The sequence below is a fragment of the Massilia rhizosphaerae genome (assembly GCF_016093545.1).
GTDB lineage: Bacteria > Pseudomonadota > Gammaproteobacteria > Burkholderiales > Burkholderiaceae_D > Telluria > Telluria rhizosphaerae.
This window is the reverse complement of the sequence record NZ_JADKYX010000014.1, coordinates 1-57671: the sequence shown is the minus strand read 5'-3', so window position 1 is coordinate 57671 and position 57671 is coordinate 1. Positions and strand designations below refer to the sequence as shown.

Annotated in this window: 41 protein-coding genes; 11 read left to right on the top strand and 30 right to left on the bottom strand. The window is 66.3% G+C overall.

All coding sequences use genetic code 11. The features are described from left to right. Positions 1-125: 125 nt before the first annotated feature. Positions 126-674, top strand: coding sequence for a lysozyme (locus tag ISF28_RS19710; RefSeq protein ID WP_229519220.1), 549 nt, complete (start codon positions 126-128; stop codon positions 672-674). Between the two features lie 11 nt (positions 675-685). Continuing rightward, complete coding sequence (locus ISF28_RS19705; protein ID WP_198118883.1) at positions 686-1138, top strand: hypothetical protein; 453 nt, start codon at positions 686-688, stop codon at positions 1136-1138. A gap of 78 nt (positions 1139-1216) precedes the next feature. On the opposite strand, the gene ISF28_RS19700 is transcribed toward ISF28_RS19705, so the two are convergent. From ISF28_RS19700 to ISF28_RS19680, 5 genes are read right to left on the bottom strand one after another with little or no spacing between them, the layout of a single operon-like run. Next, a complete protein-coding gene (locus tag ISF28_RS19700; protein WP_198118882.1) occupies positions 1217-2005 on the bottom strand; it encodes a cyclic di-GMP-binding domain-containing protein, MshE-related in 789 nt (262 codons plus the stop codon). 25 nt (positions 2006-2030) lie between these two features. Further along, positions 2031-2585: a DUF2059 domain-containing protein gene (locus ISF28_RS19695; protein WP_198118881.1), complete on the bottom strand. Its 555-nt coding sequence runs from the start codon at positions 2583-2585 to the stop codon at positions 2031-2033. Between the two features lie 30 nt (positions 2586-2615). Next, positions 2616-4250, bottom strand: a complete 1635-nt coding sequence (locus ISF28_RS19690) for an OmpP1/FadL family transporter (RefSeq protein WP_198118880.1) — start codon at positions 4248-4250, stop codon at positions 2616-2618. Between the two features lie 10 nt (positions 4251-4260). Beyond that, positions 4261-5280: a transporter gene (locus ISF28_RS19685; protein ID WP_198118879.1), complete on the bottom strand. Its 1020-nt coding sequence runs from the start codon at positions 5278-5280 to the stop codon at positions 4261-4263. 20 nt (positions 5281-5300) lie between these two features. Beyond that, positions 5301-6062, bottom strand: a complete 762-nt coding sequence (locus ISF28_RS19680; protein ID WP_198118878.1) for a C39 family peptidase — start codon at positions 6060-6062, stop codon at positions 5301-5303. Between the two features lie 211 nt (positions 6063-6273). Between ISF28_RS19680 and ISF28_RS19675 the strand changes: the two genes are divergently transcribed. Together ISF28_RS19675 and ISF28_RS19670 are read left to right on the top strand one after the other, a co-directional pair. Further along, entirely contained in the window at positions 6274-7125 is an 852-nt protein-coding gene (locus tag ISF28_RS19675) for a helix-turn-helix domain-containing protein (protein WP_198118877.1), read from the top strand. 249 nt (positions 7126-7374) lie between these two features. Then, entirely contained in the window at positions 7375-8460 is a 1086-nt protein-coding gene (locus ISF28_RS19670; RefSeq protein WP_198118876.1) for an AraC family transcriptional regulator, read from the top strand. Here the strand turns inward: ISF28_RS19670 and ISF28_RS19665 are convergent. The 18 genes from ISF28_RS19665 to ISF28_RS19580 form a co-directional block, all read right to left on the bottom strand. Further along, positions 8405-8866: a hypothetical protein gene (locus tag ISF28_RS19665; RefSeq protein ID WP_198118875.1), complete on the bottom strand. Its 462-nt coding sequence runs from the start codon at positions 8864-8866 to the stop codon at positions 8405-8407. The genes ISF28_RS19670 and ISF28_RS19665 overlap by 56 nt on opposite strands. Before the next feature lie 2 nt (positions 8867-8868). Beyond that, complete coding sequence (locus ISF28_RS19660; protein WP_198118874.1) at positions 8869-9708, bottom strand: hypothetical protein; 840 nt, start codon at positions 9706-9708, stop codon at positions 8869-8871. After that, on the bottom strand, positions 9708-10400 hold the full coding sequence (locus ISF28_RS19655) for a hypothetical protein (protein ID WP_229519219.1): 693 nt from the start codon (positions 10398-10400) through the stop codon (positions 9708-9710). The genes ISF28_RS19660 and ISF28_RS19655 overlap by 1 nt, the downstream gene beginning before the upstream one ends. A 151-nt stretch (positions 10401-10551) precedes the next feature. Continuing rightward, positions 10552-11061: a DUF6160 family protein gene (locus tag ISF28_RS19650; protein ID WP_198118872.1), complete on the bottom strand. Its 510-nt coding sequence runs from the start codon at positions 11059-11061 to the stop codon at positions 10552-10554. 237 nt (positions 11062-11298) lie between these two features. After that, on the bottom strand, positions 11299-11808 hold the full coding sequence (locus ISF28_RS19645; RefSeq protein ID WP_198118871.1) for a DUF6160 family protein: 510 nt from the start codon (positions 11806-11808) through the stop codon (positions 11299-11301). A 219-nt stretch (positions 11809-12027) separates the two neighbouring features. Further along, positions 12028-13866, bottom strand: coding sequence for a translational GTPase TypA (gene typA, locus ISF28_RS19640; RefSeq protein ID WP_198118870.1), 1839 nt, complete (start codon positions 13864-13866; stop codon positions 12028-12030). Between the two features lie 189 nt (positions 13867-14055). Then, entirely contained in the window at positions 14056-14979 is a 924-nt protein-coding gene (gene truB, locus ISF28_RS19635) for a tRNA pseudouridine(55) synthase TruB (RefSeq protein ID WP_198118869.1), read from the bottom strand. Continuing rightward, positions 14976-15383 carry a 30S ribosome-binding factor RbfA gene (gene rbfA / locus ISF28_RS19630; RefSeq protein ID WP_198118868.1) on the bottom strand — a complete coding sequence of 136 codons (408 nt, stop codon included), beginning with the start codon at positions 15381-15383 and terminating at the stop codon, positions 14976-14978. Before rbfA ends, truB begins: the two co-directional genes overlap by 4 nt. A gap of 95 nt (positions 15384-15478) precedes the next feature. Next, a complete protein-coding gene (infB, locus tag ISF28_RS19625) occupies positions 15479-18358 on the bottom strand; it encodes a translation initiation factor IF-2 (protein ID WP_198118867.1) in 2880 nt (959 codons plus the stop codon). Positions 18359-18457: 99 nt separating this feature from the next. Then, entirely contained in the window at positions 18458-20023 is a 1566-nt protein-coding gene (gene nusA / locus ISF28_RS19620) for a transcription termination factor NusA (RefSeq protein ID WP_198118866.1), read from the bottom strand. Beyond that, a complete protein-coding gene (rimP, locus tag ISF28_RS19615; RefSeq protein WP_198118997.1) occupies positions 20020-20508 on the bottom strand; it encodes a ribosome maturation factor RimP in 489 nt (162 codons plus the stop codon). The genes nusA and rimP overlap by 4 nt, the downstream gene beginning before the upstream one ends. A 365-nt stretch (positions 20509-20873) precedes the next feature. Further along, entirely contained in the window at positions 20874-22913 is a 2040-nt protein-coding gene (gene rluB / locus ISF28_RS19610) for a 23S rRNA pseudouridine(2605) synthase RluB (RefSeq protein ID WP_198118996.1), read from the bottom strand. Between the two features lie 36 nt (positions 22914-22949). Next, on the bottom strand, positions 22950-23606 hold the full coding sequence (gene scpB / locus ISF28_RS19605) for an SMC-Scp complex subunit ScpB (protein WP_198118865.1): 657 nt from the start codon (positions 23604-23606) through the stop codon (positions 22950-22952). 403 nt (positions 23607-24009) lie between these two features. Beyond that, positions 24010-25062 carry a glucokinase gene (locus ISF28_RS19600; RefSeq protein WP_198118864.1) on the bottom strand — a complete coding sequence of 351 codons (1053 nt, stop codon included), beginning with the start codon at positions 25060-25062 and terminating at the stop codon, positions 24010-24012. Between the two features lie 221 nt (positions 25063-25283). Then, positions 25284-26237, bottom strand: coding sequence for a DedA family protein/thiosulfate sulfurtransferase GlpE (locus ISF28_RS19595; protein WP_198118863.1), 954 nt, complete (start codon positions 26235-26237; stop codon positions 25284-25286). A 287-nt stretch (positions 26238-26524) separates the two neighbouring features. Continuing rightward, the gene (locus ISF28_RS19590; protein ID WP_198118862.1) at positions 26525-28207 is read right to left on the bottom strand and encodes an ABC transporter ATP-binding protein; all 1683 of its coding nucleotides are present in this window, start codon (positions 28205-28207) and stop codon (positions 26525-26527) included. Continuing rightward, entirely contained in the window at positions 28204-29229 is a 1026-nt protein-coding gene (locus tag ISF28_RS19585; RefSeq protein ID WP_198118861.1) for an ABC transporter permease, read from the bottom strand. The genes ISF28_RS19590 and ISF28_RS19585 overlap by 4 nt, the downstream gene beginning before the upstream one ends. Then, positions 29226-30164, bottom strand: a complete 939-nt coding sequence (locus ISF28_RS19580) for an ABC transporter permease (RefSeq protein WP_198118860.1) — start codon at positions 30162-30164, stop codon at positions 29226-29228. Before ISF28_RS19580 ends, ISF28_RS19585 begins: the two co-directional genes overlap by 4 nt. A 492-nt stretch (positions 30165-30656) precedes the next feature. On the opposite strand from ISF28_RS19580, the gene ISF28_RS19575 reads away from it, so the two are divergent. Beyond that, positions 30657-33554, top strand: a complete 2898-nt coding sequence (locus ISF28_RS19575; protein WP_229519217.1) for a TonB-dependent receptor domain-containing protein — start codon at positions 30657-30659, stop codon at positions 33552-33554. 113 nt (positions 33555-33667) lie between these two features. Here the strand turns inward: ISF28_RS19575 and ISF28_RS19570 are convergent, their stop codons facing one another. Together ISF28_RS19570 and aroG are read right to left on the bottom strand one after the other, a co-directional pair. Further along, positions 33668-34954 (bottom strand): aspartyl/asparaginyl beta-hydroxylase domain-containing protein, encoded by a 1287-nt coding sequence (locus tag ISF28_RS19570; protein ID WP_198118859.1) that lies wholly within the window; start codon positions 34952-34954, stop codon positions 33668-33670. A gap of 89 nt (positions 34955-35043) precedes the next feature. Beyond that, on the bottom strand, positions 35044-36105 hold the full coding sequence (gene aroG, locus ISF28_RS19565; RefSeq protein ID WP_198118858.1) for a 3-deoxy-7-phosphoheptulonate synthase AroG: 1062 nt from the start codon (positions 36103-36105) through the stop codon (positions 35044-35046). A gap of 440 nt (positions 36106-36545) precedes the next feature. Here aroG and ISF28_RS19560 point away from each other — a divergent pair, with 440 nt between their 5' ends. Then, on the top strand, positions 36546-39410 hold the full coding sequence (locus ISF28_RS19560; protein WP_198118857.1) for a TonB-dependent receptor: 2865 nt from the start codon (positions 36546-36548) through the stop codon (positions 39408-39410). 17 nt (positions 39411-39427) lie between these two features. Here the strand turns inward: ISF28_RS19560 and ISF28_RS19555 are convergent, their stop codons facing one another. The 5 genes from ISF28_RS19555 to ISF28_RS19535 form a co-directional block, all read right to left on the bottom strand. Then, positions 39428-39643 (bottom strand): hypothetical protein, encoded by a 216-nt coding sequence (locus ISF28_RS19555; protein ID WP_198118856.1) that lies wholly within the window; start codon positions 39641-39643, stop codon positions 39428-39430. A gap of 87 nt (positions 39644-39730) precedes the next feature. After that, positions 39731-40552, bottom strand: a complete 822-nt coding sequence (locus ISF28_RS19550) for a hypothetical protein (RefSeq protein ID WP_198118855.1) — start codon at positions 40550-40552, stop codon at positions 39731-39733. 15 nt (positions 40553-40567) lie between these two features. Then, on the bottom strand, positions 40568-42028 hold the full coding sequence (gene tldD / locus ISF28_RS19545) for a metalloprotease TldD (RefSeq protein WP_198118854.1): 1461 nt from the start codon (positions 42026-42028) through the stop codon (positions 40568-40570). A 43-nt stretch (positions 42029-42071) separates the two neighbouring features. Further along, complete coding sequence (locus tag ISF28_RS19540) at positions 42072-42872, bottom strand: carbon-nitrogen hydrolase family protein (protein ID WP_229519216.1); 801 nt, start codon at positions 42870-42872, stop codon at positions 42072-42074. Then, positions 42869-47125, bottom strand: a complete 4257-nt coding sequence (locus ISF28_RS19535; RefSeq protein WP_198118853.1) for a YhdP family protein — start codon at positions 47123-47125, stop codon at positions 42869-42871. The genes ISF28_RS19540 and ISF28_RS19535 overlap by 4 nt, the downstream gene beginning before the upstream one ends. Positions 47126-47291: 166 nt before the next feature. On the opposite strand from ISF28_RS19535, the gene glnE reads away from it, so the two are divergent. The 5 genes from glnE to ISF28_RS31240 form a co-directional block, all read left to right on the top strand. Further along, positions 47292-50033: a bifunctional [glutamate--ammonia ligase]-adenylyl-L-tyrosine phosphorylase/[glutamate--ammonia-ligase] adenylyltransferase gene (gene glnE, locus ISF28_RS19530; RefSeq protein ID WP_198118852.1), complete on the top strand. Its 2742-nt coding sequence runs from the start codon at positions 47292-47294 to the stop codon at positions 50031-50033. A 145-nt stretch (positions 50034-50178) separates the two neighbouring features. Beyond that, positions 50179-53058: a TonB-dependent receptor plug domain-containing protein gene (locus ISF28_RS19525; RefSeq protein WP_198118851.1), complete on the top strand. Its 2880-nt coding sequence runs from the start codon at positions 50179-50181 to the stop codon at positions 53056-53058. 489 nt (positions 53059-53547) lie between these two features. Beyond that, on the top strand, positions 53548-56433 hold the full coding sequence (locus ISF28_RS19520; protein ID WP_229519215.1) for a TonB-dependent receptor plug domain-containing protein: 2886 nt from the start codon (positions 53548-53550) through the stop codon (positions 56431-56433). 192 nt (positions 56434-56625) lie between these two features. After that, complete coding sequence (gene map / locus ISF28_RS19515; protein ID WP_198118849.1) at positions 56626-57393, top strand: type I methionyl aminopeptidase; 768 nt, start codon at positions 56626-56628, stop codon at positions 57391-57393. A 158-nt stretch (positions 57394-57551) separates the two neighbouring features. Beyond that, positions 57552-57671: transposase (locus tag ISF28_RS31240; RefSeq protein ID WP_198118848.1), on the top strand; the 120-nt coding region annotated here is incomplete at its 3' end.

Sequence of the window (57671 nt, the reverse complement as noted above, 5' to 3'; positions counted from 1 at the left end):
AAGTTTGGCCGGACTCGGCAGTGCCGGGATTATTCCCGCGATGACGCCAAGGCCGGTTGTGCGCTCTCAAGAAATAACCGTTGAGCCAGAGTTAGAGTGCATTCTTGGCGTAACAAGGAACGGACATGACCAAGAAAGCACATCATCATCACGTGGCCGCCGGGCCATCCGTGAACGAGGGCATGCACATGAGTGCTGAAGCCAGGGCACGGATGCGAAATCGTGAGAAAGCGGTCTACCACTACTATGACGATATGGGACCAGGAAAAGGCAGCTGTACGTGGGGTGTTGGAATACTGGCTCACGCGGGCCCCTGCACCAAGGAAGAGTTGGCTAGTCCGGTGAGCGAAGCCGCTGTGGAGGCAGAGTTTTCGCGCCGAGTTGCTGCTGCCGAAGCTGGAGTTGTCCGTAACGTGCGCAATCAGAAGCTGCCGCAGGACCAGTTCGACGCCCTCGTGAGCCTGACATTCAACGCCGGCACCGGTGGCGCCAGTCACACCTACGCAATGGTCGACCGTGGGGATTACGGCAGCGCTGCTCGCAACATTCGCACGCTGACGTCAACCCATGTCAACGGCAAGAAAGTGAAGGCCCGTGGTCTGGTCGCGCGTCGGGCTGAGGAAAGCGCGCCGTTCGACGCCGCAGCAAGCGCCGCTGCCACCGCCAAAAAGTAAGGAGCCAAAGCATGCATTTTTTGCGAATTGCGCGAATGTGCGCAGCCGCCGGCCTAGTCGTATCTGTCTTGGTTCCAACCACGGCATTCGGCGCTGACACCAAAAACGCTGACATCCTCGGCATATGGACGCTGACGAAGGTGCTCGACTCGGCAGAAATAACGGCAATGGATGACGACGACGCAGACAAACTTGTGGGCAAAACGCTCGAAATTCGCAAAGGAGGCATTGTCTTTGCGGGTGAACCTTGTCAGAACCCTGACCTTAACCGGCGGCGCGAACCTACGGCCAAATACATCCGAGAGGCGTACCACGCTCCGGTCGGGCGCCTAGGATTGCCCGACACAGTCACGGTAGTGCACCTGACATGCACCGAAGCGATCCTGAAATCCAAAGACAAAATAGTCGTTTTTTGGGATGGATTCTTTTTTGATGCTGTCAAGAGCAAAGCTGCGAAGCGCTGACTGACCTCCGTCGACCGCTGCTGTTTCTCAGCAGTACACGCCTTAGCCCGCGCGCGCGGGCTTTTTTATGCCCGCGGATCAGCGCGTGATCGGCTTCACGCTGATCGTCGTCCCGCGCAAATCGATATCGTGGATCTCGACGCTGCCGAACGTCGGCCCGGGATGGCTGCCCACGCGGATGTTGCGGAAGCTGATCTCGCCGATCGTGCTGGGCAGGCGCAGCGTGACCGAGCCGTCGCGACTCACCGTGGCCTGCGAATTGGCCGGGTCGTAGCTGACGTCGCGCACCGTCGTGTCGGCCGACAGCATCAGCGCGAGCGGATTGAATACCGCCGCCAGTTCGCCCAGCACGCGCACGCCGTCGTTCGGCAGCGCGTGCTGCACGGCCGTCTGCAGGCCCTGCTGGCCGCCCTGCGCGGCCAGGGCGGCCAGGCGCAGTTCGGCCTGGCGCGCCTGGTCGCGCAGCGCGTCGTCGTCGCGGCCCTGCGCCGTCACCTCGCCGAGCTCCGCGTCGGACAGCGCGCGCAGGCCGCGCCCGAAGCCGCCCTCCCCTTCGCGTTCGCCGGGCATGCGCGTGGAGACGGCCGCCGCCGGCGCCGCCGCCACGGCCGCATAGGCCTGCAAGGGCCCCAGCAGCGCCGTGGCGAGCGCCGCCGCCATGCGCAGGCTGCGCTGGCGCCGCACGGCGCCGCGCACCTGCGCCTGCGTGATCAGCTTCATGTCGGCCAGGATCTCGCCCAGCCGGCGCCCGCTCTGTGCCTGCGCGCGGATTGCCGCGTCCAGCTGTTGCTGCGAAATCAGCTTCTTTTCGATCAGGATCTGGCCCAGCCGGGACTTGTGGGTACTGCGTGTCATCCAGTCGCTCATCGCCGCCTCCTCACGTGGTGATCAATCACTGCCCGACGGCCGCACGCAGCTTGAGGCCGACGCGGTTCTGCAGGTCCGTCATCTTGGGCTGGATCTGCGCCGCGTTCGCCTTCGCGACGTTCTCGCCGACCGCCTTCTTCAGTTCCGGCACGACGCTCTCGAACTTGGCCAGGACGGGGGATTCGAGGATGCCCGCCAGCTGCTTCAACTCGTCCTCGCTGAACTTCTGCGCGAGCAGCGGGGCCACGCTGGACTGCACGATCGCGTGCGTGCTCGCGCGCAGGGCCGGCGCTTCCTGCTCGACGAACTTCGTCGCCTCCGCCGTGATGTCCTTCATCGTCGCATCCTGCTTGTCGGCCGGGACGCGGCTCTGCACCACCACGCGCGACTGGCGCAGCATGTCGGCCACCGGCGCCTGCAGCATCTGCAGGCCGACGGATTCCAGCCCCATCTTGCCGAGCACGCGCTGCACGAGCGCCTGCTTGGACGCCGGCACGCCGTCCATGCCCTCGGCGTTCGCGCCGCCGGCCAGGCCAAGCCCGATACCGAGGGCCATCGTCATACACATCAATCGGGACATCGTCATCTCCACGTGAAAAGTCGAAACAGGTCAGAACGGCCGCGTGTACGAGAAGCCCGCATACCGCACGATCAGGCTGCCGGACACGTTGGTCGCCGCATAAGGGTTGTAGATCAGGTTGAAGAAATTGTCGCAGTTGAGATTGCAGTCGCTGCGCGCCGGGATGTCGTACGTGCCCTTCATGTAGCTGCCCGTGAGGTTGACTTCCCCGCCGTCGTCGAAGCGGTAGCGCAGGCCCACGCTCCTGAGTTTCGTGTCGGGCAGCGGCGCGAGGAGGCTCATCTTGTCGGCCGGGATGGAGCTCTTGCGCGGCTCGTAGCCCAGGCGCAGCGCCAGCTTCCTGGTCAGGTTGAACTGGGCGCCGAAGCTGTAGTTGACGACGCTGCGAAAGCCCATCTTGAACGTGGCCTGACTCGAATTCGCATAGCCGAACAGGCGCGCCATCTCGAGCAGCTTGACGCTGCGGTCGAACTGGAACGTCAGCTCGTTCCACTGGGACCAGTCGGCATAGCTGACGTCCGCGTTCATCTGCACGTAATCGGTCAGCATCAGCTTCATGCCGGCCTGCACGCGCCACGGGAACGGGATCCTGGCCGTCATGTTCCCCGTCTGGTATTCCGGGATATCCGACGGCATGCCGGTGACGGCGCCGACGATCGGCCCGAGCAGGCTGGAATTCAGGCCGCGCACGAAGCTGCGCAGCATCGGGTCGCTGTGGAAGATGTACGAGCCGGTATAGGTCGTGCGCGTGCCGCCCTGGTACACGAGGCCCAGCGCGAACCACGTCTTCGGCTCCCACAGCACCCCCAGGTTGACGGTGGGGTCGAACGACGCGCGCAGGTCGAAGTCGATGTTGGCCGCGCGCTTGAACGGGTTGACCATCCCCTCCGGGCCGCCGCCGCACAGGCCGAACGTCAAGGTGTCGATCACCGTGCCGTTGCCGTTCGGGCAGACGGCCTTCTGCAGCTGGCCGACGGTGCCGAGCAGCTTGTTGGGCGCGCGGAAGTCGGTGTTGATGGCGAAGGCGGAATACGCGATCGGCACCGAGATGCCGACCTTGAGCGTGTCCGACACCTTGTACGCGGCCGCCGGCGACAGGTACACGAGACGCTGCAGCTGCACCAGGCGGCCGTCGAAGCGGGCCGGGTCGTCCGGGTCCTTGGTACGGTCGATGCTCATCGCCGCCGACAGGTAGGCCATCGTGCCGAAGGTCCAGCGCGAACCGGGCGCGTTGTACGACATGCCGAGGCCCGGCACCAGCACGGCCGGCAGGCGCGCCTTGGGGATACCGTAGAACGGGATCTCGAGCGCCTGGCGCACCGGCCCGCTCGACTTGCCGTTGATCGGATCGTCCTTGAAGCCGCCGATGTCGATGTCGGGCGCCGACACGAAATGGTTCGGGTTGCGGATCGCCGCCATGAACACGGTGTCGATCCTCTGCGAGCCCGTCAGGCGCGCGAGGCCGGCCGGGTTGAAGTGGATCGATTCGATGCCGGGCGGGTCGGCCGTCACCGCATTCCCCATCGCCATCGCGGTGGGACTCGTGACGAGATTGTCGGTGACGCTGGCGCGCGCGCCGGGCGCCAGCGCGACCAGTCCGGCCAGCGCCAGCGCGCGCACGAGGCGGCGCGCGGGCAAGGCGTTCGGTGACGGCGCGGCGGTCATGCGGTCGGCCTCACAGCGACAACGGCAGGCTCATGGTCAGCGACAGGTTCGGCGCCGCCGCCGTGAGGCCGGCGCCGACCGTCACGTTGACGGTGGTCTTGGGCGACATGCGGTAGCCCGCGCCGATCGACAGGATGCCCGCGCTCTGCGTCTGCGTCTGCGCCTGGTTGCCGTTGTCGAACGTGAGCGTGGACCGGGCCTGGATCGATTCCTGGAACGAGAACGACGTCGTGATCTTGTACGACAGCGCGTAGGCGAAGCCGAGGCCGAAGCCGAAGCTGGCGCCCGGCTTCACCTGGCGCAGCGTGGCGCCGTACAGCTGCTGGTTCAGGTGCTTCGCCGTCAGGCTGTACCCCACGTTGAAGGAGCCGAACAGCGCCACCGGATCGACGATGCGCGTCATGTTGGTGCCGATGTTGAAGCTGTTGACGCCGGAACCGGTGGCCACGCCCTTGTTCACGTCGACCTTGTACGGGCTGGTGCCCGTCGCGAGGCGCGCGCCTGCGGTGAACGTGTACGCGGTCTCGTCGCGCTTGACTTCCAGCGGCTGCCAGCGCACCCCGAGGCCCAGGTCGCCGATCGTGTGCGAGACGCCCGAGAAGCCGCCGGAATCGGAGTAGCGGCTGATCATGGGCACGGTGACGTTGGCGGTCAGGTTGTTGAGCACGCCGTAGTCCGCCATGATCGTGTTGGTGATCGTGTGCGAATTCGTGTTCTCGATCGAGAACAGCGTGGCGGTGCCGGACGACAGGTCGGTGTTGATCTTTTCCTGGCCGATGTAGGTGTAGCCCAGCTCGTAGTTCACCTGCACCTTGCCCTGCCGGATCAGCGAGTATTGCTTGTCGACGGCGGTCAGGGTTTCCTTCAGCAAGGTCGCGTTGTCGGCGTCGGTGTCCTTCTTCGCCAGCGCACTCCGCACCGCGTCGGCGGATGGGGCGGGGGAACCGGTCGTGTCCTGGGCCAGCGCCGGCAACTGGGCGAACAGGCCGGCGGCAGCCAGCGCCGGTGCCAGCATCGTGGTGATCTTCATGGTGGTCCTTCGTGGTGGGTCTATTGTTTGCGGATCGAGATCCCGCCGAAACCGTTCAACAGGCGCTCGTTCGCCAGCTGCGTGTCGATGGGGCGTTGCAGGCCGCGGTCGCGGATGCGGTCCATGTCGACCACGCCCAGTTCGTTGTCGGTCAGCGCCAGCTGGAGGGCCGGCGGATGGCCCTTGGGCGGATAGGCGATGAACAGCGTGTTGCGGTCCCACAGCTTGGCGAATTCGTCGACCGAGAACGTGATGTTGCCGGCCGACGGATCGGCCAGGAACACGAGGCCCCCGCGCACGCCGCGCAGCACGACGAAGTGCTTGAAGCCGGCGTAGTCGATCGGCACGATGCCCGGCGAATCGAGGGTGCGCAGGTCCGACATCTCGGCGTGGAAGCCCGCGCTCTGGACGTGGATCGACGCAAGATAGCGCTTCATGTCGAGCAGCGAAAAGCCGCGCCGCTCGATGATCTTGTCCTTTTCGCCGAAGGCCATCATGCCTTCCATCGACTGCTGTTCGGTGACGTCGATGCCCAGGTGGTACTTGAGGATCGTGACGAGCGCCGCCGAGCCGCAGCTGTAGTCGTAGGCCTGGTGGACGATGTGCTTGTACTTGAGCTCGGAGAACGGCTCCATCTCGACGCTCGGAATGCCGGCGGCGGCCACGGACATGGTCGTCGGCAGGTCGAATCGGTCGAGCGGACGGTCCTGCGCCTCGTGCTCGGCGAGCACGCCGGCCCCGCCCACGATGACCGCGAGGATCCCCAGCAGGAATGTGAACATGGTGTCTCCCTGGGGCGCTTCATGCAGCCCCTTGTGGCCCGGCTCCCTACGCATACGTGGCGTGGTGGATGCCTGGATTTCATGCAGTGTCCACGTGGTGTTTTGGCCACGTTTATTGCAGTTTTTCTATATTTTGGATGCAGGCAAGGCCGGGCGATGTTATAAAACGCTATCGTTTTTATAAAAAATCGCTCATTCGGATTGGGGCACCATGCATACGTGGGACAGGATCAGCAATGCATTGGGGGAGCCGGTGGTCAGCGTCGAGATCGGCGGTGTCCCGCTGCGGGCCGAACGCTACATTTTCCAGCTGGGCGGTTGCGAAGTGCCGCCGCTCGATTCCATGGTGCTGGCCTGCCACATGGGAGGCGCGCGCGCCACGGCCGGACGCAGCCCGGGCCGTTCGTTCGACTTCCTGGCCGGCGCCGCGACCGTGTTCCAGCCCGGCTTCGCCAGCCGCTGGTCGTTCTTCGGCGCGATCGACATGGCGATGTTCCACTTCCTCGACCCGAACCACGAGATGGTGCGCCAGCTGCAGCGCCTGCTGGCCGCGCGCGCCAAGTCGCCCACCTTTTCCGACCCGCTCGTGCACGCGGCCGCCCAGCAGCTGCTGGCGGAAGTGGCCCGCAGCAGCACGCCGAACACGGGCTTCGTCGAACGCGCGTCCGCGCTGATGATCGAGCAGGCCTGCCGCGTGCTGGAAGGCAAGACCGGCCGGCACCTGCCGCCGGACGCCCTCCAGCTCGGGCGCCTGCAGGGCGTGCTGGAATGGATCGGGCAGAACCTGTCCAGCGAATTGTCGAACGCGGAACTGGCCGAGCGCGCGGGCGTGTCGGAATCGCACTTCCGCCGCATCTTCCAGGAAGCGATGGGCATGACGCCGCACCGCTATGTGTTGCGTTTACGCCTCGAACGGGTCCATGAATTACTGACCCGCACCAGCTTCTCGATCGCCCGTGTTGCGGCGCAATGCGGATTCAACAGCCAGAGTCACATGACCGCGTGCTTCGCGGCGGCCTACGGCATCACGCCCGCCCGGGCACGCCAGCAGGCGCGCGCCTGAATCCCGTCCGGCCGCGCCGGAACCCATCGGTTTGCGCTGCGTCAAATAAAAAAACTTGCCTGTCGCAAATGAGCGATTTTTGATAAACACGAGGTCATTTTCCGAATCGTTGAGATTTCGCATGCACACATAATAAAAAACAGGCACCCGGGCATGTCACAAAAAGAATCCGGGGTCATCAGACGACGAGCAAGGAGACCCAAGCATGAGACCAGCGCAGGACGCGTCCGCACGTACGCGGTCGCCAGCGTGAAGTACCTGTCCGCCACGGACGTGGTGCAACGCATCAAGGCGTGCCTCGGCGCCGAGGGCATCGACGTCGACGCCCTGTTCGCCAGGGCCGGCCTCGAACGGTTCGAGCACGGCGCGCAGGGACAGCGCGCGGCCGACCTGCTCGCGTTGTCCGACCAGTTCAGCGTGCTGTGGGAAGGCCTCGCGGCCGCCAGCGGCGATGCGTTGATCGGCTTTCGCGTGTTCGCGCCCGATCCGCTCAGCTGGCTCGGCGTGCTCGGCCACCTGATGCTCGCCTCCCCCACCCTGCGCCAGGCGGCGGACAGCCTGACGCGCTACATGCCGCTCGTCTCGCCCGTCGTGCGCGCCACCATCGAGCCGAAGGCGGACCGCGTGCGCGTGGGCCTGAACCTCGTCGGCGGCGCGCGCACCGTGCCGCAGGCGCGCTACGACTTCACCTGGAACCTGCTGCTGGCGACGATGCGCTTCGTGGGCGCGCGGCCCGACCTCAAGCCGGCCCTCGTCGAATACGCCTACCCGGCCCCGGTCGACACGGCGCCGTACGCGCGCTGGTTCGGCTGCCCGGTGCGCTTCGGCGCGCCCGCCAACGCGCTCGAATTCGCCAATGCCGACATCACGGCGCCGATCCCGACCGCGAGCCCGCTCGCGGCCGAAGGCCTGTTCCGGCTGCTCGACGAACGCCTCGCGCAGGCCGAACGCACGAGCGTGGCCGCGCGCGTGCGCGAGCTGCTGCCGGCCATGATCGACCAGGGCGGCGCGCTGCGCGACGCCGTCGCCCGCCGCCTCGCGATCAGCGAACGCACCCTGCAGCGGCGCCTGGCCGACGAGGGCACCGACTTCTCGACCCTCGTCGACGAGGTGCGGCGCACGATCGCCCAGCAATACCTGGGCAGCGACCGCATCAGCGTCAAGAACCTCAGCTACAAGCTGGGCTTCGCCGATCCCAGCGCCTTCCACCGCGCCTGCCTGCGCTGGTTCGGCAAGGCGCCCGGCGAATTCCAGCAGGACCGGTTGAACGCCCATGCGGTCAGTGGGACCACAGGCGCAACTGGCCCTGCATCTGCAATTCACCGTTCAGGGTGACCTGCCCCAGGCTCTGCGTGACGGGCGCGCGCGGGTCGGCCTGCACGCTGAGCGAATCGAAGCCGGTGTCGGTGAACTTCGTCCATGCCGGCAAGGTCAGCGCCAGGTAGTTCGTGCCGTCCGCCGCCGTCTGCGGGCTGATGTTCAGGCCCACCATCTGGATCACGCCGCCCACGTTCTTGAGCACCGTGTACGTCGTCCGTCCGTCGACCACCTGGCCGATGGACAGGCGGCTGTCGCCCGTGGTGCCGTCGCCCGGGCGGTTCAGTTGCAGGCGGATGGCGAAGCTGATGCCGTCGGCGCCGCGCACCTGCGCGAGTTCGTCGTCGTCGAGCGGCTGCGGCCCCGCCCACGCCGCCCGGCACAAGGAGGCAAGGAGCAGGATGGCGAGGAGGCGCAGGCGCATGGTCATTGGTGGAACTTGACGTCGAGGTACTGCAACTGGATGGACCCGATGCGCGAACTGCCCAGGTCCATGTTCGCGCCCGCGTCGCTGCGGAAGCTGATGTTCCCGATCTGCAGCGTGCCGCTCGGCGCCGCCTGGCCGGCGTCGGGCCAGCCGACGCCGATGTGCAGGGTCGCGTTGCCCGCCGCGTCCGTGCGCGCGTTGAAGATGCCGGCCTGGCTCGTCACGTCCGCGATCTGCCACGGCGCCGTCGGCGCGGAACCGTCCGCCGTGGCGGCGCCGATCTTCACGTTCGACAGCACCATCGCTTCGTTGGTCGCGTCGCGTCCGTTCGGCGCCAGGGTCAGGCTGCCCAGCTCGACGTGCGTGGCGAGGCCGAACGCCAGGCCGTCGCCGGCGACCGGCGTCGTCCACTGCAGGCCGCCGCCGTAGTACACGAGGTCCTTGAGGATCACGCTGCCGTTCTTGACGTCGAAACCGCTCGCGTTCACGCCGAAATCGTAGGCGATCTGCCAGACTTCGCGCCCGGCCGCATTCTGCGGGAAGGCGATGTTGATCATGTCGGCGCGGCCGGTGCCGCCCGGGACCACGTCCAGGCGGTAGGGGTCGGCGAACGGCGCGTCCGTGTTGTCGGAGCGCGAGGCGGCCACGTTGCCGATGACTATGCTGTCGCCGCCGGGCGTGGTGTAACGCATTTCGGCGTTGCCGGACATGGCGAAATTCGACAGGTTGAAACTCATGCCGTCGCGGCCCGCGATCCTTGCGAGGGCGCTGTCCGGCAGCGGCTCGAGGGCGCCGGCCAATCCCGGCACGCAGAGCACGAGGACGAGCGCGGCGCGCATCAATGCCCCGTCGCGTTATTGACCGGCACGGTGCCGGTGAGGTTCAGCGCGGTCAGCTTGTCGCGCCAGTTCAGCCAGATGCCGGCCTGGGCTTCCGTCAGTGCGGGCATGCCGGACGCGGCTTGGAATTGCACGGGCGTCTTGAGAATCGAGATCCAGAAATCGCGGCTCGGGCCGTTGGCGTCGCCCGCGGTGACGCCGCCCACGCTGGACAGCGGCGTGCAGCCCGTGCAGGTGCCGTCCCAGCGCTTGCCGCCGCCGGCGTCGTTCATGCTGTCGATGATGCCTGCCGCGCCCGCGTCGATGCGCATCGAGCCGGACAATGTCGCGATCTTCGTGCCGATGTCGCCCGCGATGCCGTCGAAGCCGAGGCGCATGCCGACCATCTCGCGCTGGTTGTCGACGCCCGTGTTTTTATAGACGAATTCGAAATAGGGATTGGTGATCTGCACGAGCCGCTGGGCGGCAGTGGCGTCGGTGCGGCCGAACTGCAGTGCGCTGATGTCGAGGTCGGCGCCCGTCCCGTTGCGCGGCGCGTACGTGTACTCGCCCAGGCGCATATTGGCCAGGTTGGCATTCAGGGTGACGTCCGCATCGAGGGCGATGCGGGTGAAATCGAAACCGTTGTAGCTGGAATTGCTGACCGTGAACAGGCCCTGGCCGCTGACCCTGGACAGTTCGTTGTCGGACATGGGACGCATCTGCGCGGATGCCGTACAAGGCAACAGCGAGAGCGCCAGGAGGGACGCGGTGAGCGTGGTGCGCATGATCGAACCGGAATCGAAGGTCAAAAAAACGGCCCGGGGCAAGCCCGCGGGCCGTCCATCACCCAACCCGTGATGCTTAGTGCGCCCAGATGTAGACGGTGGTGCCTTGCAGCTTGATGTCGTTGGCGGCGAACGAACCGTACGACGCGCTCGAGTTGCCCATCTTGATCGAGTCGACCGACATGCTCAGGTTCTTGTTGGTGTCGACTTGCGGGATGGCGATCTTGACGACGTCGCCAGCCGGCATGAAGGCAGCCAGGCCGGCACCGCCCGTCACGCCCAGCACGCTCGATGCGCCCGATGCTGCGCTGGCGTCGGCCTGGAACGTGGCGTTGTTGATGATGTCGATGGTGGCGGCGATTGCACCGGTGATCGCGATGTTGTTGAAGCTCACCGAACCGCCTGCCGTGTCGGTATCGGTGTAGACGAAGGAACCGATGTTGACATGCAGGTCGGCGGCGATCGACACACCGTCACGGCCCGAGACCTTGGACAGTTCCGTATCGCCGATCGGCGTGAGGGCCGAAGCGTACGAAGCGATCGAGGACAGGGCGGCAACGACGGTCAATTGTTTCAGCAGTTTCATGGTATCTCCAGTGTTTTATTGTGATCGACGGAAATCTTTTCGGGCTTCCCCGCGCGTCCGCTCATTTCCTCTGCGGCTTGTGGCCTGTCGGGACGGCAGCGTCGGGACCGCTTTTTGGCTTAATTGAAAGTCAATTAAGTGGAAACTATGTTATTACTTCCGATACAAACACCACATCGTTTTGTCCTTGCCCAGGAAGCCAAATCGATGGCTTCCTGAGACAGCCGCTTACGGCGATCAGTGCGCCCAGATGTAGACGGTGGTGCCCTGCAGCTTGATGTCGTTGGCGGCGAACGAACCGTACGACGCGCTCGAGTTGCCCATCTTGATCGAGTCGACCGACATGCTCAGGTTCTTGTTGGTGTCGACTTGCGGGATGGCGATCTTGACGACGTCGCCAGCCGGCATGAAGGCAGCCAGGCCGGCACCGCCCGTCACGCCCAGCACGCTCGATGCGCCCGATGCTGCGCTGGCGTCGGCCTGGAACGTGGCGTTGTTGATGATGTCGATCGTGGCGGCGATCGCACCGGTGATCGCGATGTTGTTGAAGCTCACCGAACCGCCCGCGGTGTCGGTATCGGTGTAGACGAACGAGCCGATGTTCACATGCAGGTCGGCGGCGATCGACACACCGTCACGGCCCGAGACCTTGGACAGATCGGCATCGGCGATCGGGGTCAGGGCCGATGCGTACGAAGCGATCGAGGACAGGGCGGCAACGACGGCCAGTTGTTTCAGCAATTTCATGGTGTCTCCAGGATTGTTGTGATGGGTCGGATTCGAACTTAATCGGCTAACAATTAAGTGGAAACAATGCTAATGCTTTCCAACCAATAACAGCAGTCCGGCGGCCATGTCCGCGGAGCCAAATCGATGGCTTGGCGAGCCGGCCTCGGCACCGCCCGGCGCGCGGACATAAAAAAACCCGCTGCGGGCAGCGGGTTTTTGCGGTGCGGCGAAAAGCGCTTATGCGGCTTCGCGGCTGGCCTTCTTGCGCTCGTGTTCTTTCAGGAAACGCTTGCGCAGGCGGATGCTCTTCGGCGTGATCTCGACCAGCTCGTCGTCCTCGATGAACTCGACGGCGTATTCCAGCGACATCTGGATCGGCGGCACCAGGCGCACGGCTTCGTCGGTGCCCGACGCGCGCACGTTGGTCAGCTGCTTGCCCTTGATCGGGTTGACGACCAGGTCGTTGTCGCGCGAGTGGATGCCGATGATCATGCCTTCGTACACCGGGGTGTTGTGCTCGACGAACATGCGGCCGCGGTCCTGCAGCTTCCACAGTGCGTAGGCGACGGCCTGGCCGTCATCCTGCGAGATCAGCACGCCGTTGCGGCGGCCGGCCAGTTCGCCCTTGCCGTTGTCGACCGGAGAGTACGCGTCGAACACGTGGCTCATCAGGCCGGTGCCGCGGGTCAGCGTCATGAAATCGCCCTGGAAACCGATCAGGCCACGGGCCGGGATGCGGTATTCCAGACGGACACGGCCTTTGCCGTCCGATTCCATGTTCTGCAGGTCGCCACGGCGGCGGCCCAGTTCTTCCATCACGCCGCCCTGGTTGACTTCTTCCACGTCGACGGTGAGGTTTTCGTACGGCTCGCACTTGACGCCGTCGATCTCCTTGAACACGACGCGCGGGCGCGACACGGCCAGCTCGAAGCCTTCACGGCGCATGTTTTCCAGCAAGATGGTCAGGTGCAGCTCACCACGGCCCGACACTTCGAACACGGTATCGTCCGAAGTCGGCAGGACGCGCAGCGCCACGTTCGATTTCAGTTCGCGGTCGAGGCGATCGCGCAGCTGGCGGCTGGTGACGAACTTGCCTTCGCGGCCGGCCAGCGGCGAGTTGTTGACCATGAAGTTCATCGTCAGGGTCGGCTCGTCGACGGTCAGCATCGGCAGCGCTTCCGGGGTATCCACTGCGGTCACGGTCACGCCGATGCCGATGTCTTCGATACCGTTGATCAGCACGATGTCGCCGGCGACGGCTTCATCGACCAGCACGCGCTCCAGGCCTTTGAAGTTCAGCACCTGGTTGATGCGGCCCTTGATCGGATTCTTGTCGTCCTGGCCGTTCACGACCAGCACGTCCATGCCGGGCTTGACGCGGCCGCGGTTGACGCGGCCGATGCCGATCTTGCCCACGTACGACGAGTAGTCCAGCGACGTGATCTGCATCTGCAGCGGACCGTCCGGATTGTCGTCACGCACCGGCACGTATTTCAGGATGGCGTCGAACAGCGGCTTCATGTCGCCGCCGCGCACGCTTTCGTCCATGCCGGCGTAGCCGTTCAGGCCCGACGCGTAGACGATCGGGAAGTCCAGCTGCTCGTCGTTGGCGCCCAGCTTGTCGAACAGTTCGAACGTCTGGTTGATCGCCCAGTCGGCGCGCGCGCCCGGACGGTCGATCTTGTTGACGACGACGATGGGCTTCAAGCCCAGGGCCAGCGCCTTGCGCGTCACGAAGCGGGTCTGCGGCATCGGGCCTTCCTGCGCGTCGACGAGCAGCAGGACGGAGTCGACCATCGACAGCACGCGCTCGACCTCGCCGCCGAAGTCGGCGTGGCCCGGGGTGTCGACGATGTTGATGTGGGTGCCTTCGTACTCGACCGCGCAGTTCTTCGACAGAATCGTAATGCCGCGTTCTTTCTCGAGATCGTTCGAGTCCATCACGCGGGTGTCGACGGCCTGGTTTTCGCGGAAGGTGCCGGATTGACGCAGCAGCTGGTCGACCAGGGTGGTCTTGCCGTGGTCAACGTGGGCGATGATTGCGATATTACGAATCGCGCGTTTGGTGTTAGACATATGCGTTTTCAACAGAAAATGTTGCGTGATGGACGGATGAGCTCGAAGCGCCCCATTCCGAGAACCCACTAGTATAGCATGCTTACAGGCCCTGCTGCGGCGCAGCGGAGCAGAAAGCCAGCATAACGGTGAAATATTGAATGCCGATGACGCGGGAACGGGCCCCATGTGTGCACGGGGCCGCCGTTTTCAAGCCTGCGGCCGCGCGATCAGCCGTTCCGGCGCCAGCACGCCGTAGTCCTGCAGGATGGCCGTGCCCAGCAGCTTGTCGTCGTGATACACGCGCACCCTGCCCTGCGCGTCCGGCAACGTGACGGGCTCGCGGTTCAGCGCCAGCCTCTGGCCGTTGAGGAAGCGGGCGGCCAATTCCGGTGTCAGGTCGACGCGCGGGAAGCTCGACAGCAGCGCATCGACCGGCGCCAGCAGCGACAGCGGATTGTCGTGCGCCTGCAACTGTTCCAGGGTGACCATGCCGTCGACCGTCAGCGCGCCGACCCCGATGCGGCGCAGCGCGTTCAGGTGGGCGCCGCAGCCGAGCGCCGCGCCGATGTCCTCGCCCAGCACGCGCACGTACGTGCCCTTGCTGCACGTGACGCGGATGGCGAGCATCGGCGCGTCGTAGGCGAGCATCTCGAGCTTGTGAATCGTCACGGGACGCGCCTCGCGCTCCAGCACGATGCCTTCGCGCGCATATTCGTACAACGCCTTGCCGTCGCGCTTCAGCGCGGAGTACATGGGCGGGATCTGCATGATCGGGCCGCGGAAACGGGCGAGCGCGGCCTCGATTTTCTCCGGCGTCACATCCACCGGACGCGTCTCGACGGTCTCGCCTTCCGTATCGCCCGTCGTCGTCGTGACGCCCAGGTGGACGACGGCGTCGTACGTCTTGTCCGCTTCCAGCAGGTCTTGCGAGAACTTGGTCGCCTCGCCGAAGCACAGCGGCAGCAAGCCGGTGGCGAACGGGTCCAGCGTGCCCGTGTGGCCGGCCTTCTTCGCGTTGACGACACGCTTCGCCTTGATCAGCGCGTCGTTCGACGACAGGCCGACCGGCTTGTCGATGAGGAGCACCCCGTCGACGAGGTCGCGAGGCTTGCGTGGCGGTCGTGCGTTCACTCGGAGTCCGCGTCTTCTTCGACGTCGTCGTCCTTCGCCCGCGTCGCGTTGGCCTGGTCGATCAGCGCCGACAGCGCAAGGCCGCGACTGGTGGACGTGTCGTGAATGAAATGCAGCTGCGGCAGCGTGTGGATGTGCAGGCGCTTGCCGAGCAGGTTGCGCAGGTAGCCGGACGCTTTCGTCAGGCCTTCCAGCGTCTGCTTGATCTCTTCCGGGCTGTCCTTGAGCAAGGTGAAATAGACCTTCGCGTGCGCGTAGTCCGGGGTCAGCTTGACTTCGCTGATGGTGACCATGCCGACGCGCGGATCCTTCAGCTCGAAGGCGATCAGTTCCGACAAGTCCTTCTGGATCTGGTCGGCCACGCGCAGGCCGCGCTGGGGAATGCTTTTGCTGTGTTTTGCCATGTTATTGACTGCTTATGAAAAACTTGGGGCCAGCGGCCCGCGCCACGGCGCAGGCCAGCCAGCCCCAATGCTACTCCTAATGACGGAGAGTCCGATTACAGCGTACGCGCCACTTCCTGAACTTCGAACACTTCCAGGACGTCGCCGACCTGGATGTCGTTGTAGTTCTTCAGCGACAGACCGCACTCCAGACCGGCGCGCACTTCCTTGACGTCGTCCTTGAAGCGCTTGAGCGAGTCGATCTCGCCCGTCCACACGACGATGTTGTTGCGCAGCAGGCGGACCGACGAGGTACGCTTGACGACGCCGTCCGTGACGAGGCAGCCCGCGATCGCGCCGACTTTCGACACGAGGATGACCTGGCGGATTTCCACCTGGCCCGTGACGTGCTCGCGCTTCTCCGGTGCCAGCATGCCCGACAGCGCCGTCTTGATCTCGTCGATCGCATCGTAAATGATGCTGTAGTAACGGATGTCGACGCCGTTCGTCTCGGCCAGCTTGCGCGCCTGGGCGTCGGCACGGGCGTTGAAGCCGATGATGACTGCCTTCGACGCGGTCGCCAGGTTGACGTCCGACTCGGTGATGCCGCCGACGGCCGCGTGCACGACCTGCACGCGCACTTCCGACGTCGACAGCTTCTGCAGCGAGCCGACCAGCGCTTCCTGCGAACCCTGCACGTCCGTCTTGATGATGAGCGGCAGGTTCTTGACTTCGCCCTCGGCCATCTGGTCGAACATGTTTTCCAGCTTCGCCGCCTGCTGTTTCGCCAGCTTCACGTCGCGGAACTTGCCTTGACGGAACAGGGCGATCTCGCGCGCCTTGCGCTCGTCCGCCATGACCATCGCTTCCTCGCCCGCGCTCGGCACTTCCGTCAAGCCCTGGATCTCGACCGGGATCGACGGACCGGCTTCGGTCACGGCCTTGCCGTTCTCGTCCAGCATCGCGCGGACGCGGCCGAACGACGAACCCGCCAGCACGACGTCGCCGCGCTTCAGGGTGCCCGACTGCACGAGGATCGTCGCGACCGGGCCGCGGCCCTTGTCCAGGCGCGCCTCGACGACGAGGCCGCGCGCCGGCGACTCGCTAGGCGCCTTCAGTTCCAGCACTTCGGCCTGCAGCAGCACGTTTTCCAGCAGGTCGTCGATGCCCTGGCCGGTCTTGGCCGACACCGGGACGAACGGCGAATCGCCGCCGTATTCTTCCGGCACGACGCCTTCCGCGACCAGTTCCTGCGTCACGCGGTCGGTGTTGGCGCCCTGCTTGTCGATCTTGTTGATCGCCACGACGAGGGGCACGCCGGCCGCTTTTGCGTGGGCGATCGCTTCCTTCGTCTGCGGCATCACGCCGTCGTCCGCCGCCACCACGAGGATGACGATGTCGGTAGCCTTGGCGCCGCGGGCACGCATCGCCGTGAACGCCTCGTGACCCGGGGTATCCAGGAAGGTGACCATGCCGCGCGGGGTGTCCACGTGGTACGCACCGATGTGCTGGGTGATGCCGCCGGCCTCGCCCGCCGCCACTTTCGCGCGGCGGATGTAGTCCAGCAGCGAGGTCTTGCCGTGGTCGACGTGGCCCATGACGGTCACGACCGGCGCACGCGGCTTCGATTCGAACTCGTGGTGTTCGCCCTGGTCGGCCAGGACCGCTTCCGGGTCGTCGACGGCCGCGGCATGCGCCTTGTGGCCCATCTCTTCGACCACGATCATCGCGGTTTCCTGGTCCAGCACCTGGTTGATGGTGCACATCTGGCCCAGCTTCATCAGCTGCTTGATGACTTCCGATGCCTTGACGGCCATCTTGTGCGCCAGTTCGGCCACGGTGATGGTTTCCGGCACGTGCACGTCGCGCACGATGGCTTCGGTCGGGGCCTGGAAATTCGATTCGCGATCGTCGTGGCCGCCACGACGGCCGCCACGGCCGCCGCCGGCACGCCAGCCGTCACGGCCGGTCGGCGCCGCGTTGCCGCGACCCTTCGTGCCGCCGCTCGGACCGCCGCGCTTCTTGTCGTCGGACCAGGTCGATGCCACATTGGCCGACTTGATCGACTTCTTGTCGCCCGGCTTGGCGCGGGCGCCGTCGGCCGGCTTGGCTTCCGCCGGTTTCGCTGCCGTCGCCGGCTTGTGCAGGGTGCTCGGCTCGGCGGCCTTCGGCTTGGCCGGGGCCGGTTCCGGCGCCTTGATCACGCGGCGCGGCTGGGCCATCATGGCCTTGATCTGGGCCACCTCGTCGGCGACGGCCTTGCGCGCACGCTCGGTGGCGGCGGCGCGTTCGGCCGCTTCCTTGGCGGCTTCCTCGGCACGGCGCTTGGATTCCTCGGCAGCAAGCCGCTTGGCTTCGTCCGCCGCGGCGCGCTTGGCCTCGTCGGCGGCGCCGGCGGTGCCGGCCGATGCCTGGGCGGCTGCCGCCGCCTTGTTCGCGGCCGCTTCGGCGGCTTCCGCCGCTTCACGCTTGGCGCGCTCTTCGGCGTCGCGCTTGGCTTGTTCTTCCGCCGCCTTGGCCTGTGCGGCCTTCTCGGATTCGAGCTTGGCCAGGCGTTCCTGCTTCTCGCGCAGTTCCGCTTCCTGGCGCGCGATCAGCTCGGCCTGGCGGCGTGCGTCTTCCTCGCGACGCGCCTGCTCGGCGGCGTCGACGACCGGCGCCTGCTGGGCAGCCGCTTTCGGCGTGACGAGGTCGTCACGCTGCACGAAGGTGCGCTTCTTGCGCACTTCGACCTGGATCGTGCGCGATTTGCCGCTGGCGTCAGCCTGCTTGATCTCGGAAGTTTCCTTGCGGGTTACCGTGATCTTCTTCTTTTCGCCCTGGTCGGCGGCGCCGTGGGTACGGCGCAGATGGTTCAGCAGCTTATCCTTATCATCCTTGGACAAGGGATCTGACGTCGAACTTTTCTCGACGCCGGCAGAACGCAGCTGCGTCAGCAGCAAATCTGCAGGCATCTTCAGTTCGGTGGCAAATTGGGCTACGTTGTTACTCGCCATTCAGTCCTCTTTTCTATGTGTCGCGAGATGATAAAGAAATTTGCTTGCTTAATAAAGCACGAAGACCGGAAGGCTTGCGCTCCGGTCTGTGCACTTCATTTATGCCTTGGCCGTTTCTACCTGGCTCCAGGCTTTCGCCTGCAGGGCCTTGGCCCGGTCGTCGTACTTGGCGTCGACCAGTTTCATCTCATCGTCGGTCACATCATTAAATTCATTCTTGATCAGTTCACGGGCGCGCTCGGTCGGCAGCGCCAGGATGGCACTGAACTCGTCGTAAGCCAGGCCCGCGAATTGCTCCAGGGTCTTGATGCCGGCCAGACCCAGCTTGCCGGCGGTGGTGCGGTCCATCCCGTCCAGGTTGACCAGCGCCTCGTCCATACCCTCGAGACCTTCTTCGGAAGCGATCGCTTCGGTCACCAGCGCGTCGCGTGCGCGGGTGCGCAGTTCGTTGACGGTGTCCTCGTCGAACGATTCGATCTCCAGCATTTCGGAGATGGGCACGTATGCGACTTCTTCAAGGCTCGAGAAGCCTTCCTCGACCAGGATGCCCGCCACTTCCTCGTCCACATCCAGCTTTTCCATGAACAGCGCGCGCACGGCGGCGGTTTCCTGGGCAGCCTTGTTGGCCGATTCCTCGGCCGTCATGATGTTGATCTTCCAGCCGGTCAGCTCGGACGCCAGGCGTACGTTCTGGCCCGAACGGCCGATCGCGATCGCCAGGTTTTCCTCGTCGACGACGACGTCCATCGCGTGCTTCTCTTCATCCACCATGATCGACGAGACGTTGGCCGGGGCCAGCGCGCCGATCACGAACTGGGCCGGATCTTCCGACCACAGCACGATGTCCACGCGCTCGCCGCCCAGCTCGCCGGTCACGGCCTGCACGCGCGAACCGCGCATGCCGACGCAGGTGCCGATCGGGTCGATGCGCTTGTCCGCGGTAAAGACAGCGATCTTCGCGCGCACGCCCGGATCGCGGGCGGCCGACTTGATCTGCAGGAGACCCTGCTCGATCTCCGGCACTTCGAGTTCGAACAGCTTCATGATGAATTCCGGTGCCGTGCGCGACAGGATCACCTGCGGGCCGCGCATATTGCGGTCCACGCGCAGGATGTAGGCGCGGACGCGGTCGCCGATGCGCAGGTTTTCCTTCGGGATCATCTGGTCGCGCGGCAGGCGCGCCTCGATCTTGCCCGATTCGACGATCGCATCGCCGCGTTCCATGCGCTTGATGGTGCCGGTGACGAGGGCGTCGCCGCGCTCGAGGAAGTCCTGCAGGATCTGCTCGCGCTCGGCGTCGCGCACGCGCTGCAGCACGACCTGCTTGGTGTCCTGGGCGAAGCGGCGGCCGAACTCGACCGACTCGATCGGTTCTTCGATGTATTCGTCCACCTCGATGTCGGGAATCTGCTCCTTTGCTTCGAAGTGCAGGATTTCCTGGTCGGGCAGTTGCAGACCAGCTTCGTCCGGCACGACGTGCCAGCGGCGGAACGTTTCGAATTCGCCAGTGTCGCGGTCGATGGACACGCGAATGTCGACCTCGCCTTCGTAGCGCTTTTTCGTAGCTTGCGCCAGGGCGAACTCGAGCGCCCCGAAGACCACTTCCTTATCGACGTTCTTTTCGCGCGCGAGCGCATCAACCAATAACAAAATTTCGCGACTCATGCTTTGCGACTCCTAAAATCCACCTTTGGCACCAGGCGTGCCTTGTCCAGTTCGGCCAGCGTAAATTCCAGCAACGCCGGTCCGTCCTTGCTTTCAAATTCCAACCCGATCGTTTCGCCCTGCGGGGCATGCAGGATGCCCGTATAGGTCTTGCGGTTCGCGGTGCCGGGCATCGCGACGCGCAGCTTGACCGTGCATTCGCTGCCGGCAAAGCGTTCGAAGTCGGCCAGGGTGCGCACCGGACGATCCAGTCCGGGCGACGACACTTCCAGGCGCTCGTAGTCGACGTTTTCGACCGTCAACACGTGCGACAGCTGGTGGCTCACCGTGGCGCAATCCTCGACCGAGATCGGTCCCTTTTCGTCCGCCACTGCCGCCGGGAAGTCGATAAACACGCGCAGGATGCCTCGCTCGGCCCGCTCGACGTCGACGAGTTCGTAACCCAGTCCGCCGACCGTCGTGGCAATCAAATCAAACAACTGCACAAGTTTCTCCACGGTCCGGTGCCGGACCCTCAAAACGATTCAACAAAAAAAAAATGGGCAACTGCCCATCTTTGTATTCCCAACTGGAGCTTGTTCGCCAAAACAATATTGGGAAGCACTCGGGTTAGGACACGCATTATAACCCGATACAGGGTCGGCCGCAATCGCCGCACTGCAAAATGAACAGCTATGCAACAGTCTACTCTTTTGGTCAACCCGGCGCTGCGGACGGTCCATTTTCGCGCGGCATGACGCTTGTTGCACTGCGTGGTGCGGCTTCAAGGTGGGCACGGGGTGTCCACCCTACGATTTGCCGATGCAGTAGGGTGGGCACCCCGTGCCCACCAAGCACCGCCGGCGTTCGATCAACCGCGGCGGCCGCGCCGCGGCATGCCGTGGTCGGCCACGCGCGGGCCCTGGCTGCGGCGGCTCTGGCCGGTGCCGCCGAAGCCGAACGTCGTCTGCAACGGGTCCGGCTGGCGCGGTCCCTTGTTGTTGCCGCCCCGACCCTGGCCGCCGCGCGCCTGGTTGCCGCGCGCCTGGCCACCGCCGCCGCCCGCGCGCCCGCCCTGGCCGCCCTGGCCGGCGCCGGCACGTCCACCCAGGATGCCGAGGTCTTCGCGGCCGGTGCCGACGCGGACCACGGGCGGGCCGAACGGATCGACGTTGCGGTTGGCGTCCGCGCGATCGATGCGGTTGCCGTTGGAGCGGTGATCGTCCGCCTTGTTGCCGCCGCGATCCTTGCCGCCCTGGCCCTTGGCCTGGCCCTTGCCGGCGCCGTTGCTGTTGCCATTGCTGTTGCCGCCCTTCTTTTCGATGCCGAAGGCGTCGAGGAAGTGGCGCACGTCGTTTTCTTCCAGCTCTTCCCAGCGTCCGCGCTTGAGGCCGGACGGCAGGGTCATGGCGCCGTAGCGGGTGCGGATCAGGCGCGAGACGGTCAGGCCGACGGCCTCGAACATGCGGCGCACCTCGCGGTTGCGGCCTTCGCCGATCACGACGCGATACCAGCGGTTGACGCCTTCGCCGCCGCCGTCCACGATCTTCGTGAACGATGCCTTGCCGTCGTCGAGGTCGACGCCGGCCAGCAGCTTCTGGCGCATGCCCTCTTCCAGCTCGCCCAGCGTGCGCACGGCGTATTCGCGGTCGATGTTGTAGCGCGGGTGCATGAGGCGGTTCGCCAGGTCGCCGGAATTCGTGAACAGCAGCAGGCCCTCGGTGTTGAAGTCGAGGCGGCCCACGGCCAGCCACTTGCCGGTCTTCATGGTCGGCAGGCGGTCGAACACGGACGGACGGCCTTCCGGATCGTCCGCGCTGACGATTTCGCCGGCCGGCTTGTGGTACACCAGCACGCGCGGCGGCTTGTTGGACACGCGCCGCTGCAGCAGCTTGCCGTTGATGCGCACGGCGTCCGTCGGCAGGATGCGCTGGCCGATGTGGGCCGGCTCGCCGTTCACCGACACGCGGCCGGCGATGATCAATTCTTCCATGTCGCGGCGCGATCCCAGGCCGGCTTCGGCCAGCACCTTGTGCAGCTTCGGCGCGTCGTCCTCGGCCGTCAGGTCGCGGCGCGCCTTGGCGGGCTGGGACTGGCCGCGGCCGCCGTCGTTGGCGTCGAACGCGTCCGACGTGACGAACGAGAACACGGCATCGGCATCGTTGCCGTTGCCCTTGCCGCCCTTGGCCGGCTTGGCATTGTGCTTGGCGTTCTTGTTCTTGCCCGGCTGCTGCCTCTGGCCCTGTTGCTGCTGGCCGCCCTGCGGCTGGCCACCTTGCTGCTGGCCACCTTGCTGCTGGCCGTTCTGGCCCTGCGCCTGCTGGCCGCGCTGCTGGCCTTTCCTTTTCTGCTTGCCGCGGCGCTGCTCGTTGCGGCCGCCTTCCGGCGGCGCGGCGTCGGCTGCGGCTGCGTCGGCCGCCGGGGCGGCGGCTTCGGCGTCGGTGCGGGCCGGCTGGCGGGCGTCGCGCTGCTGGCGCTGTTCGCGCATCTGGCGCGGGCCGCGCGGCTTGCGCTGGTTGCCGGCGCCGTCGTCCGGCTGCGCGGCCGCGGCAGGCGCGGACTCGACGGGCGCAGGCGCGGGAGCAGCCGAAGCAGCCGGAGCCGGTTCGGCCGCCGCCGGTGCCGCTTCGGCGACGGCGGGCTTGCGGGTGCGCGGCTTGCGCGGCGCGGGCGCGGCGGCCGGGCTTTCGGCAGCGGGCGCGGCGGTGGCGGGCGCGCCGGCCTCGACCGCCTCGGCCGCCTTCTGGGCCGCGGTCTTGCGCGTGCGCTTCGGTTTCGCCTCGGTGTCCGGCTGCGCGGCCTCGGGCGCGGGCTGTGCCTCCGCCTTCGGCTTGGTGCGACGCTTGGGCTTGGCGGCCGTCTCCAGACCTGCCTCGGCAGGGGTCGTCTCGTTCATGTCAGTTGGATTCATCATTCGTTTCTTGGTTTTTCTGACCTTGCGCGACGATCAATCGTTGGACGCGGGCGCGGGGTCGTGTATCGGGACTTCAACGGGTGAAGTGTCGTCAAATTGTTGCAGGGCCGCTTCGAGCGCTTCCAGGCTGCGCCCGGCGCCGATGTCGGCCACCTGCTGCAACGGCGGCAGCTGGGACAGCGCGGCCAGTCCCAGGTCGTCGAGAAACTGCTTCGTCGTTCCCAGCAGCGCAGGACGCCCGGGCACTTCGCGGTGGCCGACCACGTCGATCCAGCCGCGGTCTTCCAGCATCTTGATCGTCTGCGAATTCACGGCCACGCCGCGGATTTCCTCGATGTCGCCGCGCGTCACCGGCTGGCGATAGGCGATGATCGCCAGCGTTTCCAGCGTCGCGCGCGAATATTTCGGCGGTTTTTCCGGCGCGATCCGGTCCAGGTAAGGCTTCATTTCCGGGCGGCTCTGGAAGCGCCAGCCCGACGCCAGGCTGACGATCTCGATGCCGCGATCCTGCCAATCCTGGCGCAATTCCTCGAGCAGGATCTTGATCGTATCCGACCCGACGCCGGCGCCGAGCGGCTCGCCGTCCTTGCCCACGTCGACGAACAGCTTCTTCATGGCGTGGATCGTCATCGGCTCGCGCGCGCACAGCAAGGCGGTCTCGAGGACCTTCTTGGCCTCATCATTGTTCATCACGATGTCGTCAGCGGAGTGTACAACTCTGGATGCTAAGAACCATCAAACATAACCCGTTCAACGCGACCGGCCGCACGGCCGCCAGGTTGAGACTTCACGCTTTGAAACGGGGTTCCGTAACCCGGCTTGGAATACCGGGCGGGATACCGCGGGGGGCTGTGCCCTGCCACGGGGCGGTCCACCGGCAAGTGGGCCGCAAACGGTTGATTTTCAAGAGAAACGGGGCTGCCGGTACCATCGGGAGACTGGGCTCTGGAGGCGAGGCTCCTGGCGCCGGGTTAAGCGAACGACATCGTTTCTTCCAACTGCCGTTCATTGTACCCGATAAAAGCGCGAAAAGGCATGCCGCGCTGCGCAACGCGGCGGACGGCGTGCTCAGTCGACGCCGCCGTGACGGGAATCACACGCTCAAACGGTCCGCCAGGATCGCGGAGACCCCCACGAAAGCGGGGTACTCGGCCGTGATCACATACGTCGGCACCTGCGTCAGGTAGCCGACGAAACGGCCCTTCCGCTCGAAGCGGGCGCGGAAGCACGAGGCCGCGAAGCGCTCGCCCAGGCGCGGGACGATGCCGCCGCCGATGTAGACGCCGCCCTGGGCACCCAGGGTCACCGCCAGATTGCCCGCGATGGTGCCCAGCATGCCGCAGAACACGTCGATGACCTCGGCGCACAGCGCGCAGCCGCCCGCCAGGCCGCGGCGCGTGATCTCGGGTGCGTCCAGCGCCACTGCGGCCACGCCGCGGTGGTGCGCCAGTGCGCGGTAAATCAGTTCCAGACCGGATCCGGACAGGAAGCGCTCGGCCGACACGTGCTCGAATTCGCGCCAGGCGAATTGCAGGATCGCGACTTCCGTCTCGTTGGCCGGAGAAAACGTCACATGGCCGCCTTCGCTGCGCAGCGCGGTCCAGACCGGCTTTGCGCCGCCGGGGAGGTTCTCGGCCGGCACGAGGCCGGACACACCCAGGCCCGTGCCCGCGCCGAGGAGGGCGATCGGCGTTCCGGCAACCGGAGCACCGGCGCCGACCTGGCATTTTTCGGCATCGCTCAAGTGCGGCAGCGCCATGGCCAGCGCGTAGAAATCGTTGACGACGGCCAGTTCGTCGAACCCGCATTCGCGCCGCAGCGCCTCGATCGAGAATTCCCAGTGGTGATTGGTCATGCGCACGAAATCGCCGACGATGGGATTCGCGATCGCGATCGCCGCATGGCGCACGCCACCGGCAACCGCCACGGCCGGCAGCGCCAGATAGGCGCGCAGGGCGTCGGCGAGGGTCGCGTGGGCGGCGCAGGACAGGACTTCGATCGCCTCGATCCGGCCGGGCCCCGTCTCCAGCGCAAAACGCGCATTGGTGCCGCCGATATCGGCCAACAGGCGCGGGCTCGCGTGGCGCGCGCTGTCCAGGCGCGGTTCGGTGGACGAATCGATGATGGCAACGGGCGAAACGATCATGGCAGGCCTAAGAAACGGATTCCTCAACTTTAAGGATTTCTTGGCTGCAGCGCAAGCATTTATTGTAGTTTAGGTACATCCAACCCCATATCCTGGGGAATCGGCGTAAAACTTGGTGCGGCTATTGAGTAGTCAAGCTACCAACGATGAAATCTGCGGAAACACCGGTCCCGGCGCCGCGCGATCGAAGCGGAGTGGAAACGGGAAGCGGGCCGGACCGCTCAGCCGATCTTCGGCTTGAGCCGGACGTCGGCGCGGCCGGCGGCGCAGTAATCGTTCCAGGCGTCCAGGCCGCCGCGCAGCGGGCGGGCGCGGTGGAAGCCGTTCTCGAGGAAGGTCTTGGCCACCTGGGCCGCGGTGACGTCGTTCGGGCAGGAGCAGTAGATGACGATGTGGCGGTTCTTGTCGAGCGCCGCCATCAGGCGTTCCGGTTCGGCGTCGCCATACACCAGCGCGCCCGGAATGCCCTCTTCCAGCTGGCGCGCGGTGACGCCGCGGGCGTCGACGATCAGCGGGTCGTGCCCCGCTTCCAGCAAGTCCTTGAGCTCGTCCATCGTGATGCGCGGCAAGTCGGTCGCGCCCAGATTGCGCTTGCGCTCGATGTATTTGAACGCCACGAACAAAGCGAGCAGGACGCCGACGACCATCAGCGCGGTGCTGCCGAGGGTCTCGAACCAGGCGATGACGTCGTCCACGCTGCCGTGGAACCAGGCGCCGAGGCCCATGCCGACGCCGCTCCACAGCAGGCCGCCGGCGATGGACAGCCAGACGAAGCGCGGCGTCGTCGTGCCCATGGCGCCGGCCAACGGCGGCGCGATCGTGTTAAAGCCCGGAATGAACTTGGCGACGACGAGGGATTTCGCGCCCCAGCGGCTGAAATTGTCTTCGGTCTGGCTCACGCAGGAATCGGGCGACAGCGAAATCTTGCACAACAGCCGCAGGATGCGCTTGCCGTAATAGCGGCCGGCGCGGAACCAGAAGTAGTCGCTGATCAGGCAAGCCACCACGGACACGACCAGGTACAGGGGCCAGTTCGCACCGCCGTTGACGGCCAGCGCGCCCGCGATGATCAGCACCGGAAACGCCGGAATCGGCAGCCCGATCTGTTCGAGCAGGACGGTGCCGAACACGATCAGGACGCCATAGACGTGTATCAGGTGCGAAAGCTGAGTCATCCCCGTATGGTAGCGGAAAACAGGCCCCGGCGTGGCGAAAGCGGCAACGCAAAATTCGGGGTCAGAAAACTCGGGGTCAGAGCATTTTTATTTCCAAATTCGGGGTCAGAGCACTTTTTTGAACAATTGCATGAAACCAAAAAAGGGCTCGCAAATGGCAATGCCGGCTGGGCGTTGGTCCGAGCGATGCAACCAACCTTCTCTAAAAACCATTGCTCCGAAAAGTGCTCTGACCCCGAATTTGGGCGGAAAAATGCTCTGACCCCGAATTTTCTGACCCTGAATTTTCAGGCGCGGGGGATCGCGGCCAGCAGTTGGCGGGTGTAGGGATGCTGTGGATTGCGATAGAGCTCGTCCGCGTCGGCCAGTTCGACGACGCTGCCGTGGTGCATCACCATCACGCGGTCGGAGATGTATTTCACGACCGACAGATCGTGCGAGATGAAGATGTAGCTCATCTTGTACTCGTCCTGCAGGTCCTGCAGCAGGTTCAGCACCTGGGCCTGCACCGACACGTCGAGCGCCGACACGGATTCGTCGCACACGAGGATCTCCGGCTTCATCGTCAGGCAGCGCGCGATGGCGATGCGCTGGCGCTGGCCGCCGGAGAATTCGTGCGGGTAGCGGTCGAACGCGTGCTCCGGCAGACCGACCCGCGCCAGCAGGTAGCGCGCATGTTCCGTGCGCTCCACATCGTTTGCGCCGATGCGGTGGATGCGCATCGGCTCCAGCAGGATCTGGCCGACGGTGAAGCGCGGGTTCAGCGACGCGTACGGATTCTGGAACACGATCTGGATGCGCCGCTTGTACGGCTGGAAGTCGGCGTCGCTCATCGCCACGAGGTCGCGGCCGTCGAACAGGGCGCTGCCGCCCGTCGCGCGGTGCAGGCGCAGCAAGGTGAGGCCGACCGTGGTCTTGCCCGATCCCGATTCGCCCACGACGCCCAGCGTCTTGCCGCGCGGGAGCGTGAACGAGACGTCCTTCACGGCCTTGAATTCGCGCTTGCCGAACAGGCCTTCGCGCACGTGAAAACTCTTGGCGAGGCCTTGCACGACGAGGATGTTCTCGTCGTCCGGCGCATAGCCGCGCGCGCGCTGCGGCAGCACGTCGTCCGGCTGCGCGCGGCCGCTCAGGTAATCGTCGATCACGGGCAGCCGCACGGGCCGCGCATCCAGCGGCGGACGGCAGTGCAGCAGCGCGCGCGTGTAGGCGTCGCGCGGCGCGCCCAGCACCTGCGCGGCCGCGCCCTCCTCCCGCACCTCGCCGTGGCGCATGACGATCACGCGGTCCGCGATCTCGCCCACGAGGCCCAGGTCGTGCGTGATGAACAGCACGGCCATGCGGCGCCGCTTCTGCAGGGCCGCGATCAGTTCCATGATCTGCTTCTGGATCGTCACGTCCAGCGCCGTCGTCGGCTCGTCCGCGATCAGGAGCTTCGGTTCGCACGCGATGGCCATGGCGATCATCACGCGCTGCTGCTGGCCGCCCGACATCTGGCTCGGATAGGCGTCAATCTTGCGCGCCGGATCGGGAATGCCCACTTCCTCCAGCAGTTCGAGCGTGCGCGCCCGCGCCTGCCGCTTGTCCATGCCGAGGTGCAGGCGCAGCACCTCGCCGATCTGGAAGCCCACCGTGAACACCGGGTTCAGCGACGACATCGGCTCCTGGAAGATCATCGCGATGTCCTTGCCGCACAGGCGGCGCCGCTCGGCAAGCGGCAGGTCGAGCAGCTCGCGGCCCTCGAACCGGATCGACGAACCGGGATGGATGATCGCCGTCTCCGCCGGCAGCAGCCCCATCACGGCGAGCGAGCTGACGGACTTGCCGCTGCCCGATTCGCCGACGAGGGCGACCGTGGCGTCCGGCGGCAGGCCGAACGAGATGCCCTTCACGGCCTCGGACGTGTTCTTTTTATCGGTCTTGAAGGACACGCGCAGGTCGCGCACCTCGAGCAGATTCGCGTCGTTCATTTCAGTTTCGGATCCAGCGCGTCGCGCAGCGCGTCGGCGAACAGCGAGAACGCCGTCACGAGCAGGGCCATGGCGGTGGCGGCGGCCGTCAGCTGCCACCACTTGCCGAGGATGAGTTCATTCTGCGCCTCGTTCAGCATGCTGCCCCACGAGACGACGCCCACCGGCACGCCGAAGCCGAGAAAGGACAGGATCACTTCGGCCTTGATGAAGCCGACGACGAGGATCGACATCTGCACGAGCGCCACGTGCGACACGTTCGGAAAGATATGCACGAACATCTTGCGCCAGCTCGAGGCGCCGATGGCGTCGGCCGCCATCACGTACTCGCGCGCCTTGTGCTTGATGTACTCGGCGCGCATCAGGCGGTACGGCCCCGTCCAGCCGGTGAGGCCGAGGATCAGCACGATCGTCAGCACGCCCCTCGTCTGCAGCACGGCGGCCACGGTGAGGATCATGAGGATCGCCGGAATCGACGTGAACACGCTGTAGAACCAGTTGAACAGGTCGTCGACCAGCCCGCCGTAGAAGCCGGACAGGGCGCCGAACAGCGTGCCCAACGCGACGGCGACGAACGCGGCAACGAGGCCCACGACGATCGACGTCTGCCCGCCCTTGATCGTCTTCTTGATGATGTCGTGGCCCCATTTGTCGGCGCCGAACGGCAAGGTCGTGCGCTTGGCAGCATGCGCGGCGTGCTGTTGTCGGGCCAGCTGCGCCCGCAGGTCCGCGATGTCGTCCGCCAGCGGATCGAAGGCGTTCGGCGGCACGGGGCGTTGCGGCGCCGCCAGCGCGGCCAAGGCCGGGTCGGGACCGACGAAGGTCGGCGGCGCGTAGTTGACGGCGACTTCGTCTTCCCAATCGGCGGCGACGAGTCCCGTCGCGGACAGCACCACGGACAGCAGGAACAGGCACACGACGGCCAGCGACGCCATCGCCACGCGGTCCGCGCGCAGGCGGCGCCACGCCAGGGTCCACGCACCGGGAGAGGTTGCCGGGCGCATCGACTCGCGCCCCGTCATTTGAGCTGCACGCGCGGGTCGACGGCCTGGTACATCAGGTCCGCCAGCAGGTTGAACACCATCGTGGCGGCGGCGACGTAGACCGTAATCGCCTTGATCACGGGGAAGTCGCTGCGCTCGACGGCGAGGATCACTTCGCGCCCGATGCCCGGGATGCCGAAGAAGCGCTCGAGCAGGAACGCGCCGATCAACAGGGCCGGCAGGTTGGCCATGACGTAGGTGATGATGGGGATGGCGGCGTTGCGCAGCACGTGGACCCAGACGATGCGGCGCTCCGGCAGGCCTTTCGCGCGCGCGGTGCGCACGTAATCCTGCCCGACCTCGTCCAGCACGAAGCTGCGGAACAGGCGCAGGGTCGGCGCCAGCGACACGGCCAGGCCGATCAGGATCGGCAAGGTAGCGTAGCGCAACAGGTTTTCCGTAAAGTGCTCGCCCCAGCCCTGCACGGGGAACAGCCCCAGTTTATAGGCAAGGCCGTACTGGAACACGATGATGTAGACAAGGATCGAGATCGACATGCCCACCGTGCACGCCACCATCACGAGCCGGTCCGTCAGCGAGCCGCGCACGAACGCGATGGCGAGGGCCAGCGCGATGCCGATGGACGTTTCCAGCACCGTCAGCGGCACGAGCACCGTCAGCGACGGTCTCAGGCGCGTCTTGATGATGTGCGACACGGGCTCGCCGGTCGCCCAGGCATTGCCGAAGTCGAACGTCAGGATCTGCTTCACGAAGATGCCGAGCTGGACGTACCAGGGCGCGTCGAGTCCCAACTGGGCGCGGATGTTCGCGATGGCGTGGGCGTCGGCCATCTTGCCCGCCAACAGATAGGACGGGTCGCCGCCGACCCAGTTGAACAGCACGAACACCAGCACGACGACGCCGGCCATCGTGGGCAGCATCTGCCACAGGCGCCGCAGGATATAAGCAAACATCGGGATTCCCGGGTGATTCATCGAACGCGTTCGGAACTATAGACCAGATTGCGTCGCCCCGGCCGAGAAAAAATGTCGCACGGCTATAACCAAATCGACGTGTGATGGTGCCGGATTTTCCGGATAGGCCGTTAAGGAAAGACCGATCCTGTAGTAAGCACTTACATTCATGCGTTTTTATGGTGCGTAGCTGCACAAAGTTGGTGCAGAATGTTGTAATTACGCATCAACTAAAGTCCAAATAAAAAACTGAATACAACATTTCCTGCGAAACGATAACCACTAAATTTTGTTGAGCAAAAAATTTTATTTGATATTTACAACATTGCTGCATATATGCATGTTTTCTCGTTGACTTTGTCTTTTAGCAATGATTTCATTGTCTTGTAGCAAATAAAATTCCTTCCCACAAGGAAGGGCTAGATCAATAACAAGGATCTGCGAGCCGGCGCGTAGTCCGCACCGGCCCAGCTCAGAAGGGACTCAAGACAAATGATGTCGGAAAAAGTTTTATCTCGATCGGTGCGCCTGATGTTCGCCGGCGGCATGGCCCTCGGCGCGTCCGTCGTTCACGCACAGGACGGCAACGCGGCCGCGGCACCCGCGCCGATGCAGCGCGTGGAAGTGACGGGTTCGCGCATCCCGTCGCTGAACACGGAGGGCTCCAGCCCCATCACCACCCTGAGCGCGAAGGACATCAAGATCGATGGCGTGCGCAATACCGAAGACCTGCTGAACAACCTGCCCCAGGTGTTCGCGTCCCAGGGTGCCGCCATCTCGAACGGCGCCAGCGGCACGGCGACCGTCGACCTGCGCGGCATGGGCGCCCAGCGTACCCTGGTGCTCGTCAACGGCAAGCGCCTGCCCTCCGGCAGCGTGCTCAGCGTCGCAGCCGACCTGAACCAGATCCCGAGTGAACTGATCCGACGCGTCGACGTGCTGACCGGCGGCGCCGGCGCCGTGTACGGCTCGGGCGCCGTGTCGGGCGTCGTCAACTTCATCCTGAAGGACAACTACGAAGGCGTGGAACTGGAAGCCAACATCTCCGGCGCCAACCACCACCAGCACAACGACGAGATCCAGTCCATCGTCAAGGAGAAGGGTTTCCCGCTGCCGGGCAACCACGCGTTCGACTCGAAGAAGTACGACTTCAGCATCCTGATGGGCTCGAACTTCGCGGACAACAAGGGTAACGCCACATTCTTCGTGTCGCACCACCACGCCGACGCCCTGCTGCAATCGGAGCGCGACTACTCGGCCTGCTCGCTGGGCGCGTCCGATCCGGGCATGGCCTGCTCGGGCTCGGGTACGTCGATCCCGCGCGTCGGCAAGTACACGCCGGATGCGAACGGCAATCCGCGCAAATACGTGTCGGCCACCGATGCCTACAACTTCGGCCCCCTGAACTTCTTCCAGCGCCCGTCGGACGAGTACAACATCAACTCGATGCTGCACTACGACGTCAACGAGAATGCGCGCATCTACAGCGAATTCAGCTTCCACAACTACACGACCGACGCCCAGATCGCGCCGGGCGGCATCTTCTACGGCCAGCAGGCGACGATCGCCTACGAGAACCCGCTGCTGAACTCTGCCTGGCGTACCGCGCTGGGCCTGAACAACCCGGGCGACACGACCACCGTCTCCGTCGGCAAGCGCAACGTCGAAGGCGGCCCGCGCTCGAACAGCATCACCGACTCGTCGTTCCGCGAAGTGCTGGGCGTGAAGGGCATGATCGGCGACTGGTCCTATGACGTGTTCGGCCAGTTCGCGCGCGTCAACCACAGCGACCGCTCGACCGGCTATTTCTCGACCCGCCTGATCGCCAACGCGCTGGACGTCGTCGCCGATCCGACCACGGGCAAGGCCGTGTGCCGCTCCGTCGTCAACGGTTCGGACACGGCGTGCGTGCCGTACAACCTGTACAAGCAGGGCGGCGTCACCCAGGCCGCGCTCGACTACCTGAACGCCACCGGCTCGAACGGCGGCTTCACGCAGCAATCCGTGTTCGGCATGAACTTCGGCACCGACCTGACCCGCTACGGCATCAAGCTGCCGACCGCCGACAGCGGTGCCGGCGTGTCGTTCGGCTACGAGCAGCGCGTCGAGAAGCTGTCGTTCGAGCCCGACTACGAAAACGTGACGGGCGACCTGTCCGGTGCCGGCGGCGCCTCCCCGGCCGTCGCGGGTTCGTACAACGTGAAGGAAGCGTACGGCGAATTCAAGCTGCCGCTGCTGGACAACAAGCCGTTCGCGAAGCACATGGACTTCTCGGGTTCGTACCGCCGTTCGAACTACAGCACCGATGCCAAGACCAACACCTTCGGTCTGGGCCTCGACTGGCAGCCGATCGACCAGCTGCGCGTGCGCGGTTCGGCCCAGCGTGCCGTCCGTGCACCGAACGTCTATGAACTGTACACGCCGCAAGCCGTGGTGCTGGCCGGTCCGACCGACGACCCGTGCGGCGGCGAGCATCCGAAGGCGACGCAAGCCCAGTGCGCCAACACGGGCCTGCCCGCTTCGCTGTACGGCCAGGTGACCGAGAACTCGACCAACCAGTACAACGGCCGTACCGGCGGCAACCCGAACGTCAAGCCGGAAACCGCCAACACGTACACGGTCGGTCTCGTGATCGATCCGATCAAGAACCTGACCATCACGCTGGATGCGTTCAAGCTGAAGATCAAGGACGCGATCCAGGCCGTCAACGCCCAGAGCGTGTTCTCGCAGTGCCTGGCGTCCGGCAATCCGCTGTACTGCAACATGATCCACCGCGACTCGCTGGGCTCGCTGTGGCTGCTGCCGACCGGCTACGTCGAAGCCGGCACCACGAACATCGGTTCGCAGGGCACCTCAGGCCTGGACGTGGGCGCCAGCTACCGCACCCGCCTGCCGAAAGGTTACGGCAACCTGGACTTCACGCTGAACGGCACCTATGTGCACAGCTACACCGTGGAGAACCTGCCGGGCACGGGCAGCTACGATTGCACCGGCCTGTACGGCGCGACCTGCGGCACGCCGACGCCGAAATGGCGTCACAAGCTGCGCACGACCTGGTCGAGCCCGTACAACTTCGACATGTCGCTCACCTGGCGCTACATCGACCGCCTGAAGAACGACATGCTCGATTCGAACCCGCAGCTGAAAGGCGACCTGGACACGCAACGCGACGCGTACCTGGCTTCGCGCAGCTACTTCGACCTGAACGGCGTGTACCGCTTCAACCGCAAGCTGGCCCTGAGCCTGGGCGTCAACAACCTGCTGGACAAGGATCCGCCGATCGCTTCGTCGAGCTCGGTGACGGGCACCTACGGCAACGGCAACACGTTCCCGCAGGTGTACGATTCGTACGGCCGCTTCATCTACGCCAACCTGACCTACCGCTTCTGATCGCCTGATCCGAAGCCGTAAAAAAACCGCCGCCGGCTGCGAAGCCGGCGGCGGTTTTCATTTGGGACGCCAACACGGCGCGAACGTCACGCGTGGGCGGAGGGCCGCCCACCCTACAGTCCGAAGCTCCCTTCGTCCTGCGAAAACGCGTTCATGCCGGCGCTCATCGCCGACACGAGCGCGCGCTCCGGGCCGGTCAGGTGCGGATGCCAGATGTCGAACATCAGGATCGCGCGCGGCGCCTCGCTGTCGTTCCACGCCTCGTGCTCGATGGTGTCGTCGAACACCCAGGCCTTGCCCTCTTCCCACGCGCGCACGTCGTTGCCGACGCGGAAACCGCACCCTGGCGGCACGACGAGCGGCACGTGCGTCACGAGGCGCACGTTGCTGACGCCGCAGTGCGGCGGGATGCGCGTCTTCGGCTTGAGCACGGAAAACATCGCGACGGGCGTGCGGCCCGGCTGGTCCGGCTGCGGCGCGCCGGCCAGCAGCGCCATCGTGCGCGGGCAGCGCTGCGCGTTCGCGTCGTTGACCTTGCCGCCCTCGACGAGGTGGAACGCGCTCCAGCGCAGCGAGTTGTTCAGCTCGGCCCACTGGCGCAGCGGCTGGTCCTCGCCGTACTGCATGTACGGGGTAAAACCTTCGGCGCCGGCCTGCGCGGCGAGGAATTCGGCGCGGATCGCATCCGTCTCCCGCTCGAAGGCGTCGAGCCAGGGGAAATCGGCGCGTTCGAAAAACGTGATGGGCGCGAGGCCCTGGAAGTGGAACAGCGCGGGCTGCGGCTCGTAGCGGCGCTTGCGGCCCAGCATGATGGCCAGCGATTCCGTGAACCGCTGCACGCGCTCCCCGCGCAGCTCACCCAGCAGCGGCGCCATGTAGTCGTCGAGGAAGCGGCCGAAATCGGTGTCGTATTGTTCGCGATAGGCCAGCGCTTCCTGCACGGCCGGGCGCAGCTCGGGCGCCAGTTGCGCGAGCGGCGGCGCCACGGCGGCGACGGCACCGTGCGCGCGCGCGGCCGCGTGGCGCTTGCCCTGGCGCGTGAGCAAGGCGGCGCGCAGGATCAGGGCGACGAGGTCGGTCGGCTCCAGCACGAGCGCGCGCCGGATCGCCTCTTCCTCGCGCGCTTCGTCGCGCTGGGCCATGCAAACGACGGCCAGGTTGATCCACTGCTGCTTGTCGCGGCCGTCGTTTGCGACGAGGCGCTCGAGCAGCGCGCGCGCCTCGGGCAGATTGCCCGCGCGGTAGTACAACTGCGCCATGCCGAGCAGCGCGGCGCCATGCGCCGGCACCTGTCCCAGGATGCGCTGCCACAGCTGCGCCGCCAGGCGTGGATTGGCGCCCTTCAGCGCCGCCTGGGCCGCGCGTTCCCAGGCTACGATTTCACCGTCGACGGAAGCCATGCCACTCCTTCATGTAGGTACCGGGATGTGCCGGACATACGATTCTGGGGTGGCAACTTCCTGTTGGCAAGCACTTATTTTGCCGGCGTTCAAGCGTCGTCGCGCAGGCGACGCGCACGCACGCTGGCGGCGAGGTTTTCCAGCACGGCCACGCTCGTTTCCCAGTCGATGCAGCCGTCCGTGACGGACTGGCCGTACGTCAGCTCCTTGCCCGGCACCAGGTCCTGGCGGCCGCCGACGAGGTGCGACTCGACCATCACGCCGACGATGCGCGTATCGCCCGCCGCGATCTGGGCGCCGATGTCGGCGCACACGGGCACCTGGTTCTGCGGGTTCTTGCTGCTGTTGGCGTGCGACGCGTCGATCATCAGGCGGCTCGCGAGGCCGTTGGCGGCGAGCTGCTTGCAGGCGTCCTCGACGCTGGCCGCGTCATAGTTCGGCGCCTTGCCGCCGCGCAGGATGATGTGGCAGTCCTCGTTGCCCGCGGTCGACACGATCGCCGAGTGGCCCCCCTTCGTCACGGACAGGAAGTGGTGCGGCTGCGACGCCGCCTTGATCGCATCCGCCGCGATCTTGATATTGCCGTCCGTGCCGTTCTTGAAGCCGACGGGGCACGACAGGCCGGACGCCAGCTCGCGGTGCACCTGCGACTCCGTCGTGCGCGCGCCGATCGCGCCCCAGCTGATCAGGTCGGCGATGTACTGCGGGCTGATCACGTCGAGGAATTCGGTGCCGGCTGGCAGGCCCAGCTCGTTGATGTCGCGCAGCAGCTCGCGCGCCATGCGCAGGCCGTCGTTGATGCGGAAGCTGTTGTCCATGTACGGGTCGTTGATCAGGCCCTTCCAGCCGACCGTCGTGCGCGGCTTCTCGAAGTAGACGCGCATGACCACTTCCAGTTCGCCCTTGAAGCGCTCGCGCTGCTCGACGAGGCGGCGCGCGTATTCCATCGCGGCCTTGGGATCGTGGATCGAGCACGGGCCGATCACGACCATCACGCGGTCGTCCTGGCCGTGCAGGATGCGATGCAGCGCCAGGCGCGCCTGCGACGCCGTCTGTTCCGCCTGCGCGGTCACCGGGAATTCGCGGATCAGGTGCGAGGGCGGCGTCAATTCCTTCATTTCGCGGATGCGTAAGTCGTCGGTGCGAGGCATTGCTGTTCTCCGTTCTTGATCTGGTTAAATTCTGGGGCGTAAAAAAAAAGACCGCCAGCTCGGCGGTCTTTTTGGATTCTGTGTCGGACTCTGTTCTGTTACTGCGTGAACCTGCCGCTACTCCACCGCCGTTGGGCTGGAATGGCTAAACCAAAAGTGAAAGGTAAAGAAAACGGCGTGGCGCATGGAGGTTTCCCAAAGTAGTCGGTTGACTATAACAACATTGCGTCGCTATTGGCAAGACTTTATTTGCGCTGTGATCTGTCGGTTACGGTTGCCTATACAGGCGATCGGTTGCGTGAACCAGACATGCCGTGCCGCTGTGCCGGACACGCTTGAGAGATGTCAGTTGCCCCTCCGTGAGAGATGCAAAAGTCGCAACGAGCCCCGGCCGCATGCACACCGGGTCGACCATCCCTCATCGTACATGGAGTCTGGACATGACTGAAACAACAATATCCCGAACGATCCGGCGCCTGTTCGCGGGCGGGGGCGCCATCGGCCTGGCCATCCTGGCACTGCCGGCGCTGGCCCAGGAAGCCGCGCCCAAGCCCGTCCCGCGCGTGGAGATCACCGGCTCGAACATCCGCCGCTCCGAGGCCGAGACGGCGTCCTCCGTCATCACCGTCAACCGCGCCGACATCGAACGTTCCGGCAAGGCCACCGTGGCCGAACTGCTGCAGACCCTGGCCGTCGACAACCAGGGTTCCGTGCCCACCACGTTCGGCAACGGCTTCGCCGCGGGCGCCTCCGGCATCTCGCTGCGCGGCCTGGGCGCGGCGTCCACGCTCGTGCTGCTGAACGGGCGCCGCATGGCGCCGTACGGCCTCGCGGACGACGGACAGAAGCAGTTCGCGGACCTGAACGTGATCCCGACCGACGCCGTCGAGCGCGTCGAGGTGCTGAAGGACGGCGCCTCCGCCATCTACGGTTCGGACGCCATCGCCGGCGTCGTCAACATCATCCTGCGCCGCGACTTCCAGGGCAACACGGTGCGTTTCTCGCGCGGCTTCAGCGGCGATTGGGACGGCAAGCGCACCAATGTCGCCTTCACCAAGGGCGTCGGCAGCCTCGACGCCGACCGCTACAACGTCCTGTTCAGCATCGAGTACAAGAAATTCGACGAGATCTGGTACCGCGACCGCGCCGACCGCGACTGGATCGGCCGCAACGACCTGCGCCCCTGGGGCTATTCGGCCGACCAGGCGCTGGGCGGCACGGGCGCCATCCTGGCCGGCACCGGCACGGCCGGCAACGCGATCAACGGCAACGTGCGCAATCCCGCCGATCCCACCAACTACTACAACCGGGGCAACCTGGCCGGCCCAGGTTTCACGCGCACCTTCCCCGGCGCGGCCTGTTCCAACTTCACCAACCACCCGCAGGGCGACCCCGGCGGCGGTTGCGTGATCGACGCGTCGCAGCTCTACAACCAGATCGAGCCGAAGCAGGAAAACCTCAGCTTCTTCCTGCGCGGCACCTATCAACTGGCCCCGGCCACCCAGCTGTACAGCGAGTTCAACTGGTACACGAGCGAGACGGATTCCTCAACGACGCCGTCCTCGGTCAGCGCCTCCGTCGGCTTCCCGGGCGGTCCCGTCAACAATGCCGTCGTCCAGCTCGGCGCCACCCACCCGGACAACCCATACTTCGGCACGGCCGCGCGCATCCGCTACCTGGCGGCGGACGTCGGCCCGCGCCGGTCGAACATCGGTTCCAACTTCCTCCGCTGGCTCGGCGGCGCCAAGGGCACGCATTTCGGCTGGGACTGGGACTCGTCCCTGCTGTTCTCGCACAACCACGTCAACAACACGCAGAACGGCTACCTGCAGCGCGACGTCGCCTTCGCCCTGCTCGACCCGTCCATCGCCAACATAACGGCGGCAACGCTGCACAGCCCGGCCTATGCGGCGCTGCCGCCGGGCACCGTCTGGCGCATCGCCGAAAACGCGGGCCTGAATTCGCCGGCGCTGTACGCCGCCCTGTCGCCCACCATCGTCAACGCGGCCAATACCAAGGTCGGCCAGATCGACTTCAAGGCCACGCGCGAATACAGCGGCATTCCCTACCTGGCCGGCAACCTGGGGCTGGCCGTCGGCACCGAATTCCGCCACGAGATGACGGAACTGCGGCCCACCACGGGCACGGAGCGCGGCAACATCATCGGCCTGGGCTATTCGGCCTATTCCGGCGCCCGCAACGTGTTCGCCCTGTACGGCGAGGGATTGGCGCCGCTGCCCTTCAACGTCGAGGCGTCGGCCGCGCTGCGCTACGACCACTTCACGGACGTCGGCAGCGCCTATACGCCGAAGTTCGGACTCAAGTGGACGCCGGTGCCCGCCTTCGCCCTGCGCGGCACGTTCGCGCGCGGCTTCCGTGCGCCGAGCCCGGCCGAGAACGGCGTCGGCGGCCTGGCCGCCTACTCGACGGCGGCCGACCCGGTCCGCTGCGCGCTGGGCGTGACGAGCAGCTGCAACCCGGCGTCGATCGCCCTGATCACGTCGCCGAACCCGAATCTGTCGCCGGAACACTCGAAGAGCTACACGCTGGGCATCATCTGGGACCCGCTGCCCCGCACGAGCATCTCGGTCGACTACTGGAAGATCAAGCGCATGGACGAGATCAACCAGGAGCAGGTGGACGCCGCCATCGCCGCCGGCCACGTCGTGCGCGATCCCGGCAGCGTGAGCGCCATCCCGGGCGACCCGGGCCAGATCACGGCCGTGCTCACGCGCTACGTCAACTCCGCGCAGAGCAAGGTGCGCGGGCTCGACGTCGACGCCCGCTACAACCACCGCCTCCCGAACGCGTGGGGCAATGCCACCTTCGACGTCAAGTACACGCACATCTTCGAATGGCTGCGCACGGAACAGGACGGCACCTCGCGCGAATTCGCGGGCACGCACGGCAACTGCGACGTCACCAACTGCGCGGGCACGCCGTCCGACCGCGTCAACATGCGGTTCGGCTGGGACCGCGACAACCTGCGCGTATCGGCCAACGTGAACTACCGCGGCGTGCTGGAGAACCGTTTCTTCCGCGGCGATCCGAGCGGCTGCGCCGTCACCTTCGCCAATGGCGCCGACGCCCCGAGCGGCTGCGAACTGGCATCGTTCACGACGGTCGACCTGGTCGTGCGCTGGAAACCGCAGCAGCGCTGGGAACTGTTCGGTTCGATCCAGAACCTGTTCGACAAGGTCGCGCCGCTCGACCCGCTGACCTATGGCGCGCAGGCCTACAACCCGCTCGACTACGAGGGCGCGCGCGGGCGCTATTTCACGTTGGGGGCGCGCTATTCGTTCTGACGGCCGGCCCGGCGCGATCAGTCGCCGGGGCCTTCGCCGGGCATGGTATCGGCCATGAGGCGCAATTCTTCCGGCGTCAGTTCGTCCGGTTTCTTGCCCTCGAGACCGTCGAAATCTTCCGGCGGCTTCGCGCCGTGCTGCGCCTGCGCGGGCGGCGGCGGCACCGGCTGGGCTGGCTGCGCGCCGGGTTGCTGGGGCTGTGCGGGCGTCGGTCGTGCTTGATCGTTGGCCATGGTCTGCTCCTCCGCTGGGTGGATCCGGTCAAGGACAGTGTGGCACAGGGTGGACTTCGGTGGCGTCCGCGTCGGCGTGCGGCCGGCTCAGGGCTTGGGCGTGCCGGTTGCGAGGCGGTCGAGCCGCAGCCAGCCGCCGGCCTCGCGTCCCGTGCGCGGGTTGCGGTACGTGACGTCGGCATAATCGCCGTAGACGTGGCTCACGGTCAGCACGTCGCCCGGAATCACGAACAGCGACGGGAGCTTGCACTCGTCCAGCGGCGCCGTGTGGAACCAGGCGCGGCCGGTGCCGGTGACGACGCGTGCCGCCTGGGCGGGCTCGACCGGTGTCCAGCGGGACACGGCAGTCGTCTGCGCCGCCTCGCAACGGGTGAGGACGTTGGTGAGTTCCTTCATGCGGTCCTGCATCCACACGAACTCGTGCACGACCGGGTCTGTTTGCGGCTGGGCCGCGCCCGCCTGCGCCAGTTGGACGACCAGCTTGCCGCCCGCGCTGCGCGCGCCGAACCCGACCAGGCAATCGCCGAACGGCTGCGACATCGTCGCGTCGTCTCCGGGTCCGACCTGCAGCACGGTGAAGCGGTGGCGGCATTGCGGATCGGGAAGCTGGGCATCGACGAGCACATAGTCGGCAGCGTCGTGCACGGACAGCTTGACGAGGGCGGCATCGCCGTCGACCTGCCCGAGCGACGCGCCGCGAACACGGATGTCGGTGCGGACGGGACCGGTGCCGTCGCCGGCAATGGCCTGCGTCTCGACCGGGCCGAAGCGGGTGTCGACGCGCGCGCCCTGCGCCTGGCACCAGGCCCTTGTCGGCACGGCGGGCGACAGCGCCAGCAGCGCGGCAGCGGCGCAGATGAACAAACGCCCGCGCGGGGCGGGCGTCGTGGCGGCGAAGGCACAGGCCATCGCTGCGGGTGGCCGTCAGGCCGTGCCGCCGACGGTCACACCGTCGATGCGCAAGGTCGGCTGGCCGACGCCCACCGGCACGCTCTGCCCTTCCTTGCCGCACACGCCCACGCCCGAGTCCAGGCGCATGTCGTTGCCGATCATCGAGATGCGGTTCATCGTGTCCGGACCGTTGCCGATCAGGGTCGCGCCCTTCACCGGATACGTGACCTTGCCGTCTTCGATCATATAGGCTTCGCTGGCCGAGAACACGAACTTGCCGTTGGTGATGTCGACCTGGCCGCCGCCGAAGTTCACCGCGTACAGGCCGTTCTTGACCGAGGCCAGGATCTCGGCCGGGTCCTTGTCGCCGGCCAGCATGTACGTGTTCGTCATGCGCGGCATCGGCAGGTGGGCGAACGATTCGCGGCGCGCGTTGCCCGTGACGGGCATCTTCATCAGGCGCGCGTTCATCGTGTCCTGGATATAGCCCTTCAGGATGCCGTCCTCGATCAAGGTCGTGCACTGGGTCGGGTTGCCCTCGTCGTCCATGTTCAGCGAACCGCGGCGGTCCTGCAGGGTGCCGTCGTCGACGACGGTCACGCCCTTGGCCGCGACGCGCTGGCCGATCATGCCGGCATACGCGGACGAGCCCTTGCGGTTGAAGTCGCCTTCTAGGCCGTGGCCGACCGCTTCGTGCAGCAGCACGCCGGGCCAGCCCGGGCCGAGCACGATGGTCATCGGACCGGCCGGGGCCGGGCGCGCTTCCAGGTTCACGAGCGCGGCCTGCACGGCTTCGCTCGCGTATTTTTCCAGCAACTCGTCGCTGAAATAACCGTAGTCGTAACGGCCGCCGCCGCCCGACGAGCCCATCTCGCGCCGGCCGTTCTGCTCGGCGATGACGGTGACGGACACGCGCACGAGCGGACGGATGTCGGCCGCCAGCACGCCGTCGCTGCGCACGACGAGCACGACGTCGTACTCGCCGGCCAGGCCGGCCATCACCTGCACGACGCGCGGGTCCTTGGCGCGGGCGATCTTTTCGATGCGCTCGAGCAAGGCGACCTTCGCGGTGGCGTCGAGCGAGGCCAGCGGATCGTGCGGCAGGTACAGCGCGCGGCCGCCGCTCGGCTGGACGCCGGCGGCGACTTTCACGCGGCCGGTGCCCGCGCGCGCGATCGTGCGCGTGGCCGCGGCGGCGTCCAGCAGGGCTGCCTGGGAAATTTCGTCGGAGTACGCAAAGGCGGTCTTGTCGCCCGACACGGCGCGCACGCCGACGCCCTGGTCGATCGAGAAGCTGCCGCTCTTGACGATGCCCTCTTCCAGGCTCCAGCCTTCGCTCTTGGTGAACTGGAAGTACAGGTCGGCGTAGTCGACCTTGTGCGTGAACATGGTGCCCAGCGTCGTGATCAGCTTGCCTTCGTCGAGTCCGAACGGCGTCAACAGGACGTCGCGCGCGACGGCGAGGGTGGAGAGATTCGGTTCGAATGGAGTCATTGCGTCGGGTCTTTCAAATAAGGATAGGGCATTGTGCCATACGTCAGAGTTTGCGGTGTTTCAGCGCCGGCAAACTCTCGCGCACCTTCGCGATGTAGTCCGGGTCGATCTCGCCGCTGACGACGCCTTCGCCTTCCGGCAACAGGTCCTTCACGTCGCCCCACGGATCGATGAGCATGCTGTGGCCGAACGTGCGCCGGCCGTTCACGTGCGTGCCGCCCTGCGCCGACGCCAGCACGTAGCACTGGTTTTCGATGGCGCGGGCACGCAGCAGCACTTCCCAGTGCGCCAGGCCCGTCGTGTGCGTGAACGCGGCCGGCACGACGATCAGCGCGCACTCGCCCATCGCGCGGAACAGTTCCGGGAAGCGCAGGTCGTAGCAGATCGCCAGGCCGACCCGGCCGAACGGCGCCTCGAAGCTGCCGACCGTCTCGCCCGGCACGATGGTGCGCGCCTCGTCGTACGACTCGCTGCCCTTGTTGAAGCCGAACAGGTGGATCTTGTCGTAGCGGCCCACGTGCTGCCCGGCCGGGTCGTAGACGAGCGTCGTGTTCAGCACGCGGCCAGCACTGCCCGACACGAGCGGCAAGGTGCCGCCGATCAGCCAGATGCCGTGCTCGCGCGCCTGTCCGGCCAGGAAATCCTGGATGGGGCCGTGGCCCGGTTGTTCCGCGTGGGCGACCTTGTCCGCGTCCGTCATGCCCATGATGGGCCAGTATTCCGGCAAGGTGACCAGGGTCGCGCCACGCGCGGCGGCGTGGGCGATCAGGCGGCGCGCGGTGGCGAGATTCTCGTCCACGTCGGGCGTGGACACCATCTGTACGGCGGCAACGATAGCCTTCATTGGTTTCCCTTCTTCTGCTTGTTGCGGTCCTGCTGGGCCGCCGCCTCGACCGCGGCCGCGACGGCGGGCGAATTGTCCAGCTTCACGATATGCGGCGACTTCCACGGTCCTGTGATCTGCATGTGGTACGTCAGCGCCTTCATCACGGGCGCGCGCAGGAACAGCTGGGCCAGGAAGCTGCCCAGGCCGATCACGGGGTTCACGGCCAGGCCGTACACGAGCGAGCTGGTGCCCAGGTTAAATTCCGGAATCACGACGACGTGCAGGTTCGTCGACTCGTGCGCGATGTCGGCCGTGCCGTCCATCAGCACCGTTGCCGCCACGCCGTGCATCTTGAGGTTGTCCGTGCGCACGACGCCGCGCGTGATCGCCGCATTGGCCGTGATGCCGTCGAAGGCGAGGCCGTCCGAGAACACGTCGTGGAAGTCGAGTTTCAGCATGCGCGGCAGCATCTGCAGGCTCAGCACGCCCAGCAGTTTCGCGGCGCCCGGGTCCTGCTTGAGGAATTGCCCATCCTCGACGTTCATCTGGATCTGGCCCGACAGGCTGGGGATGTCGAGCGAGTACGGCAGCCCGGCCCACGAGATGTCGCCGGACAGCGAACCCTTGCCGTGACGCAGGGTTTCCGGGAAACCCAAGCGGTCCAGCAACCTGCCCGCATCGCTGATGTCGAGGTTGAAATTCAATGCCGTGTTGCTCTTGCCGTCGCGCGTGAGCCAGCGGCCGTTCGCCTTCAACTGGCCGTCCGGGTTCGTCAGCGCCAGCCGCTCGATGCGCCATTCGCGCCCGGCCTGCGCTGCCGCATTGCTGGCCACCAGTTCCAGGCGGCCGAATTCCTTGTTGAACAGCTGGAAGCGGTCGGCCACGATGTCCAGGCCCGGAATGGTGGCGCTGGCGCCCTTGTTCGATTCGAGCAGGTCCTTGACTTCGTTCGCGGACGATTCCGGGATCACGAGCGAGGCCAGGCGGGCCGTCACCTTGCCCATCGGCTGGCCCGTGGACGATTCGTTCCACGTCACGTAGCCGACCACCTGGCGCGAATCGATGCTGGCCTGCCACGTATTGTTCTGGTGCGTGGCGCCGACGACGACATCGTGCAGCGCCCGTTCGCCGATGATGAGGTCGCTGGCGCGCGCCGCGACCGTGTCCGGCATGACGTACTGGGCCATGCCGCCGCCGTTGTCGGCCGCGTTGCCCGATGCCGGCGCGGCGTCGGCCGGTCCGGCGATCTCGCCGGCCGCCGCGAGCCAGCGGTCGACGTTCAGCGACTTCATGTTCACGTTGATCATCATGCCGCTGTCGGGCTCGGGCGCCGGCACGTTGACGCCGATGCCGCCCCGCTTGACAATCCACGGACCGTGCGGCTGGCGTTCGCGGACGTATTTCGCGGCCGCGATATTGCCGAGGGTGATGCGGATGTCGTCGTGGCCGACCTCGTCCGGGCCCTCCGGCTGGCCGGACAGGACGAAGTGCAGCGGCAGCGCGTCCGGCGCGGGCTTGTTCAGCGGCGCCGGCAGTTCCACGCCGAGGCCGGCCAGGTTGGAGTCGAGGACGATCTGGGTCTGGCGGTCGCGCACGGTGACGGTGCCGCCGAAGCGCGCCCCGCCGGAAAGCTTGGCGCCCAGGCGCTGCAGCGCCGGCAGGGAACGGGTCTGGCGCATGCCCTCGGCCGTGGCGCTGCCCGCCATGCGGATCTGGATGGCGCCGTCGCGCTGCGTGCCACCGGACAATTGCAGCGGCCCGCCCAGGAAGCTGGCGCCGACGCCGTTCAGGTTCACGCCGCGCTCGGAAAACTCGATGCGGCCCAGCGCGGCCTCGATGGGCGGCAAGTCGGGGAACAGCACGACGTCGTTGTTCTGCAGCTGCAGCGCGCCCTGGACTTTCGCGTCGTGCAGGCTCGCGAGCGGCAGGTGCAGCTTGAGGCCCAGCTTGGCCGGGCCCGTCGCGCGGGTGTCCTCGGTGAAGCCGCCGATCCAGTCGAGCACGGGGCTGGCCGCCACGTAGCGCAGGAAATCCGGCAAGGGTGCGGCGGCCGCGCCGTCGATGTCGAGCATCATGTCGTGCACGCCCAGCTCGGGGATCACGGCATGGACGTTGGACAGGGCGATGCCCAGCGTGCGCGCCGTGTCGCCGCGGATGTCCATGCGCGCGCGGTCGAACACGATGGAACCGTTGATGTGCTCGGCCAGCGGCCACAGCGGCGCCTTGCCGTCGTCCGCCTTGCGGCCGGGCGCGTACTCGAGCTTGCCGTCCTCGATGCGGCCGCCGACGCGGAACTCGCCGCGCGCTCGCTCGAGGGCATTGTCGGCCCGGAACGGGAAATGGGCCAGGTCCCCGCGCAGGCGCAGGTGCGCATCGTGCAGGGTGCCGCCCTGCAGCGCGCCCGTCAGCCATTCGCGCAACCCTTCGGGCGTTGCCAGCGGCAACCAGCGTCCGATGCTCGCGATCTGAAAATTGTCGACCGTACCCGTGAAGTCGGCGCTGCCCGGCCCTTGCCCGGGCTTCAGCGGCAGCACATGGCGGCCGGACAGGCTCGCCTTCAGGGCACCCTGCGCCAAGTTCATGCTGTCGACTTCGACGAGCAATTGATCGTCCTGGGGAAAGCTCCAGCGCGCGTGCAGGGCGAGCCGGTCGAACGGCATTTCCGGTTCGGCGAACCAGGCCGGCAACGCGAGCACGAGCTTGTCGGAATCGACGTCGACGCTGCCGCCGTGGTCGGTCGCGTCGATGCGGCCCGACAGGTTCTTGAAACCCGGCAGCGCCGGCCATGCGGCCTGGGCCGGGTGGCCATCGGCCGCCGCCTGCCCGGCGCGCGCCGCCAGCGGATTCATGCCGAGGTTCTCGACCTCGCCGCGCACGCGGTAGCCGGTGACGTGCGGGAAGCGGCCCTGCCACTCGACGGCGGCGTCGTTGATGCGGCCGTGGGGCGCCAGTTCCGTCAGCAACTGGCGCTGCGCGGGCGCGATGGGCAATTGCGCGGCCAGCGTGGCCAGCGCGCCCACGTCGAGCTGGCCGGCGCGCACCTGGAAGCGCTCCGGCTGGGTGCGGGAGGCCGGACGCCAGGATTCGGTCAACGTCGCCGGCGGCAGCACGACGCCGTCTTCCGTGACGACGGAGAAATTTTCCAGGCCGATCGTATGGCCCAGCGCGCCGAAAGTCGGCTTGCCGTCCGTCACGTTCGACGCGATCGTCTCGCTGGCCGACAGCCGGCCCGACACGCGCGCCAGCGCGAGCGGCGGCGTATCCGGCCCGAGGCGCGCGCTGACGCCGGCCAGCGCGAGGTCGGCCGTGAAGCCGGCCAGGCGCGCATGGTCGAAATCGAGCCAGGCGCGCACGGAACCGCAGCCCTGCTGCAGGGTGAACGGATAATCGAAGTACTGCTTCCAGGCGGCGAGATCGGTGTTGCGCAGGTCGGCATACACCTCGCCTTTCCAGCGCCGCACGTCGGACGGCCTGGCGCCGAACGCCGGGTGGGAAAAGCGCGCGCGCAGGTCGAGCGGGTCGCCGGCGCCCGGCGGCGGCGCGGCCTTCAGGGCGAAGCGGTGCGTCGTCCAGCGGTTCTGCAGCACGAGGGTCACGTCCGACAGCGCGAGCGTCGGCGCGCCGCGCAACTCGTCCGTCCACGACAGGCGGCCTTCGCGGATGACGATCTCGTGCTGGCGCAGCAGCCAGTCGGCGCCGCCGCCCTCTTCCTTCTTGTTCGGGTCGATGCGCACGCCGGCCACGGCAATGACGCCGTCGCGGCCGCGCCGCACGTCCAGTTCCGGCCGGTTGATTTCCAGCGCCTCGAACCGGGGTTCGGCCGCCACCACCGACCACCACGACAATGTGGCGGACACGGACGGCAGCGCCAGCAGCTGGCGGCCGGCGCGGTCGTGCAGGCGCAGGTCGCCGAGGTACAGGTTCGGATGCAGGCCGCGCCACGACGCGTAGACGCGGGCGATGGTCACCTGGTTGCCGAGCGCGCGGCTGGCGGCCCGTTCGATGTCCGGCTTGTAGATGTCGATGTTCGGCAGGACCGCGTAGCGCAGCACGAGGAACAGCACCGTGAACGCGAAGTAGACGAGCAGGACGGCCTTGATGGTAAAGCCGAGCACGTGATGCGATGCCAGGTTGGCGTAGCGGTAGCATGCGCGCGCGCGGGCCCAGCGCTCCGCCAGCGGGACGTGCGCGTGCTCATGCGCGCGGCCCTGGGGGTGCGCCTGCTCGTGCGCGTCGTGCTCGCGCTGCGCCTGCGGTTCCGGGTTGTGCATCAAAAGGCTCAAAAAAGCTCGCCGTAAATCGTTTAACAATCAATAAGAGGCGCTTGCAACATCCGCGGCGTCTACCTTACCATCAAGCTGACCCAGGGCAGCATGGCGGGCAATTTTACCCCATAGCAAGCGACCCGAAACGCACAACTCGTCTGGAATTCGCCCTATGTTCCAAGCTTCCTCCCCGTCCCTGGCGCAAACGTCGCGCTTTTACCAACGCTGGCTCGCCGCCGACCCGGCCCGTGCCGGACGCGTCGATACCCTGGCCGCATTATCGCTGGCCTCCCTCGATTTCGGCGCAGCGCTGAAGTCCGAGGCCGCCTCCGGCCCGGACGGTTCGGTCCTCCCGACGGCCAGGGCGATGCGCCGCCTGCGCAACCTGCTCGTCTGCGCCATCATCCGGCGCGACCTCGACGGCCTGGCCGACCTCGACGAAGTCGTCACCGCCATGAGCCGCTTCGCCGACTTCGCCGTCCAGACCCACCTGGCCGAGCTCATGGCCGAGATGACGGCGCTGCACGGCGAACCGGTCGGCGCCGAGTCCGGCCGGCCCCAGCAGATGATGGTGCTGGCGATGGGCAAGCACGGCGGCGGCGAGCTGAACGTTTCGTCCGACATCGACCTCATCTTCGTCTACCCCGAGGACGGCGACACCAGGGCCGGCCCCGGCCAGAAATCGCTGTCGAACCACGAATTCTTCGTGCGCCTGGGCCGCAAGCTGATCGCCGCCCTGTCCGAAGTGACCGAAGACGGTTTTACGTTCCGCGTCGACATGGCGCTGCGTCCAAACGGCAAGTCGGGCCCGCTCGTGGCGAGCCTGAACATGGTCGAGGACTACCTGATCGTACAAGGGCGCGAATGGGAACGTTATGCCTGGGTCAAGGCGCGCGCGGTCACCGGCGATCCGGCCGACATCGCGGCCCTGGACGCCATCGTGCGGCCGTTCGTGTTCCGGCGCTACCTCGACTTCGGCGTGATCGACGCGATCCGCACCATGCACGCCCAGATCCGCGCCGAGGTCAACCGCCAGGAACGCCTGCACCCGGAGCGCAACCAGAACGTCAAGCTGGGCCGCGGCGGCATCCGCGAGATCGAATTCCTGGCCCAGGTATTCCAGCTGATCCGCGGCGGCCGCGACGCGGCGCTGCGCGAGCGCTCCACGCGCAAGACGCTGCGCCTGCTGGCCGAACGCGAGCTGCTGGCCGATGACACCGTCGAGCAATTGCTCGAAGCGTATGAATTCCTGCGCAACCTGGAGCACCGCCTGCAATACCTGGAAGACGCCCAGACGCACACGATGCCCGTCTCGCCCGAGGACAAGCAGACCATCGCCCGGATGATGGGCATGGCCGGCGAGGCCGAACTGCTGGCCCGCCTGGACGTTTGGCGCGCCTTCGTCGCCGCCCAGTTCGACGCGATCTTCGCCGACAAGGCGGCCGGCGCCGAACCCGTCGACCCGGATGCCCTGCTCTCCGATCCCGACAACCGCGACGCCATCGCCGACCGGCTCGCGAGCCTCGGATTCGACGATCCGCAAGCGGCCGCCGGCCGCCTCGTCGCCACCTGGCAGGCACCCCGGCTGCAGACCTTGCCGGAAGCGAGCCGCCACCGCCTCGTCGCCCTTGTCAATACGGCGCTGGCGCAGATCCCCGCCGTCGTGGCCGACGCCGGGCTCGGCAGCCATGCGGCCCTGCTCGGCCGCCTGCTCGATTTCTTCGAAGCCATCGCGCGCCGCTCCGCCTACTTGTCGCTGCTGACGGAATATCCGCACACGCTGGAGCGGGTGCTGCGCATGATCAATGCCTCCGGCTGGGCCGCCACCTTCCTCACCCAGCACCCGATCCTGCTGGACGAGCTGCTGGACGACCGCGGCAATGCCGCCGAGGATCTGCCCGCGCTGGCGGCCAGCCTGTCGGCCCAGCTCGACGCGGCGGCCGGCGACACCGAGCGCCAGCTCGACATCCTGCGCGAAGCCCATCACGCCCAGATGTTCCGCCTGCTCGCGCTCGACCTGGCGGGAGAATTATCCGTCGAGCGCCTGGCCGACCACCTGTCGGCGCTGGCCGACCTGATCGTGTGCGAAGTCGTGCGCCGCGCCTGGCGCACCATTCCGTCGCGCCACCGCGACGTGCCGCGCTTCGCCGTCATCGCCTACGGCAAGCTGGGCGGCAAGGAACTGGGCTATGTGTCCGACCTGGACGTGATCTTCCTGTTCGACGACGACGACGACATGGCGCCGTCGAACTACGCCAAGCTGGCCCAGCGCTTCATCACCTGGATGACGACGCATACGCCGGCGGGCATCCTGTTCGACATCGACACGGCGCTGCGGCCGGACGGCGCGTCCGGCATGCTGGTGTCGTCCGTGGCCGCGTTCGAGCGCTACCAGCAATCGTCCGCCTGGATCTGGGAGCACCAGGCCCTCACGCGTGCCCGCTTCTGCGCCGGCGACGCCGCCATCGGCGCGCGCTTCGAGACGATCCGCGAACAAGTGCTGCGCCAGGACCGCTCGGGCCGCGCCGACGAGCTGCGCACCGAAGTGGCCAAGATGCGCCAACGCATGCGCGACGCGCACCCGCCGCGCGACGACCGTTTCGACCTCAAGCACGACGAAGGCGGCATGATCGACATCGAATTCATCGTCCAGTACCTGGTGCTGCGCCATGCCTGCGCGTATCCGCAGCTGACGGCGAACGCCGGCAACATCGCCTTGCTGAAACTGTGCGGCCAGCTGGGGCTCATCGACGCCGGCCTGGCCGACGGCGCGTCCGGCGCCTACCGCGCGATGCGCAAGCTGCAGCACCAGGTGCGCCTGCAAGGCCAGGAAAACGCCCGCGTGGACCGCGGCCTCGTCGCCAGGCATGCGGACGTCGTCGTGCGGCTGTGGCACGACTGCTTCGACGTCTAGACCCGTCCAGACGCGGGGACGTTGTTTTTTGTCAACGTTTCCGTATAAAAATATTTACGTATTGATATTTCTCAACACGTAAACACTCCGATACGGCCAGCGTATCGTTGATGCGCGGCCACGACTGCGCCTTATCGGAGAACCCATGCAACAACCTACCACGATCGCCAAGGCGGTCGCCGTCGCCCTGACGGCGATGGCCGGCTGCGCGCATGCACAAACGGGCGAGTCGATGCAGCGCGTCGAAGTCACGGGCTCGAGGATCCGCCAGGTCGACCTGGAAACGGCGCAACCGATCCAGGTGCTGACCCAGGAACAGGTCCAGAGATCGGGCCTCGTCACCGTCGGCGACATCATCGACAACCTGTCCGCCGCCGGCACGCCGGCGTTCTCGCGGGGCTCGACCCTGACGTCGAACCGCGAACAGGGCGGCCAGCGCGTCAACATGCGCAACCTGGGGGCGAACCGCCTGCTGGTGCTGGTCGACGGCAAACGGTGGACGCAGACCGTCGCCGGCTATACCGACATGTCGACCATCCCGGCGGCGCTGATCGAGCGCATCGACATCCTCAAGGACGGCGCCTCGGCTATCTACGGCTCCGATGCCATCGCCGGCGTCGTCAACGTCATCCTCAAGAAGACCATGCAGGGCGGCCGCGCCAGCGTCTACGCGGGCCGCAACCAGAAAGGCGACGGCAGGAAGAAGGACTATGCGCTGGCCTACGGCGCCGGCGACGACAAGGCCGACCTGATGTTCGGTCTCACGTACACCGAGGACGGCGTCGTCTGGGCCAAGGACCGCGCCGTCACGGCCAGCAATTACGGCCCGAACCACCTGAGCGCCGGCCTCGGCGCCAGCCCGTGGGGCCACATCCGCCAGCTGAGCCCCGGCGGTGTCAACAGGATCCTCGACCACACCGGTTCCTACGCAGGCGACGGCACCGGCGCCAACGCGCGCGACCCGGCCAATTACCATGATTACGCCGGCGCCGACGCCGACACGTACAACCCGTCGCTCCAGATGATGTACCTGGCGCCCACGCGGCTGGCGTCCGTCTTCGCCAAGGGCGGCATCGCGCTGCCGCACGCCATGCGCTTCACGGCCACGGCGATGTTCGCGGACCGCACGTCGTCGCGCCAGAACGCCGGCTACCCGCTGAACTCGTTCACCCAGAGCAAGTATCCGGTCTTCATCGACAAGGACAGCTATTTCAACCCGTACGGCAACCAGGTGGCCGGCGCCGGCCAGGGCCAGGACCTGTTCTTCATCCGCCGCACGGTCGAAGTGCCGCGCGTGACGGACAACGAGAACCGCACGGTGCACGTCGACGCGCGCCTGGAAGGCGACGTCCGCCTGCTCGGCCGGGCCTGGAACTGGACCGTCGGCTACAACCACAGCGCCATCACGGGCTCGGTGCTGTCGACCGGCAACCTGAACCTGCTGAACCTCAAGCAAGCCCTGGGGCCGTCGTTCATGAACGCGGCGGGCACCGTGCAGTGCGGCACCGCCGCCGCGCCGATTCCGGCGAGCCAATGCGTGCCGTTCGACATCCTGGGCGGCCCGTCGGCGTCGACGCCGGACGCACTGGCTTACGTGATGTCGACCGGCCATGCCACGTACGGCTCGACCGTCAACAGCGCCACCGCCGACATCACGGGCGACCTGTTCGACCTGCCGGCCGGCGCCGTCGGCATGGCGGCCGGGCTCGAGCGCCGCGCCGTCAGCGGGTACGACCGGCCGGGCGAGTTCGAGCAGTCGGGCTACTCGACCGACCTGGCCGGCAATGCCACCGTCGGCAAGTACACGGTGCGCGAAGCCTATCTGGAATTCAACGTCCCGCTGCTCAAGAACAAGCCGTTCGCGCAACAGCTGAGCGTCGACATCGCGTCGCGCTACTCCGACTACAGCAACTTCGGCAACACCGCCAACAGCAAGGCCAGCGTGATCTGGAAGCCGGTGCGCGACCTGCTGGTGCGCGGCACCCGGGCCCAGGGCTTTCGCGCCCCCACGCTGAGCGACACGTTCGGCGGCGGCCAGCAAGCCTACGAGTCCTACCTGGACGCCTGCGACAGCATGTACGGCGAAGCGGCGCGCAATCCGGCCGTGGCGGCCCGGTGCGCGGCCGCCGGCGTGCCGGCGGGCTTCCGCCAGCTCAACCAGGCGGGTTCGCCGGTCCCGGCCGGCGGCGGCCAGACCCCGGTCCCGTTCAACGTGGGGGCCGGCAACGACGCGCTGCGGCCGGAAACGGCGACGACGACGACCTTCGGCATCGTGGCGAGCCCGAACTGGCTGAACGGCGCGTCCATCGCGCTCGACTGGTTCGACATCCACGTCAAGAACCGCATCAGCGGCGTGACGGCAACCTACGAGATCGACCAGTGCTACGTGGGCGGCGTGCAGGCGTTCTGCGACAAGATCAAGCGCGACCCGGCCACCGGCATGATCGCCAGCCTGGCGCGCGGTAACGCGAACCTGGGCGAGCTGCAGACCCGGGGCGTCGACCTGGCCCTCGCCTACCGTTTCCCGCGCACGGCGCTGGGCCGGTTCGACATCCGGTCCGAATCGACCTATACCGACATGTTCCGCATCAAGAGCACCGCGACGTCGAACTGGGAAAATGACGCCGGCGAGTTCACGTACAACCCCGTGAAATCGAACGTGGCCCTGGATTGGAGCCTCGGCAACTGGAGCGCCACCCTGGCGTCGCGCTACACCAGCGGCGTCAAGGTGCATTGCTGGAGCGCCGCCAGCAACGAAGAATGCAGCAATCCGACAGGCGCGGCCAGTTGGGGCACCGGCTACACGACGCTGGGCGCGATGGTCTACAGCGACTTATCGGTGGGCTATGTCCTGCCGTGGAAGGCGAAGCTGCTGGCCGGCGCCAACAACGTGTTCGACCGCAAGCCGCGCATCGTCTACGACGCCAACACGTCGTTCCCGAACGGCACGTCGGCGGCGGCGTCCGTCGATCCGCAGATGCCGATCGACCGGCTCTTCTACGTGCGCTACAGCCAGTCGTTCTGATCGCTGCCCGCGTGAAGCAGGCTTCGCTTTTGCGAATTTACAACAAAATGCGAATAAATCGGCACCCTTAAATAGGGTCGTTCATTTTACATTTTGCCATACTAAAAAATACACTCTAGCTATTGCTCGGGGGACAAACACAAGCTGATCGAATCGGTTTTTCGTCAGAAAAATTGTATATAGAACTGAAATTCCGCGTAATTTCCAACTTAAATTCGACGATTTCGATAAACACAACTGTAACTCATCAGGTTTGCCTTTCGAACAAGGCGGACGCGCGCGAGTGACAAGCGCGGATGCACATCGTTACACGTGTTGACATGAAGCTACGCCGAATGATGTTATTGGCACCTTGGAAAAACGTACGCATCGAACACGCGCAACCCACGTCGACCAAAACTTGTCGCTCGCCGACGCCAACGACAGTGCTGCGATCCGGCCTGCCGTTTTATAAACCCTGGGAGTATTAAAAATATGAGAGAGAAGAATTTGTCCCGTTCAATCCGGATGATCTGCCTTGGCGGGGTCGCCCTTGCCGTGCAGGGCGCCTACGCGCAGGACACGCAGCCCGCGCCGATGCAGCGCGTCGAGATCACCGGTTCGCGCATCGCGTCGCCGAACGCGGAGTCGCCGTCGCCGCTGCAGGTGCTGACCTCACGGGATATCGCCGCCTCGGGTGCCAACAACCTCCAGGACCTGCTCCTGCAAAACCCGACCCTGGGCACGCCGACCTACAGCCGCACCAACACGGCATTCCTGACGTCCGGCGCGGGCGTGGCCACCGTCGACCTGCGCAACCTGGGCACCTCGCGCACCCTGGTGCTGGTCAACGGCCGCCGCTTCGTGTCCGGCGTGCCGGGCAGCGCCGCGGTCGACCTGAACGCGATCCCGACCGATTTCATCGAACGCGTCGAACTGCTGACCGGCGGCGCCTCGGCAGCGTACGGCTCGGACGCCGTGGCCGGCGTGGTCAACATCATCACCAAGCGTAATTTCGACGGCCTCACGATCGACGCCCAGGGCGGCGAGAGCTCGAAGGGCGACAGCGAGAAGCGCAAGCTGTCGATCACCTACGGCAGCAGCAACGACAACGGCTTCCTGATGGGCCACATCGGCTTCACGCGCGACGGCCAGGTGTGGTCGCGCAACCGCGAAGCCTCGGCGGTCGACCAGTCGTCGAAGATGGTCGTCGACACCGGGGATCCGGCCGACGCCTTCGTCGCGGTCCGTCCGACCTACTCCAGCTACGCGCCGCAAGGCCGCTTCACCTACAAGGGCGCCAACGGCAAGAGCGGCAGCTACACCTACGACGCGAACGGCAACCCGATCCCGTTCGTCTCCTCGGTGTCAGGCTTCAACCGTTCGTACTACCGTTCGATCGCCGTGCCGGTCGACCGCTTCGTGCTGGCCCTGAACGGCGAGCGCAAACTCGACGAGCACAACAGCGCCTTCGTCGAAGGCACCTATGTCTCGACCCGCTCGGGCAGCGTGATCGAGCCGTTCGCGCTGAGCTCGGCCGACATCTTCAGCAACGCGCAAGTGCCGGCCGGTGCCATGGTCAACGGCACGCTGGTGAAGAACCCGCTGGTGCCGCAATACCTGTACGACCGCATCAGCGACACCGACGGCGACGGCATCCCCGACTACTCGTTCACGCGCCGCATGGCCGAAGTCGGCACCCGCCACAACAGCGTGGACCGCGACACCTTCCGCCTCGCCACCGGCATGAAAGGCGACTTCCACGCCTGGAAGGACTGGAACTACGAGGCCTACGTCGCGTACGGCCAGACCAAGGAAGGCCAGCAGTCGAGCGGCCAGGTCAACGTCCTGAACTTCCGCAACGCACTGAACGCCATCCCCGATGCGAACGGCAAGCCGGTCTGCGCGGACGCCAACGCGGTCGCGCAGGGTTGCGTGCCGATCAATATCTTCGGCTTCAACTCGATCAGCAAGGAAGCGCTGGCCTACGTGAACGCGCCGGGCTCGCTGACGACGCGCACCACGCAGAAGCTGGCGGGCGGCCACATCGACGGCGAAATCTTCGACCTGCCGGCCGGTCCGCTGGGCGTCGCGGCCGGTGTCGAGTTCCGCAAGGAATACTCGGAATCGATCCCCGACGCGCTGACCCAGGCCGGCCTGAACGCCGGCAACGCGACCCCGCCGACCCAGGGCGAATTCAGCGTGCGCGAAGCCTTCGTCGAAGCCCACGTGCCGATCCTGAAGGATCTTCCCTTCATCAAGGAACTGAGCCTGCCGCTCGCCTTCCGCCACGGCGACTACTCGTCGGTGGGCAGCACCAACAGCTGGAACGCCGGCTTCGAATGGACCGTCGTCAACGACGTCAAGCTGCGCGGCACCCGTTCGCTGTCGACCCGTGCGCCGGACATCAACGAGCTGTACCAGGCGCCGAGCCAGGACTTCCCGTCCGGCCTGACCGACCCGTGCGAAGGCGTGACCGCGACGTCGCAGGGCGTGTACGACGCGCGCTGCCGTGCCGATCCGGGCGTGGCCGCGAACATCGACAAGAACGGCCAGTTCACGAACACCCTGGCCGACCAGCAGGGCGTCAGCGGCTACAACCGCGGCAACCCGAACCTGCACGCGGAAAAAGGCCGTTCGACGACCCTCGGCGTCGTCTGGACCCCGCGTTCGATCCCGATGCTGAAGCGTTTCACCTTCACGGCCGACTACTTCAACATCAAGATCGCCGACGCGATCGTGTCGACCCCGCGCCAGTTCGCGCTGACCAGCTGCTACAGCGGCACGAACCCGGCCATGTGCCAGTTCATCACCCGCTGGCCGACCGCGAACGGCGCCAGCAGCGCCGGCGCCCTGCGCTACATCGACACCGCCGTGTCGAACAGCGGCGGCAAGGCCACCTCGGGCATCGACCTGACCGCCGCCTGGAACGACCATGTCGGCCCGGGCACGCTGTCGACCCGCCTCGCCTACACCTATGTGCGCACCGGCTACGACGTGCCGCTGCCGGGTGCCGACCGCGATCCGTTCGCCGGTGAAATCGGGGCGCCCAAGAACAAGGCGAACCTGAACCTGGGCTATCGCTGGAAAGACCTGAACGTCAGCGCCACGTTCGACTACATCGGCCGTTCGTCGCTGGACGACCAGTTCCTGTCGGGCTTCGACCTGCCGCCGCACTCGCTCCAGGTCGGTTCGCGCACCTACACGAGCATGCAGGTGTCGTACCAGCTGATGAAGAGGACCGAGCTGTACTTCGGCCTCGACAACGCGTTCGACGTCAAGGCGCCGCCGATCATCTCCGGCCTGCCGGGCGACGTGACCGGCACCGAGACCGATGCCGGCACCTACGACCCGATCGGCCGCCGCTGGTACGCGGGCGTCCGCTTCAAGCTCTGATCGATCGCCTTCCGGCACGCCCGCGTGCCGGACGCGCCAAGCCGCCCGCCCTTGCGCGGGCGGCTTTTTTTTTTCGGCGCACGCGAGCGCGGCCGCACATTTGCCGCCTTGCTGACGCCGCGGGCCGCTTGGCGGTATCATGCGCCATCGGCCGGCCCGGCAACACGGCGGCGCGGCCCAACGAAAGTGAACATGGCTATCAAACTCAAGACAGACAAAGATATTGCGAAGATGCGCATCTCCGGCCGCCTGGCGGCCGAGGTGCTGGAAATGATCGCCGAACACGTCGTCCCCGGCGTCTCCACCGAGGAACTCGACCGCCGCTGCAACGAATACATCCGCAAGGTGCAGAAGGCCACGCCGGCCAACGTCGGCTACCACGGCTTCCCGAAGACCCTGTGCACGTCCGTGAACAGCGTCGTCTGCCACGGCATCCCCAGCCCCAACGAGGTCCTGAAGGACGGCGACATCGTCAACATCGACGTCACCGTCATCAAGGACGGCTGGCACGGCGACACCAGCCGCATGTACTTCGTCGGCACGCCCAGTCCCGAAGCAAAGAAGCTGGTCGACACGACCTTCGACGCCATGATGGCCGGCATCCGCACCGTGCGCCCGGGCGCGCGCCTGGGCGACGTCGGCCACGCGATCCAGAAGCTGGCGGAGGCGCAAGGCTATTCCGTCGTGCGCGAATACTGCGGCCACGGCATCGGCAAGGTCTACCACGAAGACCCGCAGGTGCTGCACTACGGCCGGCCGGACACGGGCCTCATCATCAAGGAAGGCATGACGTTCACGGTCGAGCCCATGATCAATATGGGCGACGCGGACGTCGAACAGCTGGACGACGGGTGGACCGTCGTCACGCGCGACCGGTCGCTGTCGGCGCAGTGGGAACACATGATCGCGGTGACCAGGAACGGGTTCGAGATCCTCACCCCGTGGCCCAAGACGAAATAACCGGCATGCGAACGTCTGGTGGGTGCCCATCCTACGGCGAAATACGTAGGGTGGGCGGCCTCCGCCCACCATTCGCACACGATATCGCACGACAAAAGAAAAACGCTCCCGAGTGAACTGAACCCCAAAAGTTGGACACCAACTTTTGGGTTTTTTTCATGGCGAAGTACGACGAGCAATTCAAGCTCTCGATAGTCGGGCAGTATCTCGACAAACAAGGTGGCTACAAGACTGTGGCGATGAAGCACGGTTTGTCGCACGGGATGGTACGGCGCTGG

What these genes read in the sequence shown, in the direction of transcription:
- ISF28_RS19710 (WP_229519220.1), top strand. Translation starts at nt 126, where the DNA reads ATGACCAAGAAAGCACATCATCATCACGTGGCCGCCGGGCCATCCGTG.
- ISF28_RS19705 (WP_198118883.1), top strand. Translation starts at nt 686, where the DNA reads ATGCATTTTTTGCGAATTGCGCGAATGTGCGCAGCCGCCGGCCTAGTC.
- ISF28_RS19700 (WP_198118882.1), bottom strand. Translation starts at nt 2,005, where the DNA reads ATGAGCGACTGGATGACACGCAGTACCCACAAGTCCCGGCTGGGCCAG.
- ISF28_RS19695 (WP_198118881.1), bottom strand. Translation starts at nt 2,585, where the DNA reads ATGTCCCGATTGATGTGTATGACGATGGCCCTCGGTATCGGGCTTGGC.
- ISF28_RS19690 (WP_198118880.1), bottom strand. Translation starts at nt 4,250, where the DNA reads ATGACCGCCGCGCCGTCACCGAACGCCTTGCCCGCGCGCCGCCTCGTG.
- ISF28_RS19685 (WP_198118879.1), bottom strand. Translation starts at nt 5,280, where the DNA reads ATGAAGATCACCACGATGCTGGCACCGGCGCTGGCTGCCGCCGGCCTG.
- ISF28_RS19680 (WP_198118878.1), bottom strand. Translation starts at nt 6,062, where the DNA reads ATGTTCACATTCCTGCTGGGGATCCTCGCGGTCATCGTGGGCGGGGCC.
- ISF28_RS19675 (WP_198118877.1), top strand. Translation starts at nt 6,274, where the DNA reads ATGCATACGTGGGACAGGATCAGCAATGCATTGGGGGAGCCGGTGGTC.
- ISF28_RS19665 (WP_198118875.1), bottom strand. Translation starts at nt 8,866, where the DNA reads ATGCGCCTGCGCCTCCTCGCCATCCTGCTCCTTGCCTCCTTGTGCCGG.
- ISF28_RS19660 (WP_198118874.1), bottom strand. Translation starts at nt 9,708, where the DNA reads ATGCGCGCCGCGCTCGTCCTCGTGCTCTGCGTGCCGGGATTGGCCGGC.
- ISF28_RS19655 (WP_229519219.1), bottom strand. Translation starts at nt 10,400, where the DNA reads ATGTCCGACAACGAACTGTCCAGGGTCAGCGGCCAGGGCCTGTTCACG.
- ISF28_RS19650 (WP_198118872.1), bottom strand. Translation starts at nt 11,061, where the DNA reads ATGAAACTGCTGAAACAATTGACCGTCGTTGCCGCCCTGTCCTCGATC.
- ISF28_RS19645 (WP_198118871.1), bottom strand. Translation starts at nt 11,808, where the DNA reads ATGAAATTGCTGAAACAACTGGCCGTCGTTGCCGCCCTGTCCTCGATC.
- typA (WP_198118870.1), bottom strand. Translation starts at nt 13,866, where the DNA reads ATGTCTAACACCAAACGCGCGATTCGTAATATCGCAATCATCGCCCAC.
- rbfA (WP_198118868.1), bottom strand. Translation starts at nt 15,383, where the DNA reads ATGGCAAAACACAGCAAAAGCATTCCCCAGCGCGGCCTGCGCGTGGCC.
- infB (WP_198118867.1), bottom strand. Translation starts at nt 18,358, where the DNA reads ATGGCGAGTAACAACGTAGCCCAATTTGCCACCGAACTGAAGATGCCT.
- nusA (WP_198118866.1), bottom strand. Translation starts at nt 20,023, where the DNA reads ATGAGTCGCGAAATTTTGTTATTGGTTGATGCGCTCGCGCGCGAAAAG.
- rluB (WP_198118996.1), bottom strand. Translation starts at nt 22,913, where the DNA reads ATGAATCCAACTGACATGAACGAGACGACCCCTGCCGAGGCAGGTCTG.
- scpB (WP_198118865.1), bottom strand. Translation starts at nt 23,606, where the DNA reads ATGAACAATGATGAGGCCAAGAAGGTCCTCGAGACCGCCTTGCTGTGC.
- ISF28_RS19600 (WP_198118864.1), bottom strand. Translation starts at nt 25,062, where the DNA reads ATGATCGTTTCGCCCGTTGCCATCATCGATTCGTCCACCGAACCGCGC.
- ISF28_RS19595 (WP_198118863.1), bottom strand. Translation starts at nt 26,237, where the DNA reads ATGACTCAGCTTTCGCACCTGATACACGTCTATGGCGTCCTGATCGTG.
- ISF28_RS19590 (WP_198118862.1), bottom strand. Translation starts at nt 28,207, where the DNA reads ATGAACGACGCGAATCTGCTCGAGGTGCGCGACCTGCGCGTGTCCTTC.
- ISF28_RS19585 (WP_198118861.1), bottom strand. Translation starts at nt 29,229, where the DNA reads ATGACGGGGCGCGAGTCGATGCGCCCGGCAACCTCTCCCGGTGCGTGG.
- ISF28_RS19580 (WP_198118860.1), bottom strand. Translation starts at nt 30,164, where the DNA reads ATGTTTGCTTATATCCTGCGGCGCCTGTGGCAGATGCTGCCCACGATG.
- ISF28_RS19575 (WP_229519217.1), top strand. Translation starts at nt 30,657, where the DNA reads ATGATGTCGGAAAAAGTTTTATCTCGATCGGTGCGCCTGATGTTCGCC.
- ISF28_RS19570 (WP_198118859.1), bottom strand. Translation starts at nt 34,954, where the DNA reads ATGGCTTCCGTCGACGGTGAAATCGTAGCCTGGGAACGCGCGGCCCAG.
- aroG (WP_198118858.1), bottom strand. Translation starts at nt 36,105, where the DNA reads ATGCCTCGCACCGACGACTTACGCATCCGCGAAATGAAGGAATTGACG.
- ISF28_RS19560 (WP_198118857.1), top strand. Translation starts at nt 36,546, where the DNA reads ATGACTGAAACAACAATATCCCGAACGATCCGGCGCCTGTTCGCGGGC.
- ISF28_RS19555 (WP_198118856.1), bottom strand. Translation starts at nt 39,643, where the DNA reads ATGGCCAACGATCAAGCACGACCGACGCCCGCACAGCCCCAGCAACCC.
- ISF28_RS19550 (WP_198118855.1), bottom strand. Translation starts at nt 40,552, where the DNA reads ATGGCCTGTGCCTTCGCCGCCACGACGCCCGCCCCGCGCGGGCGTTTG.
- tldD (WP_198118854.1), bottom strand. Translation starts at nt 42,028, where the DNA reads ATGACTCCATTCGAACCGAATCTCTCCACCCTCGCCGTCGCGCGCGAC.
- ISF28_RS19540 (WP_229519216.1), bottom strand. Translation starts at nt 42,872, where the DNA reads ATGAAGGCTATCGTTGCCGCCGTACAGATGGTGTCCACGCCCGACGTG.
- ISF28_RS19535 (WP_198118853.1), bottom strand. Translation starts at nt 47,125, where the DNA reads ATGCACAACCCGGAACCGCAGGCGCAGCGCGAGCACGACGCGCACGAG.
- glnE (WP_198118852.1), top strand. Translation starts at nt 47,292, where the DNA reads ATGTTCCAAGCTTCCTCCCCGTCCCTGGCGCAAACGTCGCGCTTTTAC.
- ISF28_RS19525 (WP_198118851.1), top strand. Translation starts at nt 50,179, where the DNA reads ATGCAACAACCTACCACGATCGCCAAGGCGGTCGCCGTCGCCCTGACG.
- map (WP_198118849.1), top strand. Translation starts at nt 56,626, where the DNA reads ATGGCTATCAAACTCAAGACAGACAAAGATATTGCGAAGATGCGCATC.